The sequence below is a fragment of the Streptomyces sp. NPDC002779 genome (genome assembly GCF_042888685.1).
In the GTDB taxonomy this organism is placed as follows: Bacteria; Actinomycetota; Actinomycetes; order Streptomycetales; family Streptomycetaceae; genus Streptomyces.
In genome coordinates this window covers 740,975-796,898 of sequence record NZ_JBIAQC010000001.1, presented here as the reverse complement: position 1 = coordinate 796,898, position 55,924 = coordinate 740,975, and the positions used below count along the sequence as shown (strand labels likewise).

The following is a 55,924-nucleotide window of genomic DNA, read 5'->3' as shown; positions in this document are numbered from 1 at the left end:
GCGCGGACCCTCCCCGTGCGGCGGCTCACCGTCAAGGAGGTGCGCCGGGTCCGGGGCACCGACGGCGACACCGTGCCCCGGAGCTGGCACACCGCCGACCTCGACGACGCCGGCACCCCCGTCCGCCTGGCCGCCGCCCCGGCCGACCTGGCCCGCATCCTGCGCGCTGTCGAGGCTGCACAAACGCTCGAGGACGCCTCGACGCCGGCTTCCGACAGATGAACAGAACCGACAGGACTGTCCGCGGCGTGGTAAGGGTTGGTAGGAGAGCGGATGAGTAATCATGATCGACTCGCTCGGAAAAGAGCGGGAGTTTACCCATCCCAGACCACGCCTATGCGCCTGGCGGTCAGTTTTTCTTCCCCTAACGGGCTGAACTTTTGTTGATCGAGGGTCAGTTGACCACCCGGGCGTCCTACCCTTCAGAGGGTGAAGCACTTGATGTCCGTAGAGTCCGAGGCCGATCTCCGCGTCGAAGCCGGGGAAGCGTCGCTTCCCGGCACGCTCCCCGAGGCGCTGCGTGCCGAACTCGTCGCGTTCCGCCGTGACTTGCACATGCACCCCGAGCTCGGCAACCAGGAGTTCCGTACCACCGCCGCGATCAAGGAGCGGCTGGAGAAGGCGGGCCTGAAGCCGCGGGTGCTCCCCGCGGGGACCGGGCTCGTGTGTGACATCGGCAACTGGGACGACGGGCTGCCCGCGCTCGCCCTGCGGGCCGACATCGACGCCCTGCCCATCCCGGACGCCAAGACCGACTGCCCGTACCGCTCGACCGTGCCCGACCGGGCGCACGCCTGCGGACACGACGTGCACACCACCGTGGTGCTCGGCGCCGGCCTGGTCATGGCAGACCTGCACGGCAAGGGCCTGCTGCCCCGGCCGGTACGGCTGATCTTCCAGCCCGCCGAGGAGGTCCTGCCCGGCGGCGCCGCCGACGTCATCGAGAGCGGGGCGCTCGAAGGCGTCGGCCGGATCCTCGCCGTGCACTGCGACCCCCGGGTGGACGCCGGGCGGGTCGGTCTGCGCGAGGGCCCGATCACCTCCGCCTGCGACCGTCTGGAGATCGCGCTGGGCGGCCCCGGCGGCCACACCGCGCGCCCGCATCTGACCACCGACCTGGTCACCGCCGTCGCCCGGGTGGTGACGGACGTCCCCGCGCTGGTCGCCCGGCGCGTGGACACCCGTAGCGGACTCGCCGTGACCTGGGGCCGGATCGAGTCCGGCCACGCGCCGAACGTCATCCCGCAGCACGCCGAGCTCTCCGGGACCGTGCGCTGCCTGGACATCGCCGCCTGGCGCCAGGCGCCGGACATCGTGGTCGCCGCGATCGACGAGGTCGCCAATCTGTACCGCGCCAAGTCCGAGATCAACTACGTCCGCGGGGTGCCGCCCGTCGTCAACGACCCCGGTGTCACCGAACTGCTCCGCGACGCGATGATCGCCCGCCGCGGCGCCGACTCCGTCGAGGGCACCGAGCAGAGCCTCGGCGGCGAGGACTTCTCCTGGTACCTGGAGCACGTGCCGGGCGCGATGGCCCGGCTCGGCGTCCGCACGCCGGGCGAGCGCACGGTGCGCGACCTCCACCAGGGTGACTTCGACGTGGACGAGCACGCGATCACGGTGGGCGTGGAGCTGTTCACGGCGGCGGCGCTGATCGACCTGTAGGGGGCACTCCGGTTGCGACCGGAGGCACCCGGGTGGAGCCTGGCCCCAGGGCGCTCAGCCATGCGCCCCGGCACTGACAGGCACACCGGGATGTCCAGGAATGCATATTTTCCGTCCAGTGGTTCACGGGGACGTAACCGGCCATCGGCACGAATGGATAACGGCCACGCGGTACCCCGTTCCCAGGAGTGTCTACGCGCGTTACTGTGCGCCGAACTCAGCACCCACTGCGGGGCTTGGAGAATGGGGAACTTCACGATGCGTCGGACATCCAAACTGACCCGTGTCGCGGTGGGGGTCGCGTCCATCGCGCTCGCTGCCACGGCCTGCGGCGGTACCAGCAGCGACGACAGCGACAGCGGCTCCTCCAAGGAGGACCTCGGCCTCGCGATCGCGTACGACATCGGCGGCAAGGGCGACCAGTCCTTCAACGACGCCGCGTACGCCGGTCTGGAGAAGGCCCAGAAGGAGTTCGGCTACAAGACGGCCGACATCGAGCCCACCGAGGGTGAGACGGACGCCGACAAGGAGCAGCGGCTCGCCTCCCTCGCCAAGCAGGGCTACAACCCGGTGATCGGCGTCGGCTTCGCCTACGGCCCCGCCATGGAGGCCGTGGCCGCGAAGTACCCGAAGACCACCTTCGGCATCGTCGACTCCGTGGTCGAGGGCGACAACGTCGCCTCCCTGGTCTTCGCCGAGGAGCAGGCCTCGTACCTCGCCGGTGTCGCCGCCGCCAAGGCCACCAAGACCAACACCGTGGGCTTCGTCGGCGGTGTGGACATCCCGCTGATCCACAAGTTCGAGGCCGGCTACAAGCAGGGTGTGCAGGACACCAACTCGAAGGTCAAGGTCATCTCGCAGTACCTGACCCAGACCGCCGAGGAGGGTGGCTTCTCCAGCCCCGACAAGGGCAAGGCCGCCGCCGAGGGCCAGATCGAGAAGAAGGCCGACGTCGTCTACCAGGCGGCCGGTCTCTCCGGTCAGGGCGTGATCGAGGCGGCCGCCAAGGCGAAGGTCTGGGCGATCGGCGTCGACTCCGACCAGTACCAGCAGGAAGCGCTCGGGGCGTACAAGGAGTACATCCTCACCTCCGCGCTCAAGGACGTCGGCGGCGCCGTCTACGCCCTCGCCAAGTCCGTCAACGACGACAAGCCGCTGACCGGCGTCCAGACCTTCGACCTGAAGGTGAACGGCGTGGGCCTCGCGGAGAGCAACCCGAAGATGGCCGAGATCGCGGGCCTGAGCGATGCCGTGGCCAAGGCCAAGGAAGGCATCACCGACGGCACCATCAAGGTCAAGACGGAGTAGTCCTCCGACCGGACCGGGTGGTCCGGATCGTCGAGCGGGCGGTGGGCACTGTGCCCCCGCCCGCTTCGGCGTTCCCGGGCAAGGTCACCCAACGCCACCTCTCCTTTGCGTTCGGCAAGCCTCCGGCCAGGGGTCGGGTGACGTTGGGCACGGGCGGATAACAAGGTGGACAGAAGGGGTTTTCAGGTTGGTCTACGCGCGTTAATCTGCGGCGAAGCCCAGCGCCGAAGCTGTGAAGCACTGTCCTCCGGCGCTTGTACGACTAGGAGCACCTCACATGCGCCGGATTTCCCGGATCACGGTCGCAGGCGCAGCGACCGCCTCTCTGGCCCTCGCGCTCTCCGCCTGCGGCGGCACCTCCTCCGAGAGCTCGTCCGAGTCGAAGGGCGACAAGGGCCTGGCCATCGCGTACGACGTCGGCGGCAAGGGCGACCAGTCCTTCAACGACGCGGCCTACGCGGGCCTGGAGCAGGCGAAGAAGGAGTTCGGCTACGAGACGCAGGACGTCGAGCCCACCGAGGGCGAGACGGACGCGGACAAGCAGCAGCGCCTGGAGTCGCTGGCCAAGCAGGGCTACAACCCGGTCGTGGGTGTCGGCTACGCGTACGCCGCCGCCGTCAAGGGCGCCTCGGAGAAGTTCCCGGACACCACCTTCGGCATCGTGGACGACTCCACGGTCGAGGCGAAGAACGTCGCCGACCTGGTCTTCTCCGAGGAGGAGGCGTCCTACCTGGCCGGCGTCGCCGCGGCCAAGAGCACCGAGTCGAACGTCGTCGGGTTCGTGGGCGGTGTGGACATCCCGCTGATCCACAAGTTCCAGGCCGGCTTCGAGCAGGGCGTCAAGGACACCAACCCCAAGGCGAAGGTCCTCTCCCAGTACCTCACGCAGACCGCGGAGGAGGGTGGCTTCTCCAGCCCCGACAAGGGGAAGACGGCCGCCGAGGGCCAGATCGAGAAGAAGGCCGACGTCGTCTACGCGGCCGCCGGTCTCTCCGGCCAGGGCGTCATCGAGGCCGCCGCCGCCAACAAGGTGTGGGCGATCGGTGTCGACTCCGACCAGTACCGGCAGGAAGCCCTCGCCAAGTACAAGGACTCGATCCTCACCTCGGCGATGAAGGACGTCGCCAAGGCGGTCTACAACCTGGCGAAGTCGGTCGAGGACGGCAAGCCCGAGACCGGTATCGTTCGTGGCGATCTGAAGACCGGCGAGGTGAGCCTGTCGAACTCCAACCCGAAGTTCGCGGACAACGCCGAGCTCCAGGAAGCCATCGAGACGGCCAAGGAGAAGATCATCAAGGGCGAGATCAAGGTCAAGTCGAGCTGACGATCAAGCAACACCCTGAGCAGCGTGTAACCGCGGGGTTACGTCCGCTCGACGGGGTACGGGGGGCCGGCTCCCCGTACCCCGTTGTCAGCGGTGCGTCGCCCCTTTGTATGCCGTAGGGGCGCTACGCGCGTAGACGACCCCCGTCCCCAGGAGAGTGCGCCATCAACGCGTCCAGCAGCCCTCCGGCCGACGCGGCGGTCAACGGTCAGGTGACCGCCGTCGAGCTTGCCGGGATCACGAAGCGATTCCCGGGCGTCGTGGCCAACCACGACATCCACCTCACCGTCCGCAAGGGCACCGTCCACGCCCTCGTCGGCGAGAACGGCGCCGGCAAGTCGACCCTGATGAAGATCCTCTACGGCATGCAGAAGCCGGACGAGGGCACCATCGCCATCGACGGCGAGCAGGTCACCTTCTCGTCCCCGGCCGACGCCATCGCCCGCGGCATCGGCATGGTCCACCAGCACTTCATGCTCGCCGACAACCTCACGGTCCTGGAGAACGTGGTCCTCGGCAGCGAGAAGCTGCACGGCATCGGCGCCAAGGCCCGCCGCCGGATCAAGGAGATCTCCGAGCGCTACGGCCTCGGCGTGCAGCCCGACCTCCTGGTCGAGGAGCTCGGGGTCGCCGCCCGCCAGCGCGTGGAGATCCTCAAGGTCCTCTACCGCGGCGCCACCACGCTGATCCTCGACGAGCCCACCGCCGTGCTGGTGCCGCAGGAGGTCGACGCGCTCTTCGACAACCTGCGCGAGCTCAAGGCCGAGGGCCTCTCCGTCATCTTCATCTCGCACAAGCTCGGCGAGGTGCTCTCCGTCGCCGACGAGATCACCGTCATCCGCCGCGGCACGACCGTCGGCACGGCCGTCCCCGCCGAGACGACCCCGCGTCAGCTCGCCGAGATGATGGTCGGCAGCGAGCTGCCCACCCCGGAGACCGCCGAGTCCACGGTCACCGACCGCCCGGTCATCACCGTCGACAAGCTGCGCCTCGAGGCGCCCGGCGGCAAGGCCCTGCTGGACGACATCAGCTTCACCATCCACGCGGGCGAGGTCCTGGGCATCGCCGGCGTCGAGGGCAACGGCCAGACGGAACTGGTCGACGCCCTCATCGGCCTCAAGAGCGCCGACTCCGGCACGATCAGCCTCGCCGAGGAGGAGATCACCGCCTGGACCACCCGCAAGCGCCGCGAGCAGGGCATCGGCTACATCCCCGAGGACCGCCACCGGCACGGTCTGCTCCTGGAGGCCCCCCTCTGGGAGAACCGCATCCTCGGCCATGTCACCGAAAAGCCCCTCGCCAAGGGCGTATGGCTGGACCCGAAGGCCGCGCAGGAGGACACCCGCCGCATCGTCGAGGCCTACGACGTCCGCACCCCCGGCATCGACGTCACCGCCGCCTCGCTGTCCGGCGGCAACCAGCAGAAGCTGATCGTCGGCCGCGAGATGAGCCACAGCCCGCGCTTCCTGATCGCCGCCCACCCCACCCGCGGTGTGGACGTCGGCGCCCAGGCCGCGATCTGGGACCACATCCGCGAGGCCCGCCGCGAGGGCCTGGCCGTGCTGCTGATCTCCGCCGACCTGGACGAGCTGATCGGCCTGTCCGACACCCTCCGGGTGATCTACAACGGCAAGCTGGTCGCGGACGCCGACCCGGCCACCATCACCCCGGAGGAGCTCGGCTCGGCGATGACCGGTGCCGCGACCGGCCACCTGGAGCACGAAGAAACCGCTGAAGACGCCCCTGAGTCTTCTGAGCCCGGCGAAGACGAGGCCCGCTGATGAAGAAGTTCGACAAGGAGCGCGTGCTCCTCGCGGTGGCCGGCCCGGTCATCGCGCTCGCCGTGGCCTTCGCGCTGAGCTCGGTGGTACTCATCGCCTCGGGCAAGAACCCGGTCGAGCCGTACACCCTGATGTTCGAGCAGGCCTCGTTCTCCGACATCCAGGTGCTGATCATCAACCAGGCCTCGATGTACTACATCGCGGCCCTCGCGGTGGCCATCGGCTTCCGGATGAACCTGTTCAACATCGGCGTCGACGGCCAGTACCAGCTCGCCGCCATGATGGCCGCCATCGTCGGCGCCCACGCCGACCTGCCGGCCGCGATCCAGGTCCCGCTGCTGCTCCTGACGGCCATCTGCACCGGCGCCTTCTGGTCCGGCATCGCCGGTGTCCTCAAGGTCACCCGGGGCGTCAGCGAGGTCGTCGCGACGATCATGCTCAACGCGATCGCGACCTCCGTCATCGCCTACCTGTGGCTGCCCGACGTCTTCGGTGTGAAGGTCGGCAACAACAACACCACCGGCGAGATGCACGAGTCCGGCTGGATCCCCGGCATCGACATGGGCGACGCGGGCGAGATCTACGGCCTGGTCATCCTCGCCGTGCTGCTCGGCATCGGCTACTGGGTCGTCCTCAACCGCACCCGCTTCGGCTTCGACCTGCGCGCCTCCGGCGCCTCCGAGTCCGCCGCCGCGGCCAGCGGTGTCGACCCCAAGCGCATGGTGCTCACCGCCATGCTGATCTCCGGCGCCATCGCGGGCCTGGCCGGTCTGCCGATCCTGCTCGGCGACACCCACACCTACAGCCTGAACTTCCCCACCGGCATCGGCTTCCTCGGCATCGGCATCGCCCTGCTCGGCCGGAACAGCCCGGTCGGCATCGCGTTCGCCGCGCTGCTGTGGGCCTGGCTCGACAAGGCCTCGCCCGAGCTGGACTTCCACGACTACGACAAGGAGATCGCGGTCATCATGCAGGGCCTGATCGTGCTCTCGGTCGTCGTCTCCTACGAAGCCGTCCGCGAGTGGGGCCTGCGCCGCCAGCAGCGCCGCGTCGGCGCGGAGCTCGCCGCCGGGCACGTGCTCGGCGCCGACAACAACACGAAGGAGGTGGCGGGCCGATGACCACCCCCCAGACTTCAGCGGTCGACGTCAACCAGCCCACGCTCCAGCCCGCCGCGCCCACCGGACGCCGCCTGTCGTGGCCCGTCCTGCTGCTGGTCATCGCCGGAGCCCTGGCGCTGACCTCCCTCGTCCGCATCATCACCGGCGCCGACGGCATCACCAACGTCAGCCAGATGTCCACCGCGCTCCAGCTCGCCGTGCCCATCGGCCTCGCCGGTCTCGGCGGTCTGTGGGCCGAGCGGGCGGGCGTCGTCAACATCGGCCTCGAAGGCATGATGATCCTCGGCACCTGGTTCGGCGCCTGGGCCGGCTTCCAGTGGGGCCCGTGGACCGGTGTCCTGGTCGGCATCATCGGCGGCTGCCTCGGCGGTCTGCTGCACGCCTTCGTCACCGTCACCTTCAACGTCAACCACATCGTCTCCGGTGTGGCGATCAACATCCTCGCCCTCGGCGCCACCCGCTACCTGGCCCCCCTCGCCTTCGTGGGCCACCAGGGCGGCTCCGCCAAGCAGTCCCCGGCGGTCGAATCGCTCGGCCACTTCACCGTGCCGGGGCTGTCCGACGGGCTCCGGGATCTGAACGACCAGGGCTGGTTCCTCATCTCGGACATCGCCGGACTGCTCGGCGGCCTGGTCACCAACGTGTCCTGGCTGACCCTGATCGCGGTCGCGCTGATCCCCGCCACCTGGTGGATCCTGTGGCGCACGGCGTTCGGTCTGCGGCTGCGCTCCTGCGGTGAGAACCCGATCGCCGCCGAGTCCCTCGGCGTGAACGTCTACAAGTACAAGTACATCGCCGTGATCATCTCCGGTGGTCTGGCCGGCCTCGGCGGCGCCTTCCTCTCCATCGTGGCCAACCCCTTCTATCTGGAGGGCCAGGTCTCCGGCCGTGGCTTCATCGGCCTCGCCGCGATGATCTTCGGCAACTGGATGCCGGGCGGCCTCGCCCTCGGCGCCGGTCTGTTCGGCTACACCGACAGCCTCAACCTGCGCGGCGGCTCGGAGAACGTCCACGCCCTGCTGCTGCTCGGCGCGCTGCTGCTGGTCATCGGCGCGATCTGGCTGGCGATCCGCAAGAAGTACACCGCCGCCGCGATCACCCTGCTCATCGGCGCCCTGGTCTTCGCCTGGTACGCGGGCACCAACGAGGTCCCGAACCAGGTCGTCTCGGCCACGCCGTACGTCATCACCCTGATCGTCCTCGCCCTGTCGGCCCAGCGCCTCAGGATGCCCAAGGCGGACGGTCTGCCGTACCGGAAGGGCCAGGGCAAGTGACGCCGGGCGACTTCGACTGGGACGCCTTGCGGGAGGTGGCGCGGGAGGCGATGAGCCACGCCTACGCCCCCTACTCGGGCTACCCGGTCGGCGTCGCGGCCCTCGTCGACGACGGCCGCACGGTCTCCGGCTGCAATGTGGAGAACGCCTCCTACGGCCTCGGCCTGTGCGCCGAGTGCGGTCTGGTCTCGGAGCTGCAGCGCACCGGGGGCGGCCGGCTCACGCACTTCACCTGCGTGGACGGCAGGGGCGAGATCCTCGTCCCGTGCGGCCGCTGCCGGCAGCTGCTGTACGAGTTCGGCGGGGCCGAGCTGCTGATGGAGACACCGGCGGGGATCCTCCCGCTGTCGCAGATGCTGCCGCAGGCCTTCGGCCCGGGCCATCTCGCCAAGTAACTCCCGTGCGGCCCCTCTGAACCGCTTCAGGGGGGCCGCGCACTTTCTTGAGAACGTCGGAAGGAAAGCCATGGCTGTTGTGTTGTCGGACGCCATCTCCGTGATCCGCACCAAGCGGGACCGCGGTGAGCTCAGCGACGAGCAGATCGACTGGGTCATCGACGCGTACACCCGCGGCGAGGTCGCCGACGAGCAGATGTCCTCGCTCGCCATGGCGATCCTGCTCAACGGCATGAACCGGCGTGAGATCGCCCGCTGGACGGCCGCGATGATCGCGAGCGGCGAGCGCATGGACTTCTCGTCCCTGTCCCGTCCGACGGCCGACAAGCACTCCACCGGCGGCGTCGGCGACAAGATCACGCTGCCGCTGGCGCCCCTGGTGGCGGCGTGCGGCGCGGCCGTGCCCCAGCTCTCGGGCCGCGGCCTCGGCCACACCGGCGGCACGCTGGACAAGCTGGAGTCGATCCCGGGCTGGCGCGCGCTGCTGTCGAACGAGGAGATGCTGTCCGTCCTCGACACCACCGGCGCGGTGATCTGCGCGGCGGGCGACGGACTGGCCCCCGCGGACAAGAAGCTCTACGCGCTGCGGGACGTCACCGGCACGGTCGAGGCGATCCCGCTGATCGCCTCCTCGATCATGTCGAAGAAGATCGCCGAGGGCACCGGCTCGCTGGTGCTGGACGTGAAGGTGGGCACCGGCGCCTTCATGAAGACGATCGAGGACGCCCGTGAGCTGGCGTCCACGATGGTGGGCCTGGGCACGGACCACGGCGTGAAGACGGTCGCGCTCCTCACGGACATGGCGACTCCGCTGGGCCTGACCGCGGGCAACGCGCTGGAGGTCCGCGAGTCGGTGGAGGTCCTGGCGGGCGGCGGCCCCTCGGACGTGGTCGAGCTGACGATCGCGCTGGCCCGGGAGATGCTGGCGGCGGCGGGCATCCGCGACGCCGACCCGGCCAAGGCCCTCGCCGACGGCTCGGCGATGGACGTCTGGCGCCGGATGATCGCGGCGCAGGGCGGCGACCCGGACGCCGAACTGCCGGTCGCGAAGGAGCAGCACGTCATCACGGCGCCGGCGTCGGGCGTCCTGACCCGCCTCGACGCGTACGGCATCGGCGTGGCCGCCTGGCGCCTCGGCGCGGGCCGGGCCCGCAAGGAGGACCCGGTCCAGGCGGGCGCGGGCGTGGAGATGCACGCCAAGCCCGGCGACGCAGTCCGCGCGGGCCAGCCCCTGCTGACCCTGCACACCGACACCCCGGAACGCTTCGACTACGCGCTCCAGGCGGTGGAGGGCTCCTACGACATCGCAGCGCCGGGAACGGCCTTCACGGCGTCGCCGGTGGTGCTGGAACGCATCGCCTGACCCGGGGTTTCCCCTCAGGACGCACGGGACCGGCGGATTGCCGCCGGTCCCGTCGCCGTATCGGCGAAGCTGCTCATCCGCCGGCCCCCGATGAGTTCCGCGCGCCCGCCCGGTCTACCGGTTGTGGACGCCATGACACCCGCTGTACTCGTGCCGGCAGGACCCGTCACCAAGGACCAGGTGACCAGCCTGTGCGACGACGTGCGCGCACTGCTGGAGGGGTCCGGTGCCGGGGTGGTGGTCTGCGACGTCGGCGGCCTCGGCCCCCCGGGTCTGGGCGCCGTCGACCTGCTGGCGCGGCTCCAGCTGACCGCCCGGCGCTGCGGCGGCCGGATCCGGCTGCGCGACCCCGATCCGGCCCTACGCGCCCTTCTCGGCCTGGTCGGTCTCCGCTTCGAGGTGGAGGGGCAGCCCGAACAGCGGGAACCAGCGCTTGGTGTCGAGGAAGCAGTGGAAACCGGTGATCCGCCCGTCTGAGATCTCCAGCACCTGCACCGCCCACGCGGTGTAGCCGCCGGTCTCCTCGTCCGGCTTGTAGTGGGCGAAGCCGGGCAGGCCGTTGGCCTGGACGGGCCGCAGCCGGGAGTCGGCGCAGGAGGCACCGAGCGTGGTCATGAAGCCGGTGATGTCTGCCGGGCCGGCCAGCCACAGGTCGAACGGCGGCATCGTCATGATGGCGTCCTCGTGCAGCAGCGCCGTCAGTGCCGTCATGTCGTAGCCCTCGAAGGCCGCGACATACCGCTCCAGGAGCTTTTGCTGCTCCTCGTCCAGCGGGTTCGACACGGAGGCGTCCGCGCCCCGCTCCTCGCGCTCGGCCAGCGTGGCGCGGGCCCGCTGCAGGGCGCTGTTGACCGACGCGACCGAGGTGCCGAGCAGCTCGGCGACCTCGCTCGCCTTCCAGGCCAGCACCTCGCGCAGGATCAGCACCGCCCGCTGCTTGGGCGGCAGTTGCTGGAGGGCGGCCATGAAGGCCAGCCGCACGGACTCCTTGGCGACGGCCGCCTCGGCCGGGTCCTCCACCGTCGGCAGCACTCGGGCGTCGGGCATGGGCTCCAGCCAGGTGTGGTCGGGGCGGGGGGAGAGGGCGGCCTGGGCGAGCGGCGTGGCGTCGGTCAGGTCCATCGGGCGGGCCCGTTTGTTGCCCGCGGACAGCATGTCCAGGCAGACATTGGTGGCGATGCGGTACAGCCAGGAGCGGACGCTGGAGCGGCCCTCGAACTTGTCGTAGCTGCGCCAGGCCCGGACGAGGGTGTCCTGCACCGCGTCCTCCGCCTCGAAGGACGAGCCGAGCATCCGGTAGCAGTACCCGGTCAGTTCGACCCGGTGCCGCTCCAGTGTCTCGTCGAGGTCCGTCGTTGTCGCCGTGTTGCCCATCGTCCACCCACCCCTGTGGCCGTTCCTGTGTTGCACGCCTCATCGCGTCCAGCACTTCGGAAGCTACCGCAGCCCACTGACAATGGCGTGCGGAGTGGGGAAATGTGCAGGTCAGGCGGGTTTGCCGCAGGGCGGGAATCCGCGGGCCGCCAGCCGGGCCGCCCGGGTCCCGAGCACCGTGATCGCCACCACGCCGACGACCGCCAGCAGGCCCACCCCGACGGTCCCCGCCCAGCCGCCCGCGTGGAACGCGATCGCGCCGACCGTGCTGCCCGCGCTGGAGCCGATGTAGTACGCCGACTGGTACAGCGCCGACGCCTGAGCCCGCCCGTGCGTCGCCGTCTTGCTGACCGCCGAGGATGCCACCGCGTGGCCCGCGAAGAACCCGGCGGTGATCAGGACCAGGCCCAGCAGGACCAGCGGCAGGGAGTCGGCCAGCGACAGCAGCAGGCCCGCCGCCGTGGTGCCGCCCGCCGCGTACAGCGCGCCCCGGCGGCCCAGGCGGCCCACCAGCCGCCCCGCCGTCGACGCGGACACCGTGCCCACCAGGTAGACCAGGAAGATCGAGCCGACGATGCCCTGCGGCAGCCCGAACGGCGCCTCCGTCAGGCGGTAACCGATCACCGTGTACACCCCGCCGAACACCGTCATGAACAGCGCGCCGATCGCGTAGAGGCGGCGCAGCAGCGGGTCGGAGAGGTGGTCGCGGACCGTACCGGCGAGGACCCGCGGCTTCAGCGAGCCCGCCACGAAGTGCCGCGGCGCCGGCAGCAGCAGCCGGAACGCCACCGCGCAGGCCACCGCCAGCGCGCCGATCACCCCGACGGCCACCCGCCAGCCCCACTCCTGCGCGACCCAGCCGGTGATGACCCGGCCGCTCATACCCCCCACGCTGTTGCCCGCGACGAACAGACCGATCGCCGTGATCAGCGCCTTGGGGCGGACCTCCTCGGCCAGATAGGCGGTCGCCGACGCCGGCAGCCCGGCCAGCGCCGCGCCCTGCACCGCCCGCAGCACGACCAGGGCGGTCAGGTTCGGCGCGAAGGGCACCAGCAGGCCGAGGGTCACCGCGACCGCGAGCGACGCCGTCATGACCGTACGACGGCCGAAACGCTCCGACAGCGCGCTCATCGGGAGGACGAACAGCGCCAGACCGCCGGTCGCCGCCGCCACCGTCCAGCTCGCGTCGCTCGCCGTCACCCCGAACTCGCCGGAGATCAGCGGCAGCAGGGCCTGGGTGGAGTACAGGAGGGCGAAGGTGGCCACCCCCGCGAGGAAGAGGGCGAAGCTCATCCGGCGGTAGCCGGGGCCGCCCGGGGACAGACGGGAGTCGGGGGAGTCGGCGGCGGGGACGGACGTGACGGCGCCCACGGTGGTGGACGCCCCGGTACTGGCGGGAGACATGACTCGACCGTACGAAGGCCGCACTCATCCGTCCAATGCATGGAATCGCCATAATCGTTCCCATGGAGCATCAGCAGAGGTCACAGCCGCGACCGTCACCGTCCAGTGACACAGAAGACAGGGCCGAGATGTCGAGGCTGCTGGCGCCGCGGCTGGCCTACTTCGCCGGCGTCGCCCGCACCGAGCACGTCACCCGCGCCGCGCAGGAGATGCAGGTCCCTCAGTCGACCCTCTCGCGGGCCATGGTCCGCCTCGAACAGGACCTGGGCGTCGACCTGTTCGCCCGCCGCGGCCGGACCGTCTCCCTCACGCCGGCCGGGCGTACCTTCCTCACCTCGGTGGAACGCGCCCTCGCCGAGGTGGAGCGCGCCGCCGACGAGGTCCGTGCCGACGCCGACCTCGCCACCGGCAAGGTCGCCTTCGGCTTCCTGCACACCATGGGCTGGGAGACGGTCCCGGGCCTGATCAGCGCCTTCCGCGCCGACCACCCCCGGGTGCGCTTCAGCCTGGTCCAGAACTACGGCGAGGCGATGATCGAGCGGCTGCGCGCGGGCGAGCTGGACCTGTGCCTGACGTCCCCGGTGCCGGACGCCCCGGACCTGGTCGCCCGCCGCCTGGACGAACAGAAGCTCCGCCTGGTGGTCCCCGCCGACCACCGGCTCGCCGCCCGCCGGCGCGTCCGCCTCGCCGAGGCCGCCGACGAAACCTTCGTCACCCTGGAACCGGGCTACGGTCTGCGCCGGATCACCGACGACCTGTGCCGGGAGGCCGGCTTCAAGCCGCGCGTCGCCTTCGAGGGGGAGGAGGCGGAGACCCTGCGCGGTCTGGTCGCGGCCGGGCTGGGCGTCGCGCTCCTGCCCCCGCCCGCGGTACCCCGGCCGGGGGTGGTGGAGCTGACGGTCACCGCTCCGCGCGCGGTGCGGGAGATCGGAGTGGCGTGGCTGGACGGCCACCCGGACACCCCGCCGGTGGCGGCCTTCAAGAAGTTCCTGCTGTCGAAGAGGGGCAATCTGCTGGCGACCTAGGGCCGTTACCGCCGCTGCCCGAAGCCGGACGCGAGCGGCATGCGCAGTCCCAGGGGCGGCGGCGCCGCGAACGCGTCCTCCACCGGGCGGGCGAACGCCCGCCCGAACAGCGCCCCCATCACGAAGTCCTCGGCCAGCGACAGCACTTCGGCCCGGTGCTGGTGCAGCCCGTGCCCGTCCGAGTGCACCTCGAACCGGCACACGTCCCGGTTCGTCTTCTTCGCCCGGGCCGCCAGCCGGAAGGACAACTCGGGGTCCGTGCGCTGATCGTTCGTCCCGTGCACGATCAGCACCCGCCGTCCGGCGAGCTGCTTCACCGGTTCGGGTGGCGCCGCGACATCCTCCTCCGGCAGCCAAGGGGCGATGGCGAGGACGGAGTTGACCGCCTCGTGCCCGGCCGCCCGCAGCGCCGCCCGCCCGCCCATGTCGAACCCGGCGAGGCACACCGGCACATCGCCGTAACGCCGTACGGCTTCCTCCACGGCCCAGTTGGCGTCCCGGGCCAGATTCGCCTCCGTGCCGTTCCACCCCCGCCAGCGGTAGTGCACGGCGTGCGCGGCCAGGCCCTCGTCCCGTGCCGCGCGGGTCAGCCGGCGCCCGAGGGCGCGGACCGATGCCGCCGCCCACATCGCGGAGGGGCGGCGATGTGACGTCTCGTCACCGCCGGGGAGCAGCAGTACCACCCCGCTCACCGTCGTCGGTTCCGGGCCGAGCGCTCTGCCCAGGCGGGCCGTGCGAACCGGCGTCGCTTCCTGTGCCATGACAGAACAGTGTCAGAAGCGCGGGTGTACGCCACCCGTCCGTGGGATCACCGTTACGTATCGACGGAAACGTCCACCAGGCGCTCTACGCGCGTAGGCGTTAAAGTGCGGAAATGACGAGCCAGACCATCGCGAACACCCCGACACCGGAGCAGATCCGCCGGGCGCCCAAGGTTCTGCTGCACGACCACCTCGACGGCGGCCTGCGCCCCGCCACCGTCATCGAACTCGCCCGCGCCAGCGGGTACTCCCAGCTCCCCGAGACCGACCCCGACAAGCTCGGCGTCTGGTTCCGCGAGGCCGCCGACTCCGGCTCGCTGGAGCGCTACCTGGAGACCTTCTCGCACACCGTCGGCGTGATGCAGACCCGGGACGCCCTGGTGCGGGTCGCGCGCGAATGCGCCGAGGACCTCGCCGCGGACGGTGTCGTCTACGCCGAGGTGCGGTACGCCCCCGAGCAGCACCTCGCGGCCGGACTCCGCCTCGAAGAGGTCGTCGAGGCCGTCAACGAGGGCTTCCGGGAAGGCGAGCGGCTCGCCCGGGAGCGCGGCCACCGCATCCGCGTCGGCGCGCTGCTGACCGCCATGCGGCACGCCGCCCGTGCCCTGGAGATCGCCGAACTCGCCAACCGCTACCGTGACCTGGGTGTCGTCGGCTTCGACATCGCCGGGGCGGAGGCCGGTTACCCGCCCACCCGGCACCTGGACGCCTTCGAGTACCTGAAGCGCGAGAACAACCACTTCACCATCCACGCCGGTGAGGCCTTCGGGCTGCCGTCCATCTGGCAGGCCCTGCAGTGGTGCGGCGCCGACCGGCTCGGGCACGGGGTGCGCATCATTGACGACATCGAGGTCAAGGACGACGGCACGGTCCACCTCGGCCGGCTCGCCTCCTACGTCCGCGACAAGCGCATCCCGCTGGAGATGTGCCCCAGCTCCAACCTCCAGACCGGCGCCGCCACCTCCTACGCCGAGCACCCGATCGGACTGCTGCGCCGGCTGCACTTCCGGGCGACGGTGAACACCGACAACCGGCTGATGTCCCACACCAGCATGAGCCGGGAATTCGAGCACCTTGTCGACGCATTCGGTTACACGCTCGACGACATGCAGTGGTTCTCCGTCAATGCGATGAAATCAGCGTTCATTCCTTTCGATGAACGACTCGCGATGATCAATGACGTCATCAAGCCCGGTTACGCCGAGCTGAAATCCGAGTGGCTGTTCCGGCAGACGGCCTCCACCAGCGGTTCCTCGGCCGAAGAAGGCTGATCGCGGGATTTCGGTGACGGGGAATGCGGACGGACGTTCACCATCCGTCCGCATTTCGATGTTTGCGGCGGGAGCCTCGGCATGTTTACGGTCATGGGCCGCTCACATCCCCCGTCATCCCAATTCGAGGACGCATTCAATGAAGCAGTCTGCTGGCAAGACCCTCGGTGTCGCCGCCCTCGGTGCCGCCTTCGCCGCCACCGGTGCGGGCGCCGCGAACGCCGCCCCGGCCCTGCCGGACGCCGGTTCCGCGCTGGACACGGTGACCCGGACGCTGCCCGCGGAGAACCTCTCCCAGGTGCTGCCGGGTGGAGAGGCCCTGGCCAAGGGGCAGACCGCGGCCGACGCGAGCGGGACCGCCGCCCAGCCGCTCGCCCAGAAGCTGCTCGCCGGCGGCCCGACCAAGCCGGTCGCCGGTCTCCTCGGCGGCCTCCCGGTCGGCAAGATCCTGCCCGGCGGCGGCGCCGGTACCGGGGTGAACGGCCTGCCGCTCGGCTGAGCCCTCCCGAACGCGCCGACGGGGCGCACCCTTGGACACGGGGTGCGCCCCATCGGCGTACGGGTGTCAGCCGGTCACCAGGCGGTGCGCGCCTTCTCCTCCGAGGGCAGGAAGATCCAGAGCCCTATGTAGAGCAGGAACTGCGGGCCCGGCAGCAGACAGGACAGCAGGAACAGCACGCGCATCGTGGTCGCCGACATGCCGAAGCGTCGCGCCAGCGCGGCGCACACTCCGCCGATCATGCGGCCGTTGGTGGGTCGGGCGAGGCGGGACATCTGCGGCTCCTTCGTGAGCGTCGGTCAAAGGCGGCGTTTCGTGGCCGCCTCATCTGGCAGCAACACTACGGAGACGAAGGGGGCAAAGCGTCGCTCTACGGTGCGATCCCGACCCTGGGAATCGTCGGGGTCCTACCCTGAGGAGCCTCGCCCTTCAGGGCCGACCCCGGCGGGTGGGCGCGCTCGGTCCGGCGGCGCAGCCGGCGGCGTACCGCCGGTACGACGGCCGCGTGCACGAGCGTCACGCCGACCGTGTTCAGCAGCACCGAGTCCACGTCCACCACCTGGCCCGGCACCCCGGTCTGCAGCAGTTCGATGCCCATCGAGATCAGGATGCCCGCGGCGACCGTACGGAGCAGTGACGCGAGGGGCGAGGCGGCGAGCCTGCCGTGCACCGCGGGCAGCAGGACGCCCAGCGGGGCGAGCAGCGCGACGGCCTCGGCGAGGCGGCGCAGCCCCTCCTGCCGGCCCAGCGCCAGATCGGCCTCTATCCCGGCGAACGGACGCAGATTGGGTGGCAGCACCCAGGGCACGTCCAGGGGACGCAGCGTGAGCCAGGCGACGAACGTGAGGTGGGCGACCAGGAGGACGCCCCCTGTCACCCGGATACGGATCGCGATGCCGCCGCTGTCGGAGCCTTGACGCTGCACGCTGGGCTAGACGCGGTCTTCGGTGCGGTTGGTTCCGGGGCCGTTGTTCGGCTGCGGGCCGTGGGGGCTTGTCGCGCAGTTCCCCGCGCCCCTTCCCGGCGCTCCCCGGCCCTGAGTTCCTCAGTCCGCGGTGATCTCCGACGACGGCGGTGTCTCCGTGTACGGTCGCGTCCGCACGTCGTCCGTGCACTCGTACCGCCGGAGCGGGTAGCCGTCCGGGCCGCCGAGGATCACCGAGCCGTCGCCCTCCGCCGCCTCCGAGTCGGAGAACGTGCAGACGATCTGGGCGAGGGCCACCGGCGTCAGGGCGTCGGGCGGGGTGCTCAGGCGGAGGGTGTCGTCGGGGTCGTCGGCGCGCGGACCGGTCACCGCCAGCCTGCCGCGGACCTCGCTCGTGTAGCCCGCCTCCAGCTCCGTCGCCGACGGAGTCGCCCTCAGCTCGTCCAGCAGGCCCTGCGCCACCAGCACCCGCCGCTGCGAGTCCGCCGTGCCCTGAGGAACCCGTACCGTCCGGTCCACGGCCACCAGCGACGAGCGGCACAGCAGGAACACCTGGGCGGGCAGCCCCCGTGAGGCCTGGGTCGCCATGTCCGGCTCGGCCAGCGAGCAGTGCACCCGGGAGGGCGCGGGCCCGAAGTCGGTGGGGACCTCGGTGGCCCGGATCCCGCACCCGGCGAGCAGCCCGGCGAGCAGCGGGAGCGCCAGCAGACGGCGTACGGTCATCACGCCTCGTCCTTCTCGTCCGGGCCCCTGTGCTCCTCGGCCTCCTGGGTCAGCGCCGAGGCGTCCCGGGGCAGCCGCAGCGTGAACACCGCGCCGCCCTCGGGGGAGTTGGCGGCGGTGATCTCGCCGCCGTGGATGTGGGCGTTCTCCAGGGCGATGGAGAGGCCCAGGCCGCTGCCCTCGGAGCGGGGGCGGGAGGCGCTCGCCTTGTAGAAGCGGTCGAAGACGTGCGGGAGGACGTCCTCGGGGATGCCCGGGCCGTGGTCCCGCACCGCGATGACGACCTCGGCGTCCTCCTCCCGCACCGACACCCGTACCGGCGAGCCGCCGTGCTTGAGGGCGTTGCCGATGAGGTTGGCCAGGATGACGTCCAGGCGGCGCGGGTCGAGCTGGGCGTGGATGCCGCGCTCGGCCTCCAGGTCGACCGCGTCCAGCCAGGCGCGGGCGTCGACGCAGGCGGTGATCTGGTCGGCGACGTCGACGTCGTCCAGCACCAGACGGGCGGTGCCCGCGTCGAAGCGGGTGACCTCCATCAGGTTCTCGACGAGGTCGTTCAGACGCCGGGTCTCGCTGACGACGAGCCGTACGGCGGGTTCGATCATCGGGTCCATGGACCCGGTCTCCGCCTCCAGCTCCTCCTCCAGGATCTCCGTCACGGCGGTGATCGCGGTGAGCGGTGTCCGCAGTTCATGGCTCATGTCCGCGACGAACCGGCGGGAAGCCTCGTCCCGCGCGGCCATGTCGTCGACCCGTTTCTCCAGCGCCTCCGCCGCGTGGTTGAACGTCCGGGAGAGATCGGCCAGTTCATCGGTGCCGGACACCCGCAGCCGGGTGTCCAGCTTGCCCTCGCCGAGCCGGCGCGCGGCAACTCCCAGCCGGTGCACGGGCTTCAGTACGGTCGTGGCGGCGGCCTGCGCGAGCAGCGCCGAGCCGATCAGGGCCAGGCCCGTGGCGATCCCCAGCGACCAGGCGAGGGAGTTGAGGTCCTTCGCCTCCGGCTCCAGCGACTTGAGCATGTACCCGGTCGGCCCGCCGCCGATCACCTTCGTACCGGCCACCAGATACGGGGTGTCGTCCTCCACGATCCGCTGCCAGTACAGGTGGTAGGCGTACTTGTTGGTGGAGTCGACCGTCTGCTCCTCGTTCACCGCCTCGCGCAGCGACCCGGGCACGTCCTTGAGCGTGAAGCCGCTCAGCCCGCCGGAACTGCCGGAGACGGTCTCGCCGTCGGCGTTCTCGGCGACGAGCAGCACACTGAACCGCTGGCTGCTGTTGGCCATCTGGCCCGCGGTGCGCTGGAGTTCGTCCTGCGTCGGCCGCTCGGGCAGCACACCCGCCCGGTTCTGCATCTCCTGCTGGAAGTCCCGCAGCACCGCGTCCTGGGTACGGGTGAGCACGGCCTCCCGGTTGAGCCAGTACGCGATGGCGGACGCGGACACGGCGGCGGTCAGCGCCACCAGGCCGAACACCACGACCAGCCGCAGCCTCAGGCTGGTCAGACGCAGCCGCGACCAGACTCCCCTGCGCTCCGCGAACCAGCCGCGGAACCCCCCGTGCGCTGGTGTCACTGAGGCGCGTCCAGCCGGTAGCCGACCCCGCGGACCGTACGGATCAGGGTCGGGGACGACGGCACGTCCTCGACCTTGGCGCGCAGCCGCTGCACACAGGCGTCCACCAGACGGGAGTCACCGAGGTAGTCGTGCTCCCACACCAGCCGCAGCAACTGCTGCCGGGACAGCGCCTGTCCGGGCCGCCGGCTCAGCTCCAGCAGCAGCCTCAGCTCGGTCGGCGTCAGCTGGAGGTCCTCGCCGTTCTTCGTCACCGTCATCGCCGCCCGGTCGATGACGAGGCTGCCGAAGCTCGCCGCGTCGTTGGACTCCCGCTCCCCGCGCCGCAGCACGGCCCGGATCCGGGCGTCCAGCACCCGCCCCTGCACGGGTTTGACGACATAGTCGTCGGCGCCGGACTCCAGGCCCACCACCACGTCGATGTCGTCGCTGCGCGCGGTGAGCAGGATGATCGGCAGCTGGTCGGTGCGCCGGATGCGGCGGCACACCTCGAAGCCGTCGATGCCGGGCAGCATCACGTCCAGCACGATCAGGTCCGGCCGCTGCTCACGCAGCAGCTTCAGGCCGTCCTCACCGGTGGCAGCCGTGGCAACCCGGTGACCCTGGCGCGTCAGTGACAGCTCCAGGGCCGTGCGGATGGCGTCGTCGTCCTCGATCAGCAACAGGGAAGGCACGGGGCTCATTCTGGCCCATGGCGGGGTGGGGTTTCGACACCTGTACAGGTACGGCAAGGACCGCTGCTCTCCGTGACCGAGCGGTGCGTGCGCTACGACGGACCCCTGTGACAGCTCTGTGACAGTCGGCGGACACGGCCATGAAGTGGCCCGGGCAAGCTTTTCGACACCAGCAAGGAAGCAAGCCGAACACCGGAAGTCCACGACGGGGGGCGCGAGATGAACACGCTGCACAGCTCAAGCACGAGCGCAGTTGTCACGCGTCTGCACGACGTGCACGGGGGACGGGGTTCGGAGAAGTCCGGTGCCGATGGGGGTCCCTCCCGCGCGAGCGGATTCGAGCGTGGGGGAGGGCGGGGGTGCGCTCGCGGCGCCGGGCGTCAGCACACCGCGTACATGACGGTGGTTGACGGTTTCACGGGGGAAGCACACGGGGGAAGCGCGTACAGGGAGGGCACGGGGGAGCGTCGTTCGCTGTCGGAGGCGGAGTTCACCGCCTACGTCCAGGAGCGCCGCGCCTCCCTGTACGCCACCGCCTACCACCTCACCGGTGACCGCTTCGAGGCCGAGGACCTGCTGCAGAGCGCGCTGTTCTCGACGTACCGGGCGTGGGACCGGATCAGTGACAAGGCCGCCGTCGGGGGTTACCTGCGGCGGACGATGACCAATCTGCACATCAGCGCGTGGCGCCGCCGCAAGCTGAACGAGTACCCGACCGAGGAACTGCCGGAGACGGCCGGCGACACGGACGCGATGCGCGGCACCGAGCTGCGCGCGGTCCTGTGGCAGGCGCTGGCCCGGCTGCCCGAACTCCAGCGGACGATGCTGGTCCTGCGTTACTACGAGGGCCGGACCGACCCGGAGATCGCGGACATCCTCGGCATCAGTGTCGGCACGGTGAAGTCCAGCATCTGGCGGTCGCTCCGCCGGCTGCGCGAGGACGAGGTCCTCAGCTTCGGCCGTGACGAGGAGGACGCCTTCGGCGAGCTGGTGGCCTGAAGGTACGGGGGGGGGAGCTCCGGGGGGAGCACGGGGGAGCACCAAGGAGAAGCGGGACCGGTCGGCCGGGGGGTCCGTCCAGTCCCGCTTCTTCGTGCGTTCGGGGGTCTCAGGCCGCCGTGCTCGCCGGTACGTGCCGTCCCGCGGCGGCGTCGGCCAGCCGGCCCAGTGCCTCGTCCCGGTCGCAGGCGTGGGCGCCGAGCGCGGTCTGGCGGGCCACGATCGACCGCTCGGCCCGCATCAGGCGCCAGCCGCGGCGCAGCAGGAAGGGCACGGACTTACGGCCCTCCCGCAGGTCCCGGAGGAAGCGGCGGCGGAAGGTGGTGACCGGGCCGCGGCTCAGGCACAGCGCGTCGGCCAGGACGCCCAGCTCCCGGCAGCGGTTGACGATCTCCGCGGCGAAGATGCCCTCCGCGATGAACAGCGGGGTCCGCCCGATGTCGACGGGCTCCTCACCGGTGCGGGCGCTGAGGGAGAGGTCGTAGAGCGGGACCGTCGTACGACCGGTGCGGCACAGGTCCTCGATCGCGGCCACGGCCTGGTCGGCGTCCCACGACCCGGGGTGGTCCCAGTCGATGTCGGAGCTCCCGAGGACCTGCGGCAGCGTCGGGTCGCCGGCCTCCTTGTAGAAGTCGTCGAGGCGCAGCACCGGGAGGCCGGAGCGGGCCGCGAGGAGGGACTTGCCGGAGCCGGAGGGGCCGCAGAGCAGCACGACTCGGGCCGGTACGGGCGGAAGGGAGCTCACGGGACACCAATATGACGCATTCACCTGCCGTTCATCGACTCCGCGGGTCGGCTTTGAAGCGCGCGTCACACCTCAACTACCCTTCGTGTCGACCTGATTACTCAATGCGTCAGAAGGTGGCAGAACAGATGGCCGGACAAGCGTCCTCCCCCCTCCCCACCGCCCGGCGGGCCCTGGTCGCCCTCGCGACCGCGGGCGCGGCCCTGGGCACCGCCGCGCCGATGGCCGCCGCGGACGCCGAGCCGGTCCTCGACGACGTGGTCCACACCCGCCCCACCTCCCTGGGCAAGATCGACCCCGAGGGTGGTTTCCGGGCGGTCACCGGCATGGTCGGCTATGTCACCGGACCGGTCGCCGGCCTGAAGCCCAACCCGCTGGCCGGCACCGGCGTGGACCCCCTCGACAACGGCGTCGGCACCCAGCTCGGCGACTTCCAGCCGCTGACCTCCCAGATGCTCACCGCCCCGGTCGCGCAGGCCCGGTCCATCGGCAGCATCCCGGTGCTCGGCCAGGCGGCCACCCTGCTGGGCGGCTGACCCGGACGGCGGAGAGCCGCGCTTCCCCCGGACGGAGGGGAGGCGCGGCTCTCCGGTTTCGGGCGGCTCTAGTACGCCGAGCCGGACGCGCCCAGCGAACCCGTGGGGTGCCAGACCGTCTTCGTCTCCAGGAACGCCGTCATGCGGTCGATGCCCGGGGCCACCGCGTAATCCACAGGCTGTGGACGCAGAACGCGCTTGAGGTTGTCCGCGGCCGCGATCTCCAGCTCCTTCGCCAGCGCCTCGTCGGCACCCGCGAGGTCGATGGCGTTGACGTCCTGGTGCGCGGCCAGCGGGGCGGCGATCTCCGCCGTACGGCCCGACAGGACGTTGACGACCCCGCCGGGCAGGTCGGAGGTGGCCAGGACCTCGCCGAGGGAGAGCGCCGGGAGCGGGGACTTCTCGCTCGCTATCACGATCGCCGTGTTGCCGGTCGCAATCACCGGGGCGATCACCGAGACCAGACCGAGGAAGGACGACTCCTGGGGGGCCAGCACGACGACCACACCGGTCGGCTCGGGCGACGACAGGTTGAAATACGGACCCGCGACCGGGTTCCCGCCGCCCACCACCTGGGCGATCTTGTCGGTCCAGCCCGCGTACCAGACCCAGCGGTCGATCGCCGCGTCCACCTGGGCGGCGGCCTTCGACTTCGACAGGCCTTCGGCGGCGGCCACTTCCCGCACGAACTGCCCGCGGCGGCCCTCCAGCATCTCGGCGACGCGGTACAGGACCTGGCCGCGGTTGTACGCCGTCGCCCCGGACCAGCCGCCGAACGCCTTGCGCGCGGCGACCACCGCGTCACGGGCGTCCTTGCGGGACGAAAGAGGCGCGTTGGCCAGCCAGTTGCCCTGGGAGTCGGTCACTTCGTACACCCGGCCGCTTTCGGAGCGGGGGAACTTGCCCCCGACGTACAGCTTGTAGGTCTTGAGGACGGAGAGTCGGGTCGCGTCAGACATCGAGGTACGCCTCCAGGCCATGGCGGCCGCCCTCGCGGCCGAAGCCCGACTCCTTGTACCCGCCGAACGGCGAGGCCGGGTCGAACTTGTTGAACGTGTTGGACCAGATGACGCCCGCGCGCAGCTTGCCCGCGACGGCCAGGATCCGCGATCCCTTCTCCGTCCAGATGCCCGCCGACAGGCCGTACTGGCTGTTGTTGGCCTTGGCGACGGCCTCGTCCGGGGTGCGGAAGGTGAGGACGGACAGCACCGGGCCGAAGATCTCGTCGCGGGCGATGGTGTGCGCCTGGGTGACGTTCGTGAAGAGCGTCGGGGCGAACCAGTAGCCGCTCTCGGGGAGTTCGCAGGCGGGCGACCAGCGCTCGCCGCCCTCCGCCTCGCCCCGCTCGACGAGCGAGGTGATCCGGGTGAGCTGCTCCTCGGAGTTGATCGCGCCGATGTCGGTGTTCTTGTCCAGCGGGTCGCCGAGGCGCAGCGTGGACAGCCGGCGCTTGAGGGAGTCCAGGAGCTCGTCCTGCACGGACTCCTGGACCAGCAACCGGGAGCCCGCGCAGCAGACCTGGCCCTGGTTGAAGAAGATGCCGGTGACGATGCCCTCGACGGCCTGGTCGATCGGGGCGTCGTCGAAGACGATGTTGGCGCCCTTGCCGCCCAGTTCCAGGGTCAGCTTCTTGCGGGTGCCGGCGACCGTCCGAGCGATCTCCTTGCCGACCGCGGTGGAGCCGGTGAAGGCCACCTTGTTCACGTCCGGGTGGGCCACCAGGGCCGCGCCCGTGTCGCCGTAACCCGGCAGGATGTTGACGACACCCTTGGGCAGGCCCGCCTGGCGGCAGATGTCCGCGAAGAAGAGGGCCGACAGCGGAGTGGTCTCGGCGGGCTTGAGGACGACCGTGTTGCCGGTCGCGAGCGCGGGGGCGATCTTCCACGCCAGCATCAGCAGGGGGAAGTTCCAGGGGATGACCTGGCCCGCCACGCCCAGCGGGCGCGGAGCGGTGCCGTAGCCGGCGTGCTCCAGCTTGTCGGCCCAGCCCGCGTAGTAGAAGAAGTGCGCGGCGACCAGGGGCAGGTCGGCGTCGCGCGTCTCCCTGATCGGCTTGCCGTTGTCCAGGGTCTCCAGGACGGCGAGCTCACGGCTGCGCTCCTGGATGATCCGGGCGATCCGGAACAGGTACTTGGCCCGCTCCGACCCGGGCAGCGCCGACCACTTCTCGAACGCCTTGCGGGCGGCCCCGACCGCGCGGTCGACGTCCGCCTCGCCGGCCCGGGCGACCTCGGAGAGCACTTCCTCGGTGCTCGGCGAGACGGTCTTGAAGACCTTGCCGTCGGCCGCCTCCACGAACTCGCCGTCGATGAACAGGCCGTAGGACGGCGCGATGTCGACGACCGAGCGGGACTCGGGTGCCGGTGCGTATTCGAATACGGAAGCCATGGTGATCAGTCCACCGTCACGTAGTCGGGGCCGGAGTAGCGGCCGGTGGCCAGCTTCTGACGCTGCATCAGCAGGTCGTTGAGGAGGGAGGAGGCGCCGAAGCGGAACCAGTGGTTGTCCAGCCAGTCCGCACCGGCCGTCTCGTTCACCAGGACCAGGAACTTGATCGCGTCCTTGGTGGTGCGGATGCCGCCGGCCGGCTTCACGCCGACCTGGACCCCCGTCTGGGCGCGGAAGTCCCGCACCGCCTCCAGCATCAGGAGGGTGTTCGCGGGCGTCGCGTTCACCGCCACCTTGCCGGTCGAGGTCTTGATGAAGTCGGCCCCGGCCAGCATGCCGAGCCAGCTCGCGCGCCGGATGTTGTCGTACGTCGACAGCTCGCCGGTCTCGAAGATGACCTTCAGCCGGGCGGCGTCCCCGCAGGTCTCCTTCACGGCGACGATCTCGTCGTAGACCTTCAGGTAGTTCCCCGCGAGGAAGGCCCCGCGGTCGATGACCATGTCGATCTCGTCGGCGCCCGCGGCGACCGCGTCCCGCACGTCCGCCAGCTTCACCGCGAGGGCGGCGCGGCCGGCCGGGAAGGCGGTGGCGACGGAGGCGACCTTGACGCCGGAACCGGCGACGGCCTCCTTGGCCACGGCCACCATGTCCGGATAGACGCAGACCGCGGCCGTGGGCGGGGCCGTCCGGTCGGTGGGGTCGGGGCGGACCGCCTTGGCGCCGAGCGCCCGGACCTTGCCCGGGGTGTCCGCGCCTTCCAGCGTCGTCAGGTCGACCATCGAGATCGCGAGGTCGATGGCGTACGCCTTGGCGGTCGTCTTGATGGAACGGGTGCCGAGGGAGGCGGCGCGCGCCTCCAGGCCGACCGCGTCGACGCCGGGCAGCCCGTGGAGGAAGCGGCGCAGCGTGCTGTCGGAGGCGGTGACGTCCGCGAGAGGCGCTGCGAGGGGTGCATTGGTGGGCATGGTCACCAGACGAGCATATCTACGCGCGTAGCGGCTGTACAGCCCCGGGCGCTCATCTTCGGAGCGGGCACCGCGGATGAGCGTCGGCGGGCGCGTCGTGCAGAATCGGGGGCATGACGACCCCGGAGCGCCCCTCATCAGTGCCGCAGCCGCCGGTTCCGCCCGCGCGGGACCGGGTCTACCGCTCGCCCATGGGCATGACGGGCGGCGTTCTGCTGCTCGGCGTCGCGCTCTGGCTGGGGATCGACGCGCTGGTGCAGGGGTCGGGGCGGACGCCCTGGCTGGCGCTGGCGTCGCTGCTGCTGATCGTGCCCGCGGTGACCGCGTTCACGCTGCGGCCGGCGGTCTTCGCCAACGAGGACCGGCTGCGGATCCGGAACCCCTTCCGGGCGGTGGTGCTGCCCTGGGGGCAGGTCGTCTCCCTGCGGTCCGGGTACTCCAACGAGGTCGTGGACCGGTCGGGGGCGAAGTACCAGCTGTGGGCGATCCCCGTGTCCCTGCGGGCCCGGAAGAAGGCTGCCCGCAGGACCGCGCGGGCGGAGGCCCAGCGGAACGGGCAGCGCGTCGGCCGGGGCGGCCTCGGGCTCGGGTTCGGGGGACTCGGGGGCGGCGATGAGATCGACGGGCCCGTGCGCGCCGAGACCGACCGGGTGATGGACGAACTGCGGGAGCTGCACGCCGGGCGGGAGAAGGCCGGGTCCGCTCAGGGTGAGGTCACCGTGCGATGGGCCTACGAGGTGCTCGGGCCGTTCGTCGCGGGGCTTGTGCTGCTGGTCGTGCTGTTGCTGGTGGGCTGAGGGCGGGCTCGGGGGAGCGCTGCTGCCTGTTTTTGCCGGGGCGCCTTCTTGTCACGCAACCAACCCGGTCGCTCGCGTGTCTCGTCAGTGATGACTACACATGTTCGGCCGCCGTCGCCCCTGCCTCTGCCCGAGTCCGCCGTGCCCCCGGGCGCCCTGCCCTGGAGCGGTGAGCAGGGGCGGCGCTGGGTCGCGGAGCTGCCGCCCCGGTGGGTGCCTCTACGGGCGTACGGACGGTACGACGAACTGGTGACCGTCGCGGCCGGCGGGATCACCCTCGCCCTGGCCGCCGCGGGTGTGGAGCCGTATCTCGCGGCCTTGCTGCCGCTCCAGTTGCTGTGGGTTCTGCTGCGGCCCGAGGTGGTGCGGGTCGCCGCGCCGGGGCTCGTGGTGGCGGTCGGCCTGGAACGACTGGGCTGGGCCGGGCTGGTCGGTGCCGTGCTGCTCGCCGGGATCTGCCTCGCGCTCGCCGAGGTGCGGCTGCGGGCCCGGAAGCGGCAGCGGGCGTGCGCGCTGGCCGCCGCGGCGGGGGTGACGGCTGCGGTGCCGGGGGCCGGGTCGCCGTTGCGGCGGGGTGTGCTGCTCGGGGTGTTCGGGGCGGTGCTGCTCGTCGGGGGCGGGGTGGCGGTCGTGTTCGGCGGGATGGCCGCCGCCGTCGGGTTCCTGCTGATCGGGGTGGGTCTCACGGTCCTCGTCTCGGGCGGGCTCGGGCGCGTCCGTGCCTCCCGGCTGGGGTCGGGGCCGGCGCCGGTGCTGCGGGTGCTGGTGCGGGACGATCCGGCGGCCCTGACCGAGGTGTTCGCCGCGGATGACGTGGCCGCGCGGCGGCCGCTGTTCGCGATATCCGTGATGCCCCTGGACGCCGACGAGGAGGAGCCCGGGGTCGATGACGACGACGATGACGACGACGATGACGATGACGACGACGGCCTTCTCGAGCGGATGGACGACGACGCGCCGGGCCCCCTGCGCGAGGCCCTGCTCTACGGGGTGCCCTACGACGGTGCCGAGGTCGTGATCGTCAGTGCGGACGAGGACCCGGACCACCCGCCCGTCGTGGAGCGGTCGGTCGGGGCCGTGCGGCCGGTACGGGTCGTGCCTTCGGCCGCGGAGGCGCCGGTCGAGGTCGCCATCGTCGCGCGGCCCGTGCTGCGGTGGCGTGCGGGGCGGCTGGACTGGCTGGCGGCCGTGCTGCTGGCGCAGTGGGGGGTCTGGCTGAGCTGGGCCGTGTTCACGGACGCCGGGGTGCCGCTGTGGCAGCAGGCGCTGGTCCTGGTGGTGGGGCTCTACGGCGCCGCCCGGGTGCCGGTCAAGGTGGGCTGGCGGATCACCGCCGACCGGGCGGGGCTGTGGATCAACGGCCTGTTCAAGGTCACCCACATCCCGTGGGACGACTTCCGCTCAGCCCGCCATCAGTCCATGGAACTGAAGCTGCGGTGGCGCGGCGGACACTCCTGGACGGTCGCCGCCCCCCGCTGGCAGTGGCTGGAACGACGCCGCGCCCTGACCCACCCCTACGACCGCCTGGCCGCCGAGCTGACCACCCTGTGCGCCGACCCCGGCCTGCGTCCCACGGGCGAGGCCGAGGGCCGCGAACGCGGACGACTGCTGTGGCCCTGGGCACTGGTACTGGCGGTTGCGTGGGTGGCGGGGCTGGTGGCGGTCCGGGCGGGGGTGTAAGGGGCAGGGGGCGCCTGCGGCTGGCCGCCGCCAATTCCGCCCGCCCTGCGGTCCTCCATGACGGGGCGCCCCGCCGACGCCGCACGCCCTGCTGCGGCCCCCCCCCGCTACGGTGCGCTCGCCCAGATCAAGGGGATGTAGGCGCTGAAGTACGCCGAGGTTGCTACTGCTGTGGTCAGGGTCAGGGTGCGGTAGCGGGGGGAGGAGCGGGTCAGGTGGAGGGCCAGGGGGAGGAGGAGGGGGAAGGCCGGGAGGAGGAAGCGGGCGCGGGGGAAGTAGACGGCGTCGCTGGTCAGGATGATGGCCAGGAGCGTGCCCGTGAACACCAACAGGGGCAGCGGCTGCCGGTCCGCCACGGACAGTGCGAAGAGCACCGCCGACGCCAGCAGGACGCCCGTCACCAGCACCAGGAACAGCTCGGGCCTGTCCTGCAGCAGGACTTCGTGCATCCGACGCAGGGTCCCGGCGCCGCCGTCCAGTTCGTTGCGCCACAGCCGCTGTACGGCGAAGTAGCCGTCCCAGCGGCCCGTGCGCAGGCCGACCCAGCCGACGTAACCGCACCAGCCGAGCGGGGCCAGGACCGCGGCGGCGAGGGCGCGGCGCGGGAAGGGGCGCCGGCGCAGGGCGAGGAGCGCGGTGACCGTGACCGCGGCCGCCACCGCGATGCCGGTCGGGCGGGTCAGGCCCGCGAGGACCGCGCCGGTCGCCGCCCACAGCCAGCGGCCGGTCAGCACGGCGTACAGGGACCAGGCGGCGCAGGCCGTGAACAGGGACTCGGTGTAGCCCATCCACTGCACCAGGCCGACCGGGTACGCGGCCCACAGGGTGGTCAGGAGGACGCCGACGCGTCTGCCGTGCAGCAGGTCGCCGAGGGCGAAGATGCCCCACGCGGCCAGCAGCGAGGCAACCACGGCGAGGCCGAGGCCGGTGCTCGCGGGACTGCCCGGAGCGACGGCCGAGACGGTCTTGATCAGCAGCGGGTGGAGCGGGAAGAACGCCATGTTGTTGGCGTTGTAGGCGGTGCCGAGTTCGGTCGCGTAGCCGTGGTCGGCGATGCCCAGGTACCAGTCGGCGTCCCACTTCGTCGCCAGGATCGGCCAGACCTCCTGCCCCCTGCGGTGCGCCCAGAGGGTCAGCACCAGCAGGCCCGTCGCGCGTACGGCGACGTAGGCGAGGAGCGCCGGGGCCGCGCGGCGCAGGGGGCCGGGACGGCGAGCGCCGGGGGCGGGGGCGGGGGTCGCTCGGAGTGTCGGCCGGAAGGCGGTCGAGGACACGGCGGCGGCTCCTGGGCTGACGTGGGGGCGGGTGCCGGTCCACGGTTGCCCGGAGGGCGCGGTGGCGCGGGGTGTCCGCGTCAACCGCCGCGCCGAAATCACCCGATGGGGCGCCCCCGCGAGGAGGCGCCCCGTCGTCGGCCGCGGGTGCCGCGGATCAGATGCCGGCCGCCGCCGACAGGTCCCGCTTGATCGCCGCCAGCAGCTCGGTGGCCCGGGCGCGGGCCGCCGGGAGGGCGGAGTGGCCGGCGACCGGCACGACGACCTCCAGGTAGCACTTGAGCTTGGGCTCGGTGCCGCTGGGGCGGACGATCACCCGTGCGCCGTCCAGGGCGTAGCGCAGCCCGTCGGTGGGCGGCAGCCGGTCCGTGCCCCGGGTGAGGTCCTCGGCCCGGGTGATGGCGAGGCCCGCCAGCTCCGTCGGCGGCTGCTCGCGCAGCCTGCGCATGGCGTCCGCGATGACCGACAGGTCCTCCACGCGCACCGAGAGCTGGTCGGTGGCGTGCAGCCCGTGCTCGACGGCGAGGTCGTCGAGGAGGTCGAGCAGGGTGCGGCCCCGCTCCTTCAGCTCCGAGGCCAGCTCGGTGATCAGCAGCGCCGCGGTGATGCCGTCCTTGTCGCGGACGCCGTCGGGGTCGACGCAGTAGCCGAGGGCCTCCTCGTAGCCGTAGCGCAGTCCGTCCACGCGGGCGATCCACTTGAAGCCGGTGAGGGTCTCCTCGTACGGCAGGCCCGCCTTCTCGGCGATCCGGCCGAGGAGGGAGGAGGAGACGATCGACTCGGCGAACGTGCCGGTCGCCCCCTGGCGGACCAGGTGCGCGGCGAGCAGCGCGCCGACCTCGTCGCCGCGCAGCATCCGCCACGCCTCCCCGTCCTTGACGGCCACGGCGCAGCGGTCGGCGTCGGGGTCGTTGGCGATGACGAGGTCCGGTTCGGTCGCGCGGGCCTTCGCGAAGGCGAGGTCCATCGCGCCGGGCTCTTCGGGGTTGGGGAAGGCGACGGTGGGGAAGTCCGGATCGGGCTCCGCCTGTTCGGCGACGAGCGCGGGCTCCGGGAAGCCGGCCCTCGCGAACGCGGCGAGCAGCACGTCCTTGCCGACGCCGTGCATGGCCGTGTAGACCGTGCGGGCGGTACGGGGGGAGTCCGGGGCGAGGACGGCGTCCGTGCGGGCGAGGTAGGCGTCCAGGACGCTCTCGTCGAGGGTCTCCCAGCCGGTGGTGGGGCGCGGGACGGTGGTGAGGGAGCCGATGGCGTCGATCTCGGCGGCGATCTCTGCGTCGGCGGGCGGCACGATCTGCGAGCCGTCGCCGAGGTAGACCTTGTAGCCGTTGTCGCGGGGCGGGTTGTGGCTGGCGGTGACCTCCACGCCGGCGACCGCGCCGAGGTGCCGTATGGCGTACGCCAGGACGGGGGTGGGCAGCGGGCGGGGGAGTACGGCGGCCCGCAGGCCGGCGCCGGTCATCACGGCGGCGGTGTCGCGGGCGAAGTCCTCCGACTTGTGGCGGGCGTCGTAGCCGATGACGACGAGGCCGCCGCCTCGGCCCTGCTTCTTCAGGTACGCGGCGAGGCCGGCGGCGGCGCGGATGACGACCGTGCGGTTCATGCGCAGGGGGCCTGCGCCGATCTCGCCGCGCAGGCCCGCGGTGCCGAACTGGAGGGTGCCGCTGAAGCGTGCGGCGAGCTCCGCGGTGTCCTTGGCGTCGATCAGCTCGGCGAGTTCGGCGCGGGTGTCCGCGTCGGGGTCCTCGGCGAGCCATGCCTGGGCCCTTGCGATGAGATCGTCGTGCACGTCGGGTCAACCTCTCGTGTTCGTTCGTTCGTTCGGCGCGGTGGGGTGCTCGGCGGGTTTTTTCGCCCCCGCCGCCCCTACCCGTCCCATCCTCCAGGGGCTGCCGCCCCTTCGCCCCCGCCCCAGGGGGCTCTGCCCCCTGGACCCCCGCTCCTCGAACGCCGGAGGGGCTGGTTGCAGCGAGGGCGGGGCAGTAATTCGCCCGGATTACAGGCGTCCCAGCACCTGCGCCAGCAGGGAGCCCATCCGGGTCGCGCTGTCGCGGCCGGCCTGGAGGACTTCCTCGTGGTTCAGGGGCTCGCCCGTCATCCCCGCGGCGAGGTTCGTGACCAGGGAGATGCCCAGCACCTCCGCGCCCGCCTCACGCGCCGCGATGGCCTCCAGGACCGTCGACATGCCCACCAGGTCCGCCCCGATGACCCGCGCCATACGGATCTCCGCCGGAGTCTCGTAGTGCGGGCCGGGGAACTGGGCGTAGACGCCCTCCTCCAGCGTGGGGTCGATCTCCTTGCACAGCGCCCGCAGCCGCGGCGAGTAGAGATCCGTCAGATCGACGAAGTTCGCGCCCACGATCGGCGAGGTCGCCGTGAGGTTGATGTGGTCGCTGATCAGGACCGGCTGCCCGGGGCGCATGCCCTCGCGCAGACCACCGCACCCGTTGGTCAGCACGATGGTCTTGCAGCCGGCCGCGACCGCGGTACGGACGCCGTGCGCGACCGCGGCCACCCCACGGCCCTCGTAGTAGTGCGTACGCCCGAGGAAGACCAGCGCCCGCTTCTCGCCGATCCTGTACGAGCGGACCTTGCCGCCGTGGCCCGCGACCGCCGGCGCCGGGAACCCGGGCAGCTCGGTGACCGGGAACTCGGCGTCGGGATCACCGAGGGCCCCCACGGCCGGCGCCCAGCCGGAGCCCATCACGAGGGCGACGTCGTGGGTCTCGGCCCCGGTCAGTTCGCGCAGGCGAGCGGCGGCGGCGTCGGCGGCGGAATAGGGGTCGCCCTGGATGTCGTCCGGAAGAAGAGATGCGTTCACGCCGACGAGGGTAGCCGGTCTGTGCCTACGCGCGTAGATGACAGAGCCCACGGGATGGCGATCGTTGTCTTGTTGTTTCCGACGAAACGCTCCCCGCGCGGGGCGCCTCAGCAGGGCCGCTTGCGCAGTTCCATCACGTAGTCGTGCGGCGCCCCGGCCGACTCCGCCGCGTCGGCCATCTCGCCGAGGTAGCGGGCCGAGGGCAGGCCGCCCTCGTAGCCGTCCAGGACGTACGCCCAGGCGGACTCCTCGCCGTCCAGGGTGACCGGCCGTACCCGCGTCCGGCGGTAGACGCCCAGGCCCACGCCCTCCCAGCGGTCCAGGGACTCCTCGTCCATCGGGGCGATGTCGTACAGGGCGACGAAGACCTGGGACAGGGGGTCCTCGACGATCGTCGCCAGCGCGCCCTCCCAGCCCATGTGCTCGCCCCCGAAGGTCAGCCGCCACCCGTTCAGCCAGCCGGTGGCGCGCAGCGGCGAGTGGGGGGCGCGGCGGGTCATGAGCCGCGCGTCGAGGTTGCCGGCGTACGCGGCGTAGAGCGACATGGGGAGAGGGTACGGCAGGCGCCACGGCAGTCCCTCCCGTAACAGTGGGATCTCGGGCGGGCCCCTGGGCCGTAGCACCGGGGCGCGTGCGGGACAATGGAGTACGTGACTCGGATCGTGATCATCGGTGGCGGACCCGGCGGATACGAAGCGGCGCTGGTCGCCGCTCAGCTCGGCGCGGAGGTGACCGTCGTCGACTGCGACGGCCTGGGCGGGGCGTCGGTGCTCACCGACTGCGTACCGTCCAAGACTCTGATCGCCACGGCCGAGGTGATGACCACCTTCGACTCCTCGTACGAGGAGCTCGGCATCATCGTGGCCGACGACACCCCGCACATCGACACCCCCGCGCGGGTCGTCGGCGTGGACCTGGGCAAGGTCAACCGGCGTGTGAAGCGGCTGGCGCTCGCCCAGTCGCACGACATCACGGCCTCCGTGACCCGCGCGGGCGCCCGGGTCCTGCGCGGCCGGGGACGGCTCGACGGGATGCAGTCCCTCGACGGCTCCCGCAAGGTGATCGTCACCGCCGCCGACGGCACCGAGGAGACCCTCCCCGCCGACGCCGTCCTCATCGCCACCGGCGGTCACCCGCGCGAGCTGCCCGACGCCCAGCCCGACGGCGAGCGCATCCTCAACTGGACCCAGGTCTACGACCTCGACGAGCTGCCGGAGGAGCTCATCGTGGTCGGTTCGGGTGTGACCGGCGCGGAGTTCGCCGGCGCGTACCAGGCCCTCGGGTCGAAGGTCACGCTCGTGTCCTCGCGCGATCGCGTCCTGCCCGGCGAGGACCCCGACGCCGCCGCCGTCCTCGAGGACGTCTTCCGGCGCCGCGGCATGAACGTCATGGCCCGCTCCCGCGCCTCCGCCGCCAAGCGCGTCGGCGACCGGGTCGAGGTCACCCTCGCCGACGGCCGCGTCATCACCGGCTCGCACTGCCTCATGGCCGTCGGCGCCATCCCGAACAGCGCCGGGCTCGGCCTGGAGGAGGCCGGCGTCCGGCTCCGCGACTCCGGGCACATCTGGACCGACAAGGTGTCCCGCACCACCGCCCCGGGGGTGTACGCCGCGGGCGACGTCACCGGCGTCTTCGCCCTCGCGTCCGTCGCCGCCATGCAGGGCCGTATCGCCATGTACCACTTCCTCGGCGACGCGGTGACCCCGCTGAACCTCAAGACGGTCTCCTCCAACGTCTTCACCGACCCGGAGATCGCGACCGTCGGCTACAGCCAGTCCGACGTGGACGCCGGGAAGATCGACGCCCGGTTCGTCAAGCTGCCGCTGCTGCGCAACCCGCGCGCCAAGATGCAGGGCATCCGGGACGGCTTCGTCAAGATCTTCTGCCGCCCCGGCACCGGCATCGTGGTCGGCGGCGTGGTCGTCGCCCCGCGCGCCTCGGAACTGATCCACCCCATCTCGATCGCCGTCGACAACAATCTGACGGTCGAACAGATCGCGAACGCGTTCACCGTGTACCCGTCTCTTTCGGGGTCGATCGCCGAGGTGGCCCGGCAGCTGCACACCCGCAAGAGCGGCGGCGAGGCCTGACGGCTTGAACCGACTCCCCGCTGGTCACGGGGAGTTGTCGAGCATGCGTGCGGCATAGGCACGGGGCGTAGCTCCTATACCACTTCCTGCCCTTCTGTACGAACAACTTCTGCTATTCGGCGCAAACTGCTGAAAGCAGACGGTCGTTGGGGTTACTGTCAGTTTCGTGTTCGCTGCAGAACGTCGCCAATTGATCCTCGAAATGGTGCGAGCGAACGGGGCCGTGTCGCTCCGTGAGCTCGCCCGCGTCGTCCAGACCTCCGAAGTGACCGTACGGCGGGACGTGCGCGCGCTGGAGGCAGAAGGACTCCTCGACCGCCGGCATGGCGGTGCGGTATTGCCGGGCGGGTTCACGCGGGAGTCCGGCTTTCCGCAGAAATCACATCTCGCGACCGCCGAGAAGACGGCCATCGCCGATCTCGCCGCGAACTTCGTCGAAGAGGGCGAGGCCATCGTGGTCGGGGCCGGTACGACCACGCAGGAGCTGGCCCGCCGGCTGGCCCGGGTGCCCGGGCTGACCGTCGTCACCAACTCCCTGCTGGTGGCCCAGGCGCTGGCCCACGCGAACCGGGTGGAGGTCGTGATGACCGGCGGCACCCTGCGCGGTTCCAACTACGCCCTCGTCGGCTCCGGCGCCGAGCAGTCCCTCCAGGGGCTGCGGGTCTCCCGGGCCTTCCTGTCCGGGAGCGGCCTCACGGCCGAGCGCGGCCTGTCCACCTCCAACATGCTCTCGGCGTCCGTCGACCGGGCGCTGGTGCAGGCGGCGGCCGAGGTCGTCGTGCTCGCCGATCACACCAAGCTCGGTACGGACACCATGTTCCAGACCGTGCCCACGGACGTGATCACGCGGCTGGTGACCGACGAACCGCCGGCCCATGACGACCGTGCCCAGACCGAACTGCAGGCCCTTGCCGATCAGGGGGTGCAGATCGCCGTGGCCGGGGCGAGCGGGAGCCCGGGGGGTGACGAAGTCCCGGCGCGGAGGGCACGTTCCGTGCCGGGGCCCCGGCGGAGTGCTCCGGCCGGCCTTCGCTCCGCCGTGCTCGGGGAGCCGGTTCCCGGGTCCGAGCGGGCGCGCGTCGCCGATCTCCGGCGGCGGTAGCTCCCCGCGCTCCTAGCGGTCCGCTTTCAGGCCCCGCAGCGTCAGCATCAGCAGCCGCTCCGCCAGGTCCGGGTCTCCCGGCCGCTCCTCCGCCGCCAACGCGATGGCATGGGTGAGCTGGAGCAGATCGCCGATCGCCACGTCTGTGCGGACCATGCCCGCCTCCTGCGCCCTGCCCAGCAGCTCGCCGCCCGCCTCCCTGATGGGGTCGCTGCAGCGGGACAAGGCCGACGTGTCGTCGTGGGAGACCGACATCAGCGCCCGCGACAGCCCCCGGTACTCGCTCGCGTGCCGGACCATCTCCCGCAGCCAGGTCACCAGGGCCGTGCACGGCTCCGGGGCCCGGCGCAGTTCGCGGGCCCGGGCCAGCAGATCGCTCACCGCGTCCTCGAAGACCGCGCTCAGCAGGGCGTGTCGGTTGGGGAAGTGGCGGTAGAGGGTGCCGATTCCCACGCCCGCCCGGCGGGCCACGTCCTCCAGGGACGCGTCCGTGCCGTGCTCGGCGAAGGCGGCACGGGCCTCGGTGAGGAGGCGCTCGTAGTTGCGCCGGGCATCGGCGCGCATGGCCCGCGGGGCGACCCGCGCCGCCGTCGCACCAGCACTCTCCGCGGTCCCGCGCGAGGTCGCGCCCACCATGGCCCCCACCTGCTCTCATCAGCGCCCGGCTCTTCCCTCAGGATGCCATCGCCCACCCCCGAGCGGCCCTCCCGGACCGGGCCCGGCGCCGTACGGGAAAACGAGGCGCCCGGCGGACTGTTCGGTGCAGTCCGCCGGGCGCCTCGGGAGGTGCGTACGGCTCAGTCCTTGATCTCGCAGATCGCGGCGCCGGAGGTGAGGGACGCGCCGACCTCGGCCGACAGGCCCTTGATGGTGCCGGACTTGTGGGCGTTGAGCGGCTGTTCCATCTTCATGGCCTCCAGGACGACGACCAGGTCGCCCTCCTTGACCTCCTGGCCCTCCTCGACCGCGATCTTCACGATCGTGCCCTGCATCGGCGAGGCGAGGGTGTCGCCGGAGGCGACGGGACCGGACTTCTTCGCCGCGCGCCGCTTGGGCTTGGCACCCGCCGCGAGGCCGGTGCGGGCCAGCGACATGCCGAGCGAGGACGGCAGCGAGACCTCCAGGCGCTTGCCGCCCACCTCGACGACGACCGTCTCCCGGCCCGTCTCCTCGTCCGCGTCCACGTCGGCGGGCGCGGCGAAGGGCTTGATCTCGTTGACGAACTCGGTCTCGATCCAGCGGGTGTGGACCGTGAACGGGTCCTGGCTGCCGGTGAGTTCGGGGGCGAACGCCGGGTCCTTGACGACCGCGCGGTGGAACGGGATGGCCGTGGCCATGCCCTCGACCTGGAACTCCTCCAAGGCGCGCGCGGCCCGCTGAAGGGCCTCCTTGCGGGTGCGGCCGGTGACGATCAGCTTGGCCAGCAGGGAGTCCCAGGCGGGGCCGATGACCGAGCCGGACTCCACGCCCGCGTCCAGCCGGACACCGGGCCCGGACGGCGCCTCGAAGGCGGTGACGGTGCCGGGCGCCGGGAGGAAGTTGCGGCCCGGGTCCTCGCCGTTGATGCGGAACTCGAAGGAGTGCCCGCGCAGCACCGGGTCGCCGTAGCCGAGCTCCTCGCCGTCGGCGATCCGGAACATCTCGCGCACCAGGTCGATGCCGGCGACCTCCTCGGTGACCGGGTGCTCCACCTGCAGACGGGTGTTGACCTCCAGGAAGGAGATCGTGCCGTCCATGCCCACCAGGAACTCCACCGTGCCGGCGCCGACGTAGCCGGCCTCCTTCAGGATGGCCTTGGAGGAGGAGTACAGCTCCGCCATCTGCGCCTCGGACAGGAACGGCGCCGGGGCCTCCTCGACCAGCTTCTGGTGCCGGCGCTGCAGCGAGCAGTCACGGGTCGACACCACGACGACATTGCCGTGGGTGTCGGCCAGGCACTGGGTCTCCACGTGCCGCGGCTTGTCCAGGTAGCGCTCGACGAAGCACTCGCCCCGCCCGAACGCGGCGACGGCCTCACGGACCGCCGAGTCGTACAGCTCCGGCACCTCTTCGAGGGTCCGGGCGACCTTCAGGCCACGGCCACCGCCACCGAAGGCGGCCTTGATCGCGATCGGCAGACCGTGCTGCTCGGCGAAGGCGACGACCTCCTCGGCACCGGAGACCGGGTCGGGCGTACCGGCGACCAGCGGCGCACCGGCGCGCTGGGCGATGTGACGGGCGGCGACCTTGTCCCCGAGATCCCGGATCGCCTGCGGCGGCGGGCCGATCCAGATCAGGTCCGCGTCGAGAACCGCCTGAGCGAACTCGGCGTTCTCGGAGAGGAAGCCGTAGCCGGGATGGATGGCGTCCGCCCCCGACTCGCGCGCCGCCTTCAAGACCTTGTCGATGTCCAGGTAACTGGTGGCCGGAGTGTCACCGCCCAGCGCGAACGCCTCATCCGCGGCGCGGACATGCAGAGCGTCCCGGTCGGGGTCGGCGTATACGGCCACGCTCGCGATACCGGCGTCCCGGCATGCCCGGGCCACGCGGACAGCGATTTCGCCACGGTTGGCGATGAGCACCTTGCGCACGATTGAGGCTCCCTCCTTGAAACAAGCCGAGTTTAGGGACTGCCGACACGGCACTTCGACCCGTCCCCAATGGTGAGCTTGCCCACACGGAGCGTGATTCGAGGCTCGCTCGACCCGCGAAATCCCTTGTCGCACCGCCGTACGCAGGACTCCTCGGGGAAACCCTAGCCCTCGGGTGTGGTCAAGGTCTCTGTGAAGGCGTGCTGCGGCCCACTCTGTTTCTTTGTGGAGTCCCTACGAATGGCCCAATGATTCTTTGCCACTCCCAGAACCCTTGTCCCGAGGTTTACCCGTTAGTAGCGTTCGATCTCCTGAACGTACTTGCAGTAACCGCAGTCCTGCTAGGACGGCGCTGGAGCGCTCGGAAGTGGGTGGGGACCGGTGGTGCGCAGACCGGTGGCATGGGTGGTGGCGGTCGTCCTGTTCGCCGAGGCGCTCGGCATCGCGGCGGTGCAGTGGTTCCTGGGCGTCGTGGTCGACCGCCAGGACATGTCCCTGGCGGGCCTCGACCCGGACGTGATGTCGGTGTCCTCGAAGATCGGCGGACTCCTCTTCGGTCTGTACTTCGCCCTGTGCGGCGTGGTCGCCCTGCTGGTGGCGCTGCGCGACCGCCCGGCGGCCGGCCTCGGCCGGATGCTGCTGATCAGCGCGGCGGTGGTGCACGGACTGCTCGGCGCGTTCGCCTGGGGACTGCTCGGCTGGGCCGAGTTCCTCTTCATGGTCGTGGTGCTGGGGCTGATCGTGCTGCTGCTGATGACCTACGACAGCCTGGCGGAGCCCGCCGACGCCGTGCCCGGCGGGGAGGGCGCGCCGCCCGTCACCGGTCCGCCGGCGCCCACAACTCCGTGATCCCCACGCCCAGTTCGGCCAGCAGGCGGCGCAGCAGGGGCAGGCTGAGGCCGATGACGTTGCCGTGGTCGCCGTCGATGCCGTCGATGAACGGGGCCGAGCGGCCGTCCAGGGTGAACGCCCCGGCGACGTAGAGGGGTTCGCCCGAGGCGACGTACGCGGCGACCTCCTCGTCGGTGGGCTCGCCGAACCGGACGACAGTGGACGCGGTGGCGGAGGCGTACCGTCCGCTCGCGGTGTCCCAGACGCAGTGCCCGGTCTGCAGGGTGCCCGCCCGGCCGCGCATCGCCTTCCAGCGGGCGGTCGCCTCCTCGGCGTCGGCGGGCTTGCCGAGGGCCTGTCCGTCCAGGTCGAGGACCGAGTCGCAGCCGATCACCAGCGCGCCCATGACCTCCGGCCGGGCCGCCACGACGGAGGCCTTCGCCTCGGCCAGGGCGAGCGCCAGCTCGGCGGGGGTGGGTGCGGTGACGGCGTCCTCGTCGACGCCGCTCACGATGACCTCGGGGTCCAGGCCGGCCTGGCGCAGGAGGTTCAGTCGGGCGGGGGACTGGGAGGCGAGCACGAGCCGGCGGCGGGGGTGATCGGTCATGTGGTTCAGCGTAGACCGGTGACCAGCATCGCGAGCACCATGGCCAACGCCATGAGAACACCCAGTCTGCGGAGCATGCGTTGCATGTCGCGCAGTTCCTCGGGGGGCTCATCCTCGGGGTCGGACCACAACATGCTCCCAGCGTGCGGCGTGGCCGTCCCGGGCGCCTGAGTACGCGTACTCAAATCGGCGCCCGGGGTTCCACTTCTCCGCGCCGCTCAGGGGGTTCAGCCCGGCCAGTACGTCCGTGCCCATGTCGTCGGCCCCGGCTGCGGCAGCCGGTGGGCCGCGACCCTCGCCGGGTCGGACCACGCGGCGCCCGGCTGGTCCGCGCCGGACGGCTCGGCCACCGCCGCCGCGGCGCGGGCGCGGACCACCGCCAGGGCGGCGGCCAGCTCCTCGGGTGTGGGGTTGCCCCGCAAGACCTTGATCGTCACAGCGGCTCCTTAGCGGTCCTCAGAGGGGGATGTTGCCGTGCTTCTTCGGCGGCAGGGACGCCCGCTTGGTGCGCAGCTGACGCAGCCCGCGCACGATGTGCCGACGGGTCTCCGACGGCATGATCACGGCGTCGACGTAGCCGCGCTCGGCCGCGACGTAGGGGTTGAGGAGGGTGTCCTCGTACTCCTGGATCAGCCGGGCGCGCACCGCCTCCAGATCTTCGCCGTTCACCTCGGCCTCGGCGATCGTCCTGCGGTGCAGGATGTTCACCGCGCCCTGCGCGCCCATCACCGCGATCTGCGCCGTCGGCCAGGCCAGGTTCAGGTCGGCGCCCAGGTGCTTGGAGCCCATGACGTCGTAGGCGCCGCCGAAGGCCTTGCGGGTGATGACGGTGATCAGCGGGACCGTCGCCTCGGCGTAGGCGTAGATCAGCTTGGCGCCCCGCCTGATGATGCCGGTGTGCTCCTGGTCCACGCCCGGCAGGAAGCCGGGCACGTCCACGAAGGTGAGAACCGGGACGTTGAACGCGTCGCACGTGCGCACGAACCGCGCGGCTTTCTCGGACGCGTCGATGTCCAGGCAGCCCGCGAACTGCATCGGCTGGTTGGCGACGATCCCGACCGGCCGGCCCTCCACCCGCCCGAACCCGGTGAGGATGTTCGGCGCGAACAGCGGCTGCGTCTCGAAGAACTCGGCGTCGTCCAGGACATGCTCGATCACCGTGTGCATGTCGTACGGCTGGTTCGCGCTGTCCGGCACGATCACGTCCAGCTCGCGGTCCTCGTCGGTGAGTTCGAGGTCCGCCTCCTCCGGGAACGCCGGCGGCTCGGAGAGGTTGTTGGACGGCAGGTACGACAGCAGCTGCTTGACGTACTCGATGGCGTCCTTCTCGTCCCCGGCCATGTGATGGGCCACGCCCGAGGCGGAGTTGTGGGTCCGCGCGCCGCCCAGCTCCTCGAAGCCGACGTCCTCACCGGTGACGGTCTTGATGACGTCCGGACCGGTGATGAACATGTGCGAGGTCTGGTCGACCATGACCGTGAAGTCGGTGATGGCCGGCGAGTACACCGCGCCGCCCGCGCACGGCCCGACGACCAGGCTGATCTGCGGGATGACGCCCGAGGCGTGGGTGTTGCGGCGGAAGATCTCGCCGTAGGCGCCCAGCGACGCGACACCCTCCTGGATGCGGGCGCCGCCGGAGTCGTTGATGCCGATGACCGGGCAGCCGGTCTTCAGCGCGAAGTCCATCACCTTGACGATCTTCTGGCCGTAGACCTCGCCCAGCGCACCGCCGAAGACGGTGAAGTCCTGCGAGAACACCGCGACCGGGCGGCCGTCGACGGTGCCGTACCCGGTGACGACGCCGTCGCCGTAGGGGCGGTTGTGCTCCAGCCCGAAATTGCTGGAGCGGTGCCGGGCGAATTCGTCCAGCTCGACGAACGAGCCTTCGTCCAGGAGGAGTTCGACCCGTTCACGGGCCGTCAGCTTGCCCTTGGCGTGCTGCTTCTCCACGGCACGTGCGGAGCCGGCGTGCGTCGCTTCCTCGATGCGGCGCTGAAGATCCGCGAGCTTGCCCGCGGTGGTGTGGATGTCGATCTGCTCTTCCGGCTCGGACATCGGGATCGCGGCTCCCTGCCTGCTCAAAAGGGGGGACGGTTACTCATCCGTAGAGTAGTGGTGCGTCTACCGATCGGCAGTGCGGCGTTTGCCACACCTAGGGTGGCTTGCATGACGCCGCGCGATGCATCAGACGACAGCCGCTGGTCCGACCTGGAACGCCCCCCGCTCAACGCCGTGGCGCTGCGCCGGGCGCTGGTCCGTGACGGCGGCCTCTACCGCGAGCTGGAGGTGGTCCAGCGCACCGGGTCCACCAACTCCGACCTGGTGGCGCTGGCCGCGAAGGGCACGGCCGAGGAGGGCGCGGTCCTGGTCGCGGAGGAGCAGACGGCGGCCCGGGGCCGCCTGGACCGGCAGTGGACGGCACCGGCCCGCTCGGGGCTGTTCTTCTCCGTCCTGCTGAAGCCGGCCCAGGTGCCGGTCGAGCGGTGGGGCTGGCTGCCGCTGCTCACCGGCGTGGCGGTGGCGACGGGGCTGTCGCGGGCGGCCGGGGTCGACACGGCACTCAAGTGGCCGAACGACCTGCTGGTGACCGTGGGCGGCGCCGAGCGCAAGGCCGGAGGCATCCTCGCGGAGCGGGCCGGGGACGACGGGGTGGTGATGGGCGTCGGCATCAACGTCACCCTCAAGGAGGAGGAGCTCCCGGTGCCCCAGGCGGGGTCGCTGGCGCTGGCCGGGGCGGTGAGCACGGACCGGGACACCTTGCTGCGGGCGGTGCTGCGGTCGCTGGAGGACTGGTACGGGCGGTGGCGGTCGGCCGGGGGCGACCCCGCGGCGAGCGGCCTCCAGGAGACGTACGCGGCGGGCTGCGCGACGCTCGGCCGGGTGGTGCGGGCGGAGCTGCCCGGGGACCGGTCGATCGTCGGGGAGGCGGTGGCCGTGGACGGGGACGGACGCCTGGTGATCGCGACGGAGGAGGGCGTGCAGGAGCCGGTGGGGGCGGGGGACATCGTGCACCTGCGGCCGGCGTGAGCGATGGCTCCGCGGGCCCGACGCCGAATACCGGAAAGGGACGCGATCAGGAAACCCTCTGCCCCGCTTAACGGAGTGAGCTGGCGCACACCTGCCGTAGAGTTGGGGCCGGTCGATACCTGACCGCGGCAGATCGGAAGGGCAGCAGGCGTGACCGTCGACGACACGGGCTCCGGCATGGACCCCCACGCCGCCGACCCCGGCGAAGATCCACTCGCCCTGCGTCTCGAGCAGCTCATCCTCGGCGCGGAGCGGCGCTACACCCCTTTCCAGGCCGCCCGCAGCGCCGGTGTCTCCATGGAGCTGGCCTCCCGCTTCTGGCGGGCCATGGGCTTCGCCGACATCGGCCAGGCCAAGGCGCTGACCGAGGCCGACGTGCTGGCGCTCAGGCGCCTCGCCGGTCTCGTCGAGGCGGGACTGCTGAGCGAGGCCATGGCCGTCCAGGTGGCCAGGTCCACCGGGCAGACCACCGCCCGGCTCGCCGAGTGGCAGATCGACTCCTTCCTGGAGGGCCTGACCGAACCCCCCGAGCCGGGCATGACCCGCACGGAGGTCACCTACCCCCTGGTCGAGCTGCTCCTGCCCGAGCTGGAGGAGTTCATCGTCTACGTCTGGCGCCGCCAGCTCGCCGCCGCCACCGGCCGGGTCGTGCAGGCCGCCGACGACGAGGAGATGGTCGACCGGCGCCTCGCCGTCGGCTTCGCCGACCTCGTGGGTTTCACCCGCCTGACCCGGCGGATGGAGGAGGAGGAGCTCGGCGAACTCGTCGAGGCCTTCGAGACCACCGCCGCCGACCTGGTCGCCGCGCGGGGCGGACGGCTCATCAAGACGCTCGGCGACGAGGTGCTGTACTCCGCCGACGACGCGGGCGTCGCCGCCGAGATCGCGCTGCGGCTCATCGAGACCATGGCGAACGACGAGACCATGCCGGAGCTGCGGGTCGGCATCGCCTTCGGCACGGTCACCACTCGTATGGGCGATGTCTTCGGTACGACCGTGAACCTCGCCTCCCGGCTGACGTCGATAGCTCCTCGGGACGCCGTCCTCGTCGACAGCGCCTTCGCGCAGGAGCTGATCCGGACCGGGGAGGCGCCGGCCTCCGAGGCGGAGGCGGCGGAGGCCGCTGCCGCCGCCGAGAAGGAGGGCGAGGAGCCGCCGACGTACCGGTTCGCGCTGCAGCCGATGTGGCAGCGGCCCGTGCGTGGCCTTGGTGTGGTCGAGCCGTGGTTGCTTACCCGGCGGGACGTGACGCCGTCGTAGGGGTCAGTCGTCGTGCTCGGTCGGCGGGTGCAGAGTCGATGTGGCGGCGGCCGGTGCGTGGCCTTGGTGTGGTCGAGCCGTGGCTGCTTACCCGGCGGGATGCGACGCCGTCGTAGGGGTCAGTCGTCGTGCTCGGTCGGCGGGTGCAGAGTCGATGTGGCGGCGGCCGGTGCGTGGCCTTGGTGTGGTCGAGCCGTGGCTGCTCACCTGGCGGGACGTGACGCCGACTTAGGGGTCAGTGCTCGCGCTCGGTCAGCGGGTGTCGATGTGGCGGTGGCCCGTGCGTGGCCTTGGTGTGGTCGAGCCGTGGTTGCTTACCCGGCGGGATGCGATGCCGTCGTAGGGGTCAGTGCTCGCGCTCGGGCAGCGGGTCCACGCACAGTCCGATGACCGGCAGGCACACGCCCGGCCGGTCGGTGGGGCCGGGCGTCGGCTCGGGGGCCGGTGTGTGCGCGGGTCGGCTGGGGGCGGCGGGCTGTGGCGCCGGGTGGGTCGTCGCGGGCGGCTGCGGCGCGTCGGTTCTCGGGGCCTCGGGAATGGTCGTGGCCGGGTCCAGCGGAGCCTGCGGGGGCGGGGGTGCTGTCGGCGCCGGGTTCGTCGGTGCTGGGCTCGGGGGTGCCGTGGGGGTCGGTGCGCCCGGGCCGCCCAGCACCGTGGTCGCGGAGGGGCTGACCCGCGGGAGCGGGCCCACCGCCGCGGCGGCGTTCGTGGCGTGGTCGGTGGCCGGGGCCCCGTCCCCGCCCGGCCAGGGTTCCGCCTCCGGTGCGTCCAGGCCGCCGAGACCCGACTCGGGGGTCAGCCTTACGAGGCTCAGGGCGCCGGCCGCCAGGGCGAGGCCCCCCGCGGCGAGCAGGACCTTGCGGGGACGGGGGCGGCGGTGCCGGCCACGGGAGCCGAAGAGCCGGACCGGGGCACCGGTCTCCGGCTCCGGCACGGCCTGTGCCGCCGACGATTCCGTCACCGCCCTCACACTCCCTCCCCGCTGCGCCATGGCGGACGCACGCTATGCGCTCGGCGGACCAGGCGGAGCGGTTTGTGGGGATGTCACCCGAACGGGATGCCTTCCCCGGAGGGGGATCGGGCTGCGATGATCGGGGCGGTTGTTGTTAACCCGCGTTAACCGGAGGGTGTCATGAGCGAGGAGCGGTACGGGGAGTTCGTGCTGGTACGGCGGCACGGGGACGGTGGGCATGTCGCGGAGCTGGCCCTGGACCGGCCGAAGGCCATGAACGCCGTGTCCACGCAGATGGCACGGTCCGTCGGCGAGGCGTGCGCCGCGCTGGGGGCGGACCCGGGCGTACGGGTGGTGGTGCTGACCTCGACGCATGAGCGGGCGTTCTGCGTCGGGGCCGATCTGAAGGAGCGGAACTCCTTCAGTGACGCGGATCTGGTGCGGCAGCGGCCGGTGGCCCGGGGTGCGTACACCGGGGTGCTGGAGCTGCCGGTGCCGACGATCGCGGCGGTGCACGGGTTCGCCCTGGGGGGCGGCTTCGAGCTGGCGCTCTCCTGTGACCTGATCGTGGCGGACTCGACCGCGGTGGTGGGGCTGCCGGAGGTGTCGGTCGGGGTGATCCCGGGCGGTGGCGGTACGCAGCTGCTGCCGCGGCGGGTCGGGGCGGCCCGGGCGGCCGAACTGATCTTCACGGCGCGGCGGGTGGAGGCCGTGCAGGCACGGGAGCTGGGGTTGGTGGACCAGCTGGTGGAGGAGGGGCGGGACCGGGAGGAGGCGCTGACCCTGGCCGGCCGGATCGCGGGGAACTCCCCGGTGGGCCTGCGGGCCGCCAAGCGGGCGCTACGGCTCGGACAGGGGCTGGACCTGCGGGCCGGCCTCGAGGTCGAGGACGCGGCCTGGCGAGCGGTGGCGTTCTCGGGCGACCGCGCGGAGGGAGTGGCCGCCTTCAACGAGAAGCGAAAGCCGGAGTGGCCGGGGGAGTGAGGGGGCGGGGGCCTGCGCGGCCAGGGGCGTGACGGGGCGGGGCCTGCCGGGCCCCGGGGCGTGAAGGGGTAGGCCTGCCTGGCCGGGGGCGGCGGGGTGTGGTTTCGGTGGGGCGGAAATCCGGCGGGCCGGGTGGACTGGTGGGGTTTGGGCGAGGGGCGGGGCCTGCCTGGGCCGGGGCTTGAACGGGCGGGGCCCGCCTGGCTCCGGGGTGTGAAGGGGTGGGGGCCTGCCGGTCTCGGGGTGTGAAGGGGTCGGCGCCTGCCTGGAGAGTGGCGGGGTGTGGTTTCGGCGGGGGCGGAAATCAGGCTGGGCGGCGGGACTGGCGGGGTTTCGGCGAGGGGCGTGGCCTGCCTGGCTCGGGGTGTGGAGGGTGGCGCCGCGAGCGACCCCCGCCCCCCGGCCCCGACCAGCCGGTCTGAAACCTCCACCGATCCCGCACTCCGCGACTCCCCGCCCAGGCGACTCCCGGCCCCATCACCCCCGGGGCCAGGCGGCCCCCACGCGGCCCCCGGTGGTGACACCTGTTCGCCGTATCAATGTCCCTAATTGTCGTGAACCTCCCTAGCCTGGGGTGATGGGTGAGGACAACCGGCTCGCGGCCGTCGTGGGGCTGGCGCAGGGGATGGCGGCGGCGCACAGCTCGCGCGAGGCGTGGCGGGCCGCCGCGAGCGGGGCCTGCCGTGCGCTCGGCGGGAGCTTCGCCGCGCTGTCCGTCTGGGAGCGGGAGCTGGGGCGGTTGCGGGTGCTGGTGAACGTGGGGGACCGGGCGCCCGACGAGGAGGAGTTCCCCGAGCGGGAGGCCTACCCCGTCCACCAGTTCCCCGAGATCACCGAGTTCCTGCACGAACGCTGGGCCGGGGGCGGTGAGCCCAACGCCTGGGTGGAGACGGCGGAGGGGCCGGCCGCGGGGCGGCGCCCGGGATATGTGCATCAGCGCGTGGCCGCTCTACGGCGCCGGGGCCGCGGCTGCTGCGTCGTCGCACCGATCGTGCTGCACGGCAGGGCGTGGGGCGAGCTCTATGTCGCCCGTCCCACCGGCGCCCCGCTCTTCGGGCGGGAGGACGCCGACTTCGCCACCGTCCTCGCCGCGGTCGTGGCCGCCGGGATCGCCCAGGCGGAACGGCTGGAGGAGGCCCGGCGGCTGGCGTACACCGACGCGCTCACCGGTCTCGCCAACCGCCGGGCCGTGGACGGACGCCTGGACGAGGCCATCGACCGGCACCGTGCGGAGGGTGTCGTCGTCAGCCTCGTCGTCTGCGATCTGAACGGGCTCAAGCGCGTCAACGACACCCGCGGGCACGCCGTGGGCGACCGGCTGCTGGAACGGTTCGGCTCGGTGCTCTCCCTGTGCGGCGCCATGCTCCCCGGCGCGTTGGCCGCCCGCCTCGGCGGTGACGAGTTCTGTCTGCTCGCGGTCGGCCCGTCCGCCGACGAGGTCGTGCGCACCGCCGACGAACTGTGCCGTCGCGCGGCCGAGCTGGAGCTGGGCGACGGAGTGGCCTGCGGCGTCGCCTCCACCGCCGACCCCATCGGTCCCGTCGTCTCGGCCCGCCGCCTCTTCCGGCTGGCCGACGCCGCCCAGTACCAGGCCAAGGCCATGCGGGCCACCAAGCCGGTGGTGGCGGGCCGGGAGGGCCCCGACGACCCCGTCGTCCGGCTCGCCGACTCGCCCTCCACCGAACCCCCCGCCGGGGAACGCCGTCGCTTCCGGGGCCGCCGCGACGTGACCGATCGGTAAGGGGCGAACCCGGCCCCCACTGGTGACATCCGGGAATTCACTGCGTACGCTCCTGAATATGGATATGCACACTGTGGTGGTGGGGACGTCCGGGGCGACCGCGTCCGACGTGCTCGCGGTGGCGCGCGACGGCGCCCGCGTCGAACTGAGCCAGGAGGCCGTGGCCGCTCTTGCCGCGGCCCGGGAGATCGTGGACGCCCTCGCGGCCAAGCCCGAGCCCGTCTACGGCGTCTCCACCGGCTTCGGCGCCCTGGCGACCCGGCACATCAGCCAGGAGCTGCGCGCTCAGCTCCAGCGCAACATCGTCCGCTCACACGCCGCCGGCATGGGCCCGCGCGTGGAGCGCGAGGTCGTGCGGGCCCTGATGTTCCTGCGACTGAAGACCGTCTGCTCGGGGCACACCGGCGTGCGGCCCGAGGTCGCGCAGTCCATGGCCGACCTGCTCAACGCCGGCATCACGCCGGTCGTCCACGAGTACGGCTCCCTCGGCTGTTCCGGCGACCTCGCCCCGCTCTCCCACTGCGCCCTCGCGCTCATGGGCGAGGGCGACGCCGAGGGCCCGGACGGCACCGTACGCCCCGCCGCCGAGCTGCTCGCGGAGCACGGCATCGCCCCCGTCGTCCTGCGCGAGAAGGAGGGTCTCGCCCTGCTCAACGGCACCGACGGCATGCTCGGCATGCTGGTCATGGCGCTGGCCGATCTGGAGAGGCTGTACAAGTCCGCCGACATCACCGCGGCCCTCTCCCTCGAAGCGCTGCTCGGGACCGACAAGGTGCTCGCGCCCGAGCTGCACGCCATCCGCCCCCACCCGGGGCAGGGCGCCTCCGCCGCCAACATGCTCGCCGTACTGAAGGACTCCCAGCTCACCGGGCACCACCAGGACGACGCCCCGCGGGTGCAGGACGCCTACTCCGTGCGGTGCGCTCCGCAGGTCGCCGGTGCCGGGCGGGACACCCTGGCCCATGCCCGGCTGGTCGCCGAGCGGGAGCTGGCCTCCGCCGTGGACAACCCCGTCGTCCTTCCGGACGGCAGGGTGGAGTCCAATGGCAACTTCCACGGGGCGCCGGTCGCCTACGTGCTCGACTTCCTCGCCATCGCCGCCGCCGACCTCGCCTCCATCGCCGAGCGGCGCACCGACCGGCTCCTGGACAAGAACCGCAGCCACGGCCTGCCGCCGTTTCTCGCCGACGACGCCGGCGTCGACTCGGGGCTGATGATCGCGCAGTACACGCAGGCGGCTCTGGTGAGCGAGATGAAGCGGCTCGCGGTGCCCGCGTCCGCCGACTCGATCCCCTCCTCCGCCATGCAGGAGGACCACGTCTCCATGGGGTGGTCGGCCGCGCGGAAGCTGCGTACCGCCGTCGACAACCTCACGCGGGTCGTCGCGATCGAGCTGTACGCGGCCACCCGGGGCGTCGAACTGCGGGAGGGGCTCACCCCCGCGCCCGCCACCCGGGCCGTCATCGAGGCCGTACGGAAGGCCGGGGTCCAGGGGCCGGGGCCGGACCGTTTCCTGGCGCCGGATCTCGCGGCGGCGGACGCCTTCGTACGCGACGGGCGGCTGGTCGCGGCCGTGGAGAGCGTCACCGGGCCGCTGCGGTAGCGGACAGCACGAAGCCCCCGCCGTACGCGCGTACGGCGGGGGCTCTCGCTGACTACTTCAGCTTGCCCAGCTGGGCCGTGACGATCTCCGCCGGGATCTCGGCCGCCTTGCCCGTGCCGAGCGACGCGAGGTTCACCGTGTAGAACGTGGCGATGGTGTTGCCCGTGCGGACCACCGCGGTGGTGAAGGTGGCGGTACCCTCGCCGTCCATGTCGACGTCCTGCGTGAACGCCACCGACTCGTCGCCCTGACCGGCGGCCTTCGCCGAGCCGACCTTGGTGACCTTGGTGTTCTCCTCGGCCGCCGTCATGCCGTAGCCGCCGGAGCAGGCCGCGACACCGTCGCTGACGGCCTTCATGGTCTTCTCGGCGCCGTCGGCGTCGTAGGACGACAGGCCCACGAACGTCATGTTGAAGTCGAAGGCGTCCTCGACGCTCTCCGGCGCCGCCGTCGCCGAGGCCGCCTTGTCCTCGGCGACCGTGTTGGACGCGCTCGCGTCCGTCTCACCCGGGGCCAGGCCCGCCGTGGCCCACGCCAGCGGGGCGCACTCGGCCTTGTCCGTCTTCACCTCGGTCTTGGCCTTGGGGAGCGTCTCGTCCCCCGCCTCGACCTTGTACCCCTTGACGTCCCCCTGCGCGAGCAGCAGCTTCTCCAGCTCCGCGGCGCTCAGCGCCTTCGCGGCCTGGGTCGGGGAGGCTGACGCCTCCGTGCCCGCGGCCTTGTCGGAGTCCTTGGAGTCCTCACTCGAACAACCCGTGATGAGGGCGAGCGTCACCGCGCTCATGGCGGCCGTGGCGCCTATCCGCGCCCTCGAAGATCTCTTCATGACGCGGACTATGAACGTTTCGTTGAAGAAACGTCAAGTCAGTTCAGAAACCGTGACGTTCCCGTCGAACCGAATAGACCACGAAGCCGGCGCCCACCGCGAGCGAGAAGGTCCCGCCCATGACGTAGGGCGTGCTGTCGAAGCTTCCGGTGTCGGCGAGTTCGACCGCGGAGTCCGCGGAGTCCGCCGCGGCGGCGGCCCGGGCCTGCTGGGTGACCTGCGTCGACGGGGCCGGCGAGGGCACGTCCCTCGCCGGTTCGTCCCCGGTCGCGTTCGCGGAGGGGACGAACCACAGGGCGCCCAGCAGGGTCCCCGCGGCGGTGGCGGTCAGCAACGGACGGCGAGCGGATGACACGGAATATCGATCCCCTTGTGGCGCTGGCGAATTGGCCGTGTGGAGCGATGCTAATGAAAGCCCCCGGTCGCGGGAAAGTCGTGGGAGCCTCAAGACATCCTCGGGCCGTACGCTCCGGGGCATGAGTACTGAAGAGACATCACGGTTTGTACGGCTTCGGGTGGAACTCGTCCTGGAAGTGGACGACACGGACGCCGTGACGAAGGCGGCCCTGGGGCGGATCGCCGACGACAGCGCGATGCCCGCCGACGAGCGGACGCACGCCGAGAGCGCTGTGACGGAAGACACCGCGGAGGCCCTGGCCTACCTCGTGGACCCGTTCGACCTGGTCAGCGAGATCCCGGGGGTCGACCTGGCGCAGGCCTCCTGGTCCAGCGAGCAGATCGACTACGACCCCGATTCGCCGGACTGGGACCTCGACGAGGATGATGTCGACGGGGACGACGACGAAGAGACGGTTGACTGAGTTCGCTTGGGGAAACCCGTGCCCCCGGTCGGCAACCGCCGCCCGGGGTTTCGTCGTCTCACGGGACGCACTGACCGACACCCGCACCACCCGCCGCAGCGACGTGGTGTGCCCCACACCTGCAAGGGATGTGGAACGGGACGAACCGGTCGTAGCGTTGAAGATTCTTGACGGGGACTCTCGGGGTATGGGGATTCGGCAGCGATGGAGAAGCGTGTGATGACGGACAGTAAGCGGCGCAGGGGCCTGACGGTCGCGTCCGCACTGCTCGGCGGTGTGCTGGTGCTCTCGGCGTGCTCCGGCGGCGACGAGGCCTCCGGGAACGACGGCGGCGGCGACACCGCGCAGGCCACTGTCGACGAGGCGGCGGCGCAGGAGACCTCCGAGGCCCAGATCAAGATCACGCCGAAGGACGGCACCGACAACGCCTCCATCAACAACTCCGCCACCGTCACCGTGAGCAAGGGCACGCTCACCGAGGTGACGATGAAGACCGCCGACGGTGCCGCCGTCGAGGGCGCGATATCCGCCGACAAGAAGAGCTGGCAGCCCAACGCCCAGCTGGAGCGGTCCACCACCTACAAGATCACCGTGACCGCCGAGGACGCCAAGGGCCTGAAGGCCCACGAGAACGCCTCGTTCAGCACGCTCTCCCCGACCAACAGCTTCCTCGGCTACTTCACGCCGGAGGACGGCTCCACCGTCGGCGTGGGCATGCCGGTCTCGATCAACTTCGACAAGTCGATCACCAACAAGGCGGACGTCCAGAAGGCCGTCACCGTCTCCTCGACCAGCGGCCAGGAAGTCGCCTGCCACTGGTTCAACGACACCCGCATGGACTGCCGCCCCGACGAGTACTGGCAGGAAGGCTCCACCGTCACGCTGAAGCTCGCGCTCGACGGTGTCGAAGGCGCCGAGGGGGTCTACGGCGTCCAGCAGAAGACGGTCACCTTCAAGATCGGCCGCAACCAGGTCTCCTACGTCGACGCGAAGACCAAGCAGATGAAGGTCACGCAGGACGGCGAGGTCGTCAAGACCATCCCGATCTCGGCCGGCTCGCCGGAGAACAAGACCTACGAGGGCCAGATGGTGATCTCCGAGAAGTTCAAGGAGACCCGGATGAACGGCGCGACGGTCGGTTTCACCGACGATGACGGCAAGGGCGAGTACGACATCAAGGACGTCCCGCACGCCATGCGCCTGTCGACCTCCGGCACCTTCATCCACGGCAACTACTGGGGCGCGGACTCGGTCTTCGGCAACGCCAACACCAGCCACGGCTGCGTCGGCCTGAACGACACCAAGGGCGCCAACGACAAGGGCACCGAGGGCTACTGGTTCTACACGAACTCGATCGTCGGTGACGTCGTGGTCGTCCAGAACACCGGCGACAAGACGATCGCCCCGGACAACGGCCTCAACGGCTGGAACATGAGCTGGGCGGACTGGAAGGCGGGCTCGGCGGTCTGATCCGCCGCCCCCTCCTCGTCAACTCCTCGGCAACGAGAAGCGGCCTCCGGGACCTGAGTCCCGGAGGCCGCTTCCTTTTGTCCGCCTGCTACTTGCCGTAGTACGCGTTGTAGATCGAGAGGGTCGCCTTGTTGCCCTTCTTGTCGGCGACCTTCGCGTGGAAGGAGATGGCCTTGCCCTTCTCCGGGTTCTTCACCTTGATCTTGCCGCCGGTGACGGAGACCTTCTTCCAGGTCTGGCCGTAGTCGTACGACACCCACACCGACAGCGACTTGAGGTTGCTGCCCGCGGCGGCGCCCACGACGCTGACCGGGACGGTCTTCGTCAGGCCCGCCGTGACCCGGCTGCTCAGGTCGGTCTTGGCGTTGAAGCGGACCGTGGAGGCAGGGAGCCTGACCTGGTCGGACGCCTGCTTCTTGGACTTGAACGTCCAGCTGGCGTCGATCCGGGTGGAGGCGGCGGCTACCTTGACGCTCCGCTTGACCGAGGTCGTCAGCTTGTACTCGGCCTCGGCGGACGGAACCTTGAAGACGCCCTCGCCGAACAGCGGGTCGGTGTTGGAGCCGATCTTCGTGCCGTTGCGGTACAGCTCCGTCTTCACCGAGGTGAAGTCGGAGGAGCCGGCGTGCTTGGCCCCGTCGGCGAACAGCGGCAAGAAGCCGTAGACGCTGTTGCCCTCGCGGAACAGGCCGTAGTCCGCGTTCATGTGCGGACCGAAGACCGCGGTGTTGAAGGTCTTCTGGTAGGTCTGGCCCGCCTTGAAGGTCTGCGGCGCGCCGAGCGTGTAGAAGGCGTCCGGGACCGGGAAGCCCTCGGGCGTGTGGCTGCCGTACTGCTCGACGTCGAACGTCCACCGGATCTTGTCGGACGTGGAGAGGTACATCGTGCGGGTGCCCGGCAGCTTCTGCTCGACCGGCATGCCGATCACGAAGTCATTCGGGAACTCGCCGTACGAGGTCACACCACCGGTCTTGCCGGAGGCCGACGCGCCCAGGCGGTTCTTCACCGTGGCGAGCTCGCTCGCCTTGAAGTGGCGGACCTTGTCGCCCTGGATCTTCTTCACCGTGGCGGTGGTGGCCACGTCGTACTCGGCGCTCGCGCCCTTGGTCCACTGGCCGCTCCAGGTCTGCTGGAGACCGGAGACCTCGCCGCCCAGGTGCTTCATGCGCACATTGGCGAAGGAGTCGAGTCCGACCCCGATGCCGATGCCGGCCGGGTCGTACATGTAGCCGATCATCGCCGAGAGCGGCTTGGCCCCCGCGTCCGGCACCGTGATGTCGGCCGCCTGGGTCTTACGGGCGTCGATCGTCACCGAGGTGTTCTTGGTGACGGTCAGCCTCGGCTGGACCAGCCAGTCCAGGCCGCCCTTCATCTCGGCGAAGTCCTCGGCGATCCAGGCGTCCAGCAGGTACTGGCCCTTGGGCAGCCGCAGCGTGGTGGTGCCGGAGGCGACCGGCGGAACACCGTAGATGCGGTCGGTGGCCAGACCCGTGTAGCCGAGCAGGACGGTGTTGTAGACGTCGGTCGGCTTGCCGTCCTTGCCGATGTGCTTGACCGTGACGTTGTACGACTCCACCTCGCGCTGCACCGCGGCGGCCGTACGGACCGTCTGCCCGCCGCCCGTCGCCGTGACGTACGCCGAGTAGGCGCCGTCCAGCGTGCCGCCCAGCTTGGTGTTGACCGTCATGCCGACGGTGGCCTTGCCGCCCGCCGGGACGGTCACCGTGGAGGCGGCCAGCTTGAAGAAGCCCGCCGGGGCCGGCCGGCCCTTGGGGTCGGTGGCGGTCGCCGACAGCTTCAGGGTGACGTCCTGCGTACCGAGGTTGCGGTACGTCAGCTCCTTGGTGACCGGGGTGTCGTCGGTGTGCGGCCACTGCTGCACCCCGAAGCTCAGCGACACCGGGTCGGCGATCAGGGTCTGCTTGATGGCCTTGTCGACCTGGATCCGGCCCGAACCCTGCTCGAACGGCGTGTACTTGCCGCCCTTGGCGGACGCCGTCAGCGCGCCCTTGAGCTCGGCGTACGTCCACTCCGGGTGCTGCTGCTTCAGGATCGCGGCGGCGCCCGCGACATGCGGGGTGGCCATCGACGTACCCGAGATGGTGAGGTACCCGGCCGGCTTCTCGCCGACCTCCTGCTCGATCATGCTGCCCTTGGCGGACGCGGCCGTGATGTCCACGCCCGGGGCGGTGACGTCCGGCTTGATCGCGCCGTCGCCGAGCCGCGGTCCGGTGCTGGAGAACCCGGCGAGCCGGTCCTTGTCGTCGACCGCGCCGACGGTGAGCGCGGCCTCCGCGCTGCCGGGCGAACCGACCGACTCCGGGCCGGAGTTGCCCGCCGCGATGGCGAACAGGATGCCCTTCTCGGCGGACAGCTTGTCGACCGCCGCCTCCAGCGGGTCCACCTCGGGGGTGTCCATGCCGCCGAGGCTGAGGTTGACGACCTGGGCGCCCTGCTCGGCCGCCCACTCCATGCCGGCCAGGATGCCGGAGTCGTCACCGGAGCCGGTGTCGTCCAGGACCTTGCCGTTGAGGACCTGGGCGCCGGGCGCCACGCCCTTGAACTTGCCGCCGGACTTCGCTCCGGTGCCCGCCGCGATGGACGCGACGTGCGTGCCGTGGCCGACCTTGTCCTCCGCGGTGGCCGCCGGGGTGAAGTTCTTCGACGCGATCACCTGGTCCTTGAGGTCCGGGTGGTTCACGTCGACACCGGTGTCCAGGACGGCGATCTTGACGCCCTTGCCGTCGTACCCCGCCGACCATGCCGCGGGGGTGCCTATCTGGGCCACCGAGGTGTCGAGGGTGGCCTTGCGGGTGCCGTCGAGCCAGATGTGGGCGATGCCCGAGGCGGTGCGGTCGCCGTTGGTGACGGCGTCCCAAAGGTCGGGCGTCTCGGTGTACGGCGTCTGGACCGCGTCCGCGTTCAGGGACTTCAGGGTCCGGCGGAGCTGGCCCGCGTCCCGGACGTCGGCCTTGGTGCCGGCCGCGGCGCCCTTGTACCCGACGATCACCTTCAGGCCCTTGGCCTGCGACTTGCGGGTGGCCGACGTGTTGAGCTCGGTGACGTCGAACAGCCGCTGGTCGAGCTTGCCCGCGGTGATCAGGCGCGCCGCGTCGGCGGGTATGACGAGCGTGTGCCCGTCGGCCTTGCGGATCTGGACGGGTATGTGCTGACGTCCCTCCGCCCGCTGCAGGCCGATCACGCGGCCCTTGGCGTCGACGGTGACCCGGTCACCCGTGATCAGGGTGATGGCGTGATGGGCGGTCAGCTGAGCGGCGCCGGTGGCGCGCGGCTCGGGCTTCGCCGATGCCGGGCTGGTCATGCCGGCGGCGAGGGCGACGGCGGCGGCCGTGGCGACGGTGGCCGCGCATGCTCTTTTC

The 55,924-nt window shown here is 71.5% G+C and carries 53 protein-coding genes (1 of these 53 only partly in view); 27 read left to right on the top strand and 26 right to left on the bottom strand.

Going from position 1 to position 55,924, the window contains the following annotated elements:
* From ACFYW5_RS03595 to ACFYW5_RS03550, 10 genes are all read left to right on the top strand, one after another.
* Positions 1-222: the 3' portion of a PH domain-containing protein gene (locus tag ACFYW5_RS03595; protein WP_389415631.1), read on the top strand. The gene continues 1,314 nt to the left of window position 1, outside the view; 222 of the gene's 1,536 nt are visible here — the last part of the coding sequence; the start codon falls outside the window, past its left edge; its stop codon occupies positions 220-222.
* 219 nt (positions 223-441) lie between these two features.
* Positions 442-1,665, top strand: coding sequence for a M20 family metallopeptidase (locus tag ACFYW5_RS03590; RefSeq protein ID WP_389415275.1), 1,224 nt, complete (start codon positions 442-444; stop codon positions 1,663-1,665).
* A 258-nt stretch (positions 1,666-1,923) separates the two neighbouring features.
* Positions 1,924-2,973, top strand: coding sequence for a BMP family protein (locus tag ACFYW5_RS03585; RefSeq protein ID WP_389415274.1), 1,050 nt, complete (start codon positions 1,924-1,926; stop codon positions 2,971-2,973).
* Positions 2,974-3,250: 277 nt separating this feature from the next.
* Positions 3,251-4,297, top strand: a complete 1,047-nt coding sequence (locus ACFYW5_RS03580; protein ID WP_389415273.1) for a BMP family protein — start codon at positions 3,251-3,253, stop codon at positions 4,295-4,297.
* 212 nt (positions 4,298-4,509) lie between these two features.
* Positions 4,510-6,078, top strand: coding sequence for an ABC transporter ATP-binding protein (locus ACFYW5_RS03575; protein ID WP_389415272.1), 1,569 nt, complete (start codon positions 4,510-4,512; stop codon positions 6,076-6,078).
* Complete coding sequence (locus tag ACFYW5_RS03570; RefSeq protein WP_389415271.1) at positions 6,078-7,199, top strand: ABC transporter permease; 1,122 nt, start codon at positions 6,078-6,080, stop codon at positions 7,197-7,199. Before ACFYW5_RS03575 ends, ACFYW5_RS03570 begins: the two co-directional genes overlap by 1 nt.
* Entirely contained in the window at positions 7,196-8,473 is a 1,278-nt protein-coding gene (locus ACFYW5_RS03565) for an ABC transporter permease (protein WP_389415270.1), read from the top strand. The genes ACFYW5_RS03570 and ACFYW5_RS03565 overlap by 4 nt, the downstream gene beginning before the upstream one ends.
* A complete protein-coding gene (locus tag ACFYW5_RS03560; RefSeq protein WP_389415269.1) occupies positions 8,470-8,868 on the top strand; it encodes a cytidine deaminase in 399 nt (132 codons plus the stop codon). The genes ACFYW5_RS03565 and ACFYW5_RS03560 overlap by 4 nt, the downstream gene beginning before the upstream one ends.
* Positions 8,869-8,947: 79 nt before the next feature.
* Positions 8,948-10,231, top strand: a complete 1,284-nt coding sequence (locus tag ACFYW5_RS03555) for a thymidine phosphorylase (protein ID WP_389415630.1) — start codon at positions 8,948-8,950, stop codon at positions 10,229-10,231.
* A gap of 90 nt (positions 10,232-10,321) precedes the next feature.
* The gene (locus ACFYW5_RS03550; RefSeq protein WP_389415268.1) at positions 10,322-10,708 is read left to right on the top strand and encodes an STAS domain-containing protein; all 387 of its coding nucleotides are present in this window, start codon (positions 10,322-10,324) and stop codon (positions 10,706-10,708) included.
* Here ACFYW5_RS03550 and ACFYW5_RS03545 read toward each other — a convergent pair.
* On the bottom strand, positions 10,592-11,605 hold the full coding sequence (locus tag ACFYW5_RS03545; protein WP_389415267.1) for a sigma-70 family RNA polymerase sigma factor: 1,014 nt from the start codon (positions 11,603-11,605) through the stop codon (positions 10,592-10,594). The two genes, ACFYW5_RS03550 and ACFYW5_RS03545, sit on opposite strands and share 117 nt — an antisense overlap.
* 111 nt (positions 11,606-11,716) lie before the next feature.
* Entirely contained in the window at positions 11,717-13,009 is a 1,293-nt protein-coding gene (locus ACFYW5_RS03540; protein WP_389415266.1) for an MFS transporter, read from the bottom strand.
* 62 nt (positions 13,010-13,071) lie between these two features.
* Between ACFYW5_RS03540 and ACFYW5_RS03535 the strand changes: the two genes are divergently transcribed.
* Positions 13,072-14,034: a LysR substrate-binding domain-containing protein gene (locus ACFYW5_RS03535; protein ID WP_389415265.1), complete on the top strand. Its 963-nt coding sequence runs from the start codon at positions 13,072-13,074 to the stop codon at positions 14,032-14,034.
* A gap of 5 nt (positions 14,035-14,039) precedes the next feature.
* Here ACFYW5_RS03535 and ACFYW5_RS03530 read toward each other — a convergent pair whose 3' ends face one another.
* Entirely contained in the window at positions 14,040-14,795 is a 756-nt protein-coding gene (locus ACFYW5_RS03530; RefSeq protein ID WP_389415264.1) for an alpha/beta hydrolase, read from the bottom strand.
* 113 nt (positions 14,796-14,908) lie between these two features.
* On the opposite strand from ACFYW5_RS03530, the gene ACFYW5_RS03525 reads away from it, so the two are divergent.
* Entirely contained in the window at positions 14,909-16,066 is a 1,158-nt protein-coding gene (locus ACFYW5_RS03525; protein ID WP_389415263.1) for an adenosine deaminase, read from the top strand.
* 139 nt (positions 16,067-16,205) lie between these two features.
* Positions 16,206-16,565 (top strand): ATP-binding protein, encoded by a 360-nt coding sequence (locus ACFYW5_RS03520; protein WP_389415262.1) that lies wholly within the window; start codon positions 16,206-16,208, stop codon positions 16,563-16,565.
* A 74-nt stretch (positions 16,566-16,639) separates the two neighbouring features.
* Here ACFYW5_RS03520 and ACFYW5_RS03515 read toward each other — a convergent pair whose 3' ends face one another.
* The 5 genes from ACFYW5_RS03515 to afsQ1 form a co-directional block, all read right to left on the bottom strand.
* Entirely contained in the window at positions 16,640-16,840 is a 201-nt protein-coding gene (locus ACFYW5_RS03515) for a PspC domain-containing protein (protein WP_250077959.1), read from the bottom strand.
* A gap of 95 nt (positions 16,841-16,935) precedes the next feature.
* Positions 16,936-17,490, bottom strand: a complete 555-nt coding sequence (locus ACFYW5_RS03510) for a VanZ family protein (protein ID WP_389415261.1) — start codon at positions 17,488-17,490, stop codon at positions 16,936-16,938.
* Positions 17,491-17,610: 120 nt separating this feature from the next.
* Complete coding sequence (locus ACFYW5_RS03505) at positions 17,611-18,213, bottom strand: hypothetical protein (protein ID WP_389415260.1); 603 nt, start codon at positions 18,211-18,213, stop codon at positions 17,611-17,613.
* Complete coding sequence (locus tag ACFYW5_RS03500; protein WP_389415259.1) at positions 18,213-19,781, bottom strand: ATP-binding protein; 1,569 nt, start codon at positions 19,779-19,781, stop codon at positions 18,213-18,215. The genes ACFYW5_RS03505 and ACFYW5_RS03500 overlap by 1 nt, the downstream gene beginning before the upstream one ends.
* Positions 19,778-20,455 carry a two-component system response regulator AfsQ1 gene (afsQ1, locus tag ACFYW5_RS03495; RefSeq protein WP_062722075.1) on the bottom strand — a complete coding sequence of 226 codons (678 nt, stop codon included), beginning with the start codon at positions 20,453-20,455 and terminating at the stop codon, positions 19,778-19,780. Before afsQ1 ends, ACFYW5_RS03500 begins: the two co-directional genes overlap by 4 nt.
* Positions 20,456-20,674: 219 nt before the next feature.
* On the opposite strand from afsQ1, the gene ACFYW5_RS03490 reads away from it, so the two are divergent.
* Positions 20,675-21,454, top strand: coding sequence for a SigE family RNA polymerase sigma factor (locus ACFYW5_RS03490; protein ID WP_389415258.1), 780 nt, complete (start codon positions 20,675-20,677; stop codon positions 21,452-21,454).
* Between the two features lie 109 nt (positions 21,455-21,563).
* Here the strand turns inward: ACFYW5_RS03490 and ACFYW5_RS03485 are convergent, their stop codons facing one another.
* Positions 21,564-22,268, bottom strand: a complete 705-nt coding sequence (locus ACFYW5_RS03485; RefSeq protein WP_389415257.1) for a uridine kinase — start codon at positions 22,266-22,268, stop codon at positions 21,564-21,566.
* 59 nt (positions 22,269-22,327) lie between these two features.
* Between ACFYW5_RS03485 and ACFYW5_RS03480 the strand changes: the two genes are divergently transcribed.
* Positions 22,328-22,735: a hypothetical protein gene (locus tag ACFYW5_RS03480; RefSeq protein WP_389415256.1), complete on the top strand. Its 408-nt coding sequence runs from the start codon at positions 22,328-22,330 to the stop codon at positions 22,733-22,735.
* A 68-nt stretch (positions 22,736-22,803) separates the two neighbouring features.
* Here ACFYW5_RS03480 and ACFYW5_RS03475 read toward each other — a convergent pair whose 3' ends face one another.
* Genes ACFYW5_RS03475 through deoC form a run of 3 tightly spaced genes read right to left on the bottom strand, consistent with a single transcriptional unit; the run spans position 22,804 to position 26,088 of the window.
* Positions 22,804-23,694 carry an aldehyde dehydrogenase family protein gene (locus tag ACFYW5_RS03475; RefSeq protein ID WP_389415255.1) on the bottom strand — a complete coding sequence of 297 codons (891 nt, stop codon included), beginning with the start codon at positions 23,692-23,694 and terminating at the stop codon, positions 22,804-22,806.
* A complete protein-coding gene (locus ACFYW5_RS03470; protein WP_389415254.1) occupies positions 23,687-25,123 on the bottom strand; it encodes an aldehyde dehydrogenase family protein in 1,437 nt (478 codons plus the stop codon). The genes ACFYW5_RS03475 and ACFYW5_RS03470 overlap by 8 nt, the downstream gene beginning before the upstream one ends.
* A gap of 5 nt (positions 25,124-25,128) precedes the next feature.
* Positions 25,129-26,088 carry a deoxyribose-phosphate aldolase gene (gene deoC / locus ACFYW5_RS03465; RefSeq protein WP_389415629.1) on the bottom strand — a complete coding sequence of 320 codons (960 nt, stop codon included), beginning with the start codon at positions 26,086-26,088 and terminating at the stop codon, positions 25,129-25,131.
* A 113-nt stretch (positions 26,089-26,201) separates the two neighbouring features.
* Between deoC and ACFYW5_RS03460 the strand changes: the two genes are divergently transcribed.
* Together ACFYW5_RS03460 and ACFYW5_RS03455 are read left to right on the top strand one after the other, a co-directional pair.
* A complete protein-coding gene (locus tag ACFYW5_RS03460; RefSeq protein ID WP_389415253.1) occupies positions 26,202-26,885 on the top strand; it encodes a PH domain-containing protein in 684 nt (227 codons plus the stop codon).
* Positions 26,886-26,975: 90 nt separating this feature from the next.
* Complete coding sequence (locus ACFYW5_RS03455) at positions 26,976-28,565, top strand: hypothetical protein (protein ID WP_389415252.1); 1,590 nt, start codon at positions 26,976-26,978, stop codon at positions 28,563-28,565.
* 107 nt (positions 28,566-28,672) lie between these two features.
* Here the strand turns inward: ACFYW5_RS03455 and ACFYW5_RS03450 are convergent, their stop codons facing one another.
* The 4 genes from ACFYW5_RS03450 to ACFYW5_RS03435 form a co-directional block, all read right to left on the bottom strand.
* Positions 28,673-29,839 (bottom strand): hypothetical protein, encoded by a 1,167-nt coding sequence (locus ACFYW5_RS03450; RefSeq protein WP_389415251.1) that lies wholly within the window; start codon positions 29,837-29,839, stop codon positions 28,673-28,675.
* Positions 29,840-29,996: 157 nt separating this feature from the next.
* Complete coding sequence (locus ACFYW5_RS03445; RefSeq protein WP_389415250.1) at positions 29,997-31,628, bottom strand: phospho-sugar mutase; 1,632 nt, start codon at positions 31,626-31,628, stop codon at positions 29,997-29,999.
* Between the two features lie 207 nt (positions 31,629-31,835).
* A complete protein-coding gene (locus ACFYW5_RS03440; protein WP_389415249.1) occupies positions 31,836-32,660 on the bottom strand; it encodes a purine-nucleoside phosphorylase in 825 nt (274 codons plus the stop codon).
* 107 nt (positions 32,661-32,767) lie between these two features.
* Positions 32,768-33,205 (bottom strand): gamma-glutamylcyclotransferase, encoded by a 438-nt coding sequence (locus tag ACFYW5_RS03435; protein ID WP_389415248.1) that lies wholly within the window; start codon positions 33,203-33,205, stop codon positions 32,768-32,770.
* Positions 33,206-33,301: 96 nt separating this feature from the next.
* On the opposite strand from ACFYW5_RS03435, the gene ACFYW5_RS03430 reads away from it, so the two are divergent.
* Together ACFYW5_RS03430 and ACFYW5_RS03425 are read left to right on the top strand one after the other, a co-directional pair.
* On the top strand, positions 33,302-34,750 hold the full coding sequence (locus ACFYW5_RS03430) for an NAD(P)H-quinone dehydrogenase (protein ID WP_389415247.1): 1,449 nt from the start codon (positions 33,302-33,304) through the stop codon (positions 34,748-34,750).
* Between the two features lie 166 nt (positions 34,751-34,916).
* Complete coding sequence (locus ACFYW5_RS03425) at positions 34,917-35,852, top strand: DeoR/GlpR family DNA-binding transcription regulator (RefSeq protein WP_389415246.1); 936 nt, start codon at positions 34,917-34,919, stop codon at positions 35,850-35,852.
* A 12-nt stretch (positions 35,853-35,864) separates the two neighbouring features.
* On the opposite strand, the gene ACFYW5_RS03420 is transcribed toward ACFYW5_RS03425, so the two are convergent.
* On the bottom strand, positions 35,865-36,416 hold the full coding sequence (locus ACFYW5_RS03420) for a TetR/AcrR family transcriptional regulator (RefSeq protein ID WP_389415628.1): 552 nt from the start codon (positions 36,414-36,416) through the stop codon (positions 35,865-35,867).
* A gap of 233 nt (positions 36,417-36,649) precedes the next feature.
* Entirely contained in the window at positions 36,650-38,422 is a 1,773-nt protein-coding gene (locus ACFYW5_RS03415; RefSeq protein WP_389415245.1) for an acetyl/propionyl/methylcrotonyl-CoA carboxylase subunit alpha, read from the bottom strand.
* A gap of 381 nt (positions 38,423-38,803) precedes the next feature.
* Here ACFYW5_RS03415 and ACFYW5_RS03410 point away from each other — a divergent pair, with 381 nt between their 5' ends.
* Positions 38,804-39,271, top strand: a complete 468-nt coding sequence (locus ACFYW5_RS03410) for a hypothetical protein (protein ID WP_389415244.1) — start codon at positions 38,804-38,806, stop codon at positions 39,269-39,271.
* Here ACFYW5_RS03410 and ACFYW5_RS03405 read toward each other — a convergent pair.
* From ACFYW5_RS03405 to ACFYW5_RS03390, 4 genes are all read right to left on the bottom strand, one after another.
* Positions 39,240-39,860 (bottom strand): nucleoside triphosphate pyrophosphatase, encoded by a 621-nt coding sequence (locus ACFYW5_RS03405; RefSeq protein ID WP_389415243.1) that lies wholly within the window; start codon positions 39,858-39,860, stop codon positions 39,240-39,242. The two genes, ACFYW5_RS03410 and ACFYW5_RS03405, sit on opposite strands and share 32 nt — an antisense overlap.
* Positions 39,861-39,865: 5 nt before the next feature.
* On the bottom strand, positions 39,866-39,994 hold the full coding sequence (mmpB, locus tag ACFYW5_RS03400) for a morphogenic membrane protein MmpB (protein WP_383319438.1): 129 nt from the start codon (positions 39,992-39,994) through the stop codon (positions 39,866-39,868).
* Positions 39,995-40,087: 93 nt separating this feature from the next.
* Complete coding sequence (locus ACFYW5_RS03395) at positions 40,088-40,297, bottom strand: acyl-CoA carboxylase epsilon subunit (RefSeq protein WP_389415242.1); 210 nt, start codon at positions 40,295-40,297, stop codon at positions 40,088-40,090.
* Positions 40,298-40,316: 19 nt separating this feature from the next.
* Positions 40,317-41,915 carry an acyl-CoA carboxylase subunit beta gene (locus ACFYW5_RS03390; protein WP_389415241.1) on the bottom strand — a complete coding sequence of 533 codons (1,599 nt, stop codon included), beginning with the start codon at positions 41,913-41,915 and terminating at the stop codon, positions 40,317-40,319.
* A gap of 111 nt (positions 41,916-42,026) precedes the next feature.
* Between ACFYW5_RS03390 and ACFYW5_RS03385 the strand changes: the two genes are divergently transcribed.
* The gene (locus ACFYW5_RS03385) at positions 42,027-42,887 is read left to right on the top strand and encodes a biotin--[acetyl-CoA-carboxylase] ligase (protein ID WP_389415240.1); all 861 of its coding nucleotides are present in this window, start codon (positions 42,027-42,029) and stop codon (positions 42,885-42,887) included.
* A 150-nt stretch (positions 42,888-43,037) separates the two neighbouring features.
* A complete protein-coding gene (locus ACFYW5_RS03380; RefSeq protein ID WP_389415239.1) occupies positions 43,038-44,147 on the top strand; it encodes an adenylate/guanylate cyclase domain-containing protein in 1,110 nt (369 codons plus the stop codon).
* Positions 44,148-44,493: 346 nt separating this feature from the next.
* Here ACFYW5_RS03380 and ACFYW5_RS03375 read toward each other — a convergent pair whose 3' ends face one another.
* Positions 44,494-45,108, bottom strand: coding sequence for a hypothetical protein (locus tag ACFYW5_RS03375; protein WP_389415238.1), 615 nt, complete (start codon positions 45,106-45,108; stop codon positions 44,494-44,496).
* A gap of 171 nt (positions 45,109-45,279) precedes the next feature.
* On the opposite strand from ACFYW5_RS03375, the gene ACFYW5_RS03370 reads away from it, so the two are divergent.
* From ACFYW5_RS03370 to hutH, 3 genes are all read left to right on the top strand, one after another.
* Complete coding sequence (locus ACFYW5_RS03370; RefSeq protein WP_389415237.1) at positions 45,280-46,083, top strand: enoyl-CoA hydratase/isomerase family protein; 804 nt, start codon at positions 45,280-45,282, stop codon at positions 46,081-46,083.
* Between the two features lie 577 nt (positions 46,084-46,660).
* Positions 46,661-47,824 (top strand): diguanylate cyclase domain-containing protein, encoded by a 1,164-nt coding sequence (locus ACFYW5_RS03365; protein ID WP_389415236.1) that lies wholly within the window; start codon positions 46,661-46,663, stop codon positions 47,822-47,824.
* Positions 47,825-47,888: 64 nt separating this feature from the next.
* Entirely contained in the window at positions 47,889-49,427 is a 1,539-nt protein-coding gene (gene hutH, locus ACFYW5_RS03360) for a histidine ammonia-lyase (RefSeq protein ID WP_389415627.1), read from the top strand.
* Between the two features lie 52 nt (positions 49,428-49,479).
* Here the strand turns inward: hutH and ACFYW5_RS03355 are convergent, their stop codons facing one another.
* Positions 49,480-50,253 carry a hypothetical protein gene (locus ACFYW5_RS03355; RefSeq protein WP_389415235.1) on the bottom strand — a complete coding sequence of 258 codons (774 nt, stop codon included), beginning with the start codon at positions 50,251-50,253 and terminating at the stop codon, positions 49,480-49,482.
* A gap of 43 nt (positions 50,254-50,296) precedes the next feature.
* Positions 50,297-50,608: a hypothetical protein gene (locus ACFYW5_RS03350; protein WP_389415234.1), complete on the bottom strand. Its 312-nt coding sequence runs from the start codon at positions 50,606-50,608 to the stop codon at positions 50,297-50,299.
* A gap of 121 nt (positions 50,609-50,729) precedes the next feature.
* On the opposite strand from ACFYW5_RS03350, the gene ACFYW5_RS03345 reads away from it, so the two are divergent.
* Together ACFYW5_RS03345 and ACFYW5_RS03340 are read left to right on the top strand one after the other, a co-directional pair.
* Positions 50,730-51,074 carry a hypothetical protein gene (locus ACFYW5_RS03345; RefSeq protein WP_389415233.1) on the top strand — a complete coding sequence of 115 codons (345 nt, stop codon included), beginning with the start codon at positions 50,730-50,732 and terminating at the stop codon, positions 51,072-51,074.
* A gap of 204 nt (positions 51,075-51,278) precedes the next feature.
* Positions 51,279-52,544: an Ig-like domain-containing protein gene (locus tag ACFYW5_RS03340; protein WP_389415232.1), complete on the top strand. Its 1,266-nt coding sequence runs from the start codon at positions 51,279-51,281 to the stop codon at positions 52,542-52,544.
* A gap of 88 nt (positions 52,545-52,632) precedes the next feature.
* Here the strand turns inward: ACFYW5_RS03340 and ACFYW5_RS03335 are convergent, their stop codons facing one another.
* Positions 52,633-55,866: a S8 family serine peptidase gene (locus ACFYW5_RS03335; protein WP_389415626.1), complete on the bottom strand. Its 3,234-nt coding sequence runs from the start codon at positions 55,864-55,866 to the stop codon at positions 52,633-52,635.
* Positions 55,867-55,924: the final 58 nt, after the last annotated feature.

Coding starts and splice junctions, on each gene's coding strand:
- ACFYW5_RS03590 (WP_389415275.1), top strand. CDS start 442: ATGTCCGTAGAGTCCGAGGCCGATCTCCGCGTCGAAGCCGGGGAAGCG.
- ACFYW5_RS03585 (WP_389415274.1), top strand. CDS start 1,924: ATGCGTCGGACATCCAAACTGACCCGTGTCGCGGTGGGGGTCGCGTCC.
- ACFYW5_RS03580 (WP_389415273.1), top strand. CDS start 3,251: ATGCGCCGGATTTCCCGGATCACGGTCGCAGGCGCAGCGACCGCCTCT.
- ACFYW5_RS03570 (WP_389415271.1), top strand. CDS start 6,078: ATGAAGAAGTTCGACAAGGAGCGCGTGCTCCTCGCGGTGGCCGGCCCG.
- ACFYW5_RS03565 (WP_389415270.1), top strand. CDS start 7,196: ATGACCACCCCCCAGACTTCAGCGGTCGACGTCAACCAGCCCACGCTC.
- ACFYW5_RS03550 (WP_389415268.1), top strand. CDS start 10,322: ATGAGTTCCGCGCGCCCGCCCGGTCTACCGGTTGTGGACGCCATGACA.
- ACFYW5_RS03545 (WP_389415267.1), bottom strand. CDS start 11,605: ATGGGCAACACGGCGACAACGACGGACCTCGACGAGACACTGGAGCGG.
- ACFYW5_RS03540 (WP_389415266.1), bottom strand. CDS start 13,009: ATGTCTCCCGCCAGTACCGGGGCGTCCACCACCGTGGGCGCCGTCACG.
- ACFYW5_RS03535 (WP_389415265.1), top strand. CDS start 13,072: ATGGAGCATCAGCAGAGGTCACAGCCGCGACCGTCACCGTCCAGTGAC.
- ACFYW5_RS03530 (WP_389415264.1), bottom strand. CDS start 14,795: ATGGCACAGGAAGCGACGCCGGTTCGCACGGCCCGCCTGGGCAGAGCG.
- ACFYW5_RS03525 (WP_389415263.1), top strand. CDS start 14,909: ATGACGAGCCAGACCATCGCGAACACCCCGACACCGGAGCAGATCCGC.
- ACFYW5_RS03520 (WP_389415262.1), top strand. CDS start 16,206: ATGAAGCAGTCTGCTGGCAAGACCCTCGGTGTCGCCGCCCTCGGTGCC.
- ACFYW5_RS03515 (WP_250077959.1), bottom strand. CDS start 16,840: ATGTCCCGCCTCGCCCGACCCACCAACGGCCGCATGATCGGCGGAGTG.
- ACFYW5_RS03505 (WP_389415260.1), bottom strand. CDS start 18,213: ATGACCGTACGCCGTCTGCTGGCGCTCCCGCTGCTCGCCGGGCTGCTC.
- ACFYW5_RS03490 (WP_389415258.1), top strand. CDS start 20,675: ATGAACACGCTGCACAGCTCAAGCACGAGCGCAGTTGTCACGCGTCTG.
- ACFYW5_RS03480 (WP_389415256.1), top strand. CDS start 22,328: ATGGCCGGACAAGCGTCCTCCCCCCTCCCCACCGCCCGGCGGGCCCTG.
- ACFYW5_RS03475 (WP_389415255.1), bottom strand. CDS start 23,694: ATGTCTGACGCGACCCGACTCTCCGTCCTCAAGACCTACAAGCTGTAC.
- ACFYW5_RS03470 (WP_389415254.1), bottom strand. CDS start 25,123: ATGGCTTCCGTATTCGAATACGCACCGGCACCCGAGTCCCGCTCGGTC.
- deoC (WP_389415629.1), bottom strand. CDS start 26,088: ATGCCCACCAATGCACCCCTCGCAGCGCCTCTCGCGGACGTCACCGCC.
- ACFYW5_RS03460 (WP_389415253.1), top strand. CDS start 26,202: ATGACGACCCCGGAGCGCCCCTCATCAGTGCCGCAGCCGCCGGTTCCG.
- ACFYW5_RS03455 (WP_389415252.1), top strand. CDS start 26,976: ATGACTACACATGTTCGGCCGCCGTCGCCCCTGCCTCTGCCCGAGTCC.
- ACFYW5_RS03435 (WP_389415248.1), bottom strand. CDS start 33,205: ATGTCGCTCTACGCCGCGTACGCCGGCAACCTCGACGCGCGGCTCATG.
- ACFYW5_RS03430 (WP_389415247.1), top strand. CDS start 33,302: ATGGAGTACGTGACTCGGATCGTGATCATCGGTGGCGGACCCGGCGGA.
- ACFYW5_RS03420 (WP_389415628.1), bottom strand. CDS start 36,416: ATGCGCGCCGATGCCCGGCGCAACTACGAGCGCCTCCTCACCGAGGCC.
- ACFYW5_RS03405 (WP_389415243.1), bottom strand. CDS start 39,860: ATGACCGATCACCCCCGCCGCCGGCTCGTGCTCGCCTCCCAGTCCCCC.
- mmpB (WP_383319438.1), bottom strand. CDS start 39,994: ATGTTGTGGTCCGACCCCGAGGATGAGCCCCCCGAGGAACTGCGCGAC.
- ACFYW5_RS03390 (WP_389415241.1), bottom strand. CDS start 41,915: ATGTCCGAGCCGGAAGAGCAGATCGACATCCACACCACCGCGGGCAAG.
- ACFYW5_RS03385 (WP_389415240.1), top strand. CDS start 42,027: ATGACGCCGCGCGATGCATCAGACGACAGCCGCTGGTCCGACCTGGAA.
- ACFYW5_RS03370 (WP_389415237.1), top strand. CDS start 45,280: ATGAGCGAGGAGCGGTACGGGGAGTTCGTGCTGGTACGGCGGCACGGG.
- ACFYW5_RS03365 (WP_389415236.1), top strand. CDS start 46,661: ATGGGTGAGGACAACCGGCTCGCGGCCGTCGTGGGGCTGGCGCAGGGG.
- hutH (WP_389415627.1), top strand. CDS start 47,889: ATGCACACTGTGGTGGTGGGGACGTCCGGGGCGACCGCGTCCGACGTG.
- ACFYW5_RS03355 (WP_389415235.1), bottom strand. CDS start 50,253: ATGAAGAGATCTTCGAGGGCGCGGATAGGCGCCACGGCCGCCATGAGC.
- ACFYW5_RS03345 (WP_389415233.1), top strand. CDS start 50,730: ATGAGTACTGAAGAGACATCACGGTTTGTACGGCTTCGGGTGGAACTC.
- ACFYW5_RS03340 (WP_389415232.1), top strand. CDS start 51,279: ATGGAGAAGCGTGTGATGACGGACAGTAAGCGGCGCAGGGGCCTGACG.
- ACFYW5_RS03335 (WP_389415626.1), bottom strand. CDS start 55,866: ATGACCAGCCCGGCATCGGCGAAGCCCGAGCCGCGCGCCACCGGCGCC.